This is a genomic window from Aeromonas sp. CU5, from assembly GCF_002586745.1.
In the GTDB taxonomy this organism is placed as follows: domain Bacteria; phylum Pseudomonadota; class Gammaproteobacteria; order Enterobacterales; family Aeromonadaceae; genus Aeromonas; species Aeromonas sobria.
This window is the reverse complement of the sequence record NZ_CP023817.1, coordinates 1,322,763-1,380,433: the sequence shown is the minus strand read 5'-3', so window position 1 is coordinate 1,380,433 and position 57,671 is coordinate 1,322,763. Positions and strand designations below refer to the sequence as shown.

The following is a 57,671-nucleotide window of genomic DNA, read 5'->3' as shown; positions in this document are numbered from 1 at the left end:
TGGGGCGAGGCATGACGCAATAGCGCAGTTCCCCGTGCTTGCCTGGGGGTTGCAGCGGTTGTTCACCGTCGCAGGCCCGCAGCTACACCAGGCTACCAGGTTGATTGAGACCACCAAGCGTTCACTCTGCCACGACAGATGGATGAGCTCTCCCGTTACTGACACCTGATAGGCAGCGTGATAAGCTCTCGCACTCACCATAAGCACACCTTCTCTACCTACTAAGTGAAAGCAGACCAGTTTGGCAGCTGAAAGCGGGTAGACTTGGTGCCAGTTTTTCCAGACGAGATGAATTAATGAGAAGAGCAGTGATCACCGGTATCGGCGTCATCTCCAGTATCGGCAACAACAAGGAAGAAGTGCTGGCCTCCCTGAAAGCAGGTAAATCCGGCATCACCTATTCCGAGCAGTTCGAGCAGCACAGCCTGCGCAGCCGTGTCTGGGGTAACATCAAACTCGAGCCGTCTGAACTGATCGACCGTAAAGTCATGCGTTTCATGGGTGACGCTGCGGCCTACGCCTACCTCTCCATGCAGCAGGCCATTGAAGATGCCGGTCTGGCGGAAGATCAGGTTTCCAACGAGCGTACCGGCCTGGTGGTCGGTTCAGGTGGAGCCTCCGGCAAAAACACCTCAGAATCTGTGGACATCGCCCGTGAGAAAGGGGTCAAGCGTGTGGGTCCTTACATGGTGCCGCGCACCATGTCTTCCACCACCTCTGCCTGCCTCGCGACCCCGTTCCAGATCAAGGGTGTCAACTACTCCATCAGCTCTGCCTGCGCCACCTCTGCTCACTGCATCGGTCACGCCATGGAGCTGATCCAGCTTGGCAAACAGGATGTGGTCTTCGCTGGCGGCGGTGAAGAGCTGGACTGGTCCTCTACCATCCAGTTTGACGCCATGGGCGCCCTCTCCACCAAGTACAACGACACCCCGGAAAAAGCCTCCCGTACCTATGATGCGAACCGCGACGGTTTCGTTATCTCCGGTGGCGGTGGCATTCTGGTCGTTGAAGAGCTGGAACATGCGCTGGCCCGTGGTGCTCACATCTATGCCGAACTGACCGGTTACGGTGCCACCTCCGATGGCTACGACATGGTTGCCCCGAGCGGTGAAGGCGCGGTGCGTTGCATGAAGATGGCGATGCAAGGTGTTGGCACTGTTGATTACATCAACACCCACGGCACCTCCACTCCGGTTGGTGATACCAAAGAACTGGAAGCTATCCAGACACTGTTTGGCACCAAGGGCCCCAAGATCTCCGCCACCAAGGCGATGACCGGCCATGCGCTGGGCGCCGCAGGCGTGCATGAGGCTGTCTACTCCCTGCTGATGATGGAACACGGCTTTATTGCCCCCAGCATCAACATCGAGACCCTGGACGAGAAGGCTGAAGGTCTGCCCATCGTACGCGAGTACGAAGAGGCCGAGCTCAATACCATCATGTCCAACAGCTTTGGCTTTGGCGGTACCAACGCCTCTCTGGTGTTCAGCAAGTTCAAAGGCTGATACCCGGGTGATATAAAACGCGCCTCCGGGCGTAATCACCATCAGCTTGGGATCTTTTTATCGGTCCTCCAGATCTGAAAAAATCCGAAACCACGTGAGTTGGTTTCGGATTTTTTATTGGCCTCTATTCGTATCACCCCAACAGCTGCTCATCCTGTCATACCACCCCGTTACCTCCCCTTGCCAGCCATATAACCCCGGATATCCCCATCCCGTTGTTCAACCCGAAGAACGCTGTAATCTCTGATGGCCTACTTGAATATGAGCCTTTCAACACATCATTGGGACATAGCCATCAAGAACCTTATTTGACCTAATCCCGTTCTGAAAGAACGGGGATGTTCGATGCAACATGCAGAAAACAGCTTCACTCAACAAGCCGGCACTGTGGTAAATTGGACCAAAACGGAACTTGTTGAGGATCCTATGCCTATTCCCCCGCCCCCTTCTACCTTTCACTGCCCCAAATGTGGCTGGCACAAGACGGTCGCCCCCAAGAGTGACGTAATGGTACGAGGCTACAACTGGTTTGAGGTCTGTCCCGAGTGCAGTCATTCGTCACTGGAAAAAAAACCAGCCACCATGGTTGAGCTAGCAATGGCAAAGCTCAGGGATGTAGTTGGGAAGTGACCATCATGAGCAGATGGCCACTCAAGCTGATTCGCCACATGCACATTAGCCCGAAGCCATACCGTAAGCTGATTGCGTAGCCGCAGATGCCAGCTATCCATCCGATAGAAAAGGAGATCGTCGTTGAACTTTGAACAGTTGAAAACCCGTCACCGCACACTGCGTGAACACTCCCCCGGCAACCTCAACCTGCGGGTTCATCGTGCCTTAAGCTGGCTGCAGCGCGCCGAAATGGCCGAAGATGAAGATGGTCGCTTTATCTTTCTCTGGATTGCGTTCAATGCGGCTTATGCCACTGAAATCGATGACGATCGTCGCCTCTCCGAGCAGGAGACCTTCAAAGGTTTTCTGGAAAAATTGTGCGACCTGGATGAGCACAAGCAGATCGAGCAGCTGGTCTGGCAGGAGTTCTCGGGCAGTATCCGCATGCTGCTGGACACCCCTTTTGTGCTGCAAAGCTTCTGGGATTATCACAGCGGTAAGATAAGCGAAGCCCAGTGGAAAGAGCGGCTGGCAAAGGGCAAGAAGATGGCGACCCTGGCGCTTGCCAGCGGCAACACACCGCAGTTGCTGGGCGTGGTCTTTAACCGTCTCTATACCCTGCGCAACCAGCTGATCCATGGCGGTGCGACCTGGAACAGCTCGGTCAATCGCAAACAACTGAAGGATTGTGCCAACCTGCTCGGCAAACTGGTACCGGTGATTATCGAGTTGATGATGGCCCATCCCGATACCCTGTGGGGTGATGCCTGTTATCCGCTAGTTGAGCTGGCTGGTTAATCAGCCGCAAGATGGCGGGGTAACGACTGCCCGGCCTCTTCAATCCGCCCGATCTGACAGATAGAAAGCGCCAGACAGTAGACCATAAACCAACCGCACCCGCTCATCCCGGCCCAGCAGTACACCGAGCAATACTTCACCGCTGGCCAGGGAGTCACTATGCCAGAAGCACCAGAGGGCTGCTTCAACCACATCCAGCCAGCTGGCATGGCCCAGCTGATTGCGTGACTTGCGTCGCCAGCTGCCGCGCATCACGGCACCGCTATTCGGTGCGCTGGCCGCCAGCCCCCGCAGCTCCATCACGCTTGGCGTGAGTCCATCCAACTTGGCCTGACGACTACCACGCCCTCCCCGCAGCAATTTATCGAGTAGCAACGCCAGCAAGCGAAACGCATCCTGATCTTCAAAACAGGCATCTCCTCCCAGCAAGTCGGCAGCACCGGCCATCAGTTGCTCACGCCCCAGATAGATGGGCTGTGACGTACGATCCAACCGATGTTGCTCGATATGGATCGCCAACGCCGTCATGACTGCCAACGGTGACGTTTCATCCTCTTGGTGAGACGCTCCTTTGCTAAGCAAAGATGTCAGCTCGGTGACTCGCTCGGCTGACAACAGGCAACAGATCCCCTTGATCAGGGGCATGGCCGCCTGACCCGATAACAGATTTGAGTTCATAGCGCCTCAGTGACGATCGCGTTTGAAATGAGTGGTTTTATGACCGACGGTGACAATCTCTCCGTCTTGCAGTACCAGATAGTGACGGCGCAGACGCTGGCAGTATTCCGCTGGCAATCCGCACTCGGCTTGCAGCATGACCAACCCTTTGCGATCGAGATAAACCAGTTCGCGCCCCTGGTGATAAGCAGAGCGCCCGATGCTCAAAAATAGCTCCACCAGCTCGGAAGCAATGCCACGCTGCTACATCCGGCACGCGGCATGATGGCTGTATGCACTGTCCAGCTTCCCGTTCATGACATGCTCCTTTGGCGCTCATTTCGATGGCCTCATTATATGTAGCCTGTATACTCATGCCGATACTGGTTACATACACATGTCGCATTTTGGAGCACATATGACACCCAAGGAGCTCACCTGGGATCAAACCCTGCGTTTTCGTCTGCTGGAAATCGTGTTGCAGTGGGAAGGACGGCTGACTACCAATCATTTGATGACCGCCTTCAATATCGGCCGCCAACAGGCGTCACGGGATATCAACCACTACCTGACTCACTACGCCCCAGAGGGGCTGGTCTATGACAGAAGCCTGAAGGGATTGTAGTGGTCAACTAAATCCGGACACTTGGTTAGGCCGAACCTCGGCTTTTGCTGGCGGTGTCCCGTCATTGTGGCGATGTGGACGCCGCCAGTTGTAGTAATCCATCAGGTAATAACTGATATCCCGCTTTGCCTCCTGCACGCTCATGTATCCCGTTGCCGGTACCCACTCTTTTTTAAGACTTCTAAACAACCGCTCCATCGGGGCGTTATCCCAGCAGTTACCACGCCGACTCATGCTCTGGGTCATGCGATAGCGCCACAGTCGTTGCCGAAATGCCCGGCTGCCGTATTGGCTACCCTGGTCAGAGTGAAACAGCACGCCAGATGGGCACCCTCGTTGCTGATAGGCCATTTCCAGTGCTTTTATTGCCAATTCTGCATCAGGTTTGTCAGACATCGCCCAGCCCACGACCCGCCGGGTATACAGGTCGAGCACTGCGGCCAGGTAATGCCAACGACCACCGGCCCAGACGTAGGTGATATCGCCACACCACACATGGTTAGGTTGCGGAACATCAAATTCACGGGCCAGCAGATTGGGAATATCCGGTCGTTCAGATTGGCCAACCTTATAACGGTGTGCGCCCGGCTGTTTGGATGCCAGCCCGGCTTCCTTCATCAGGTTACGTACTTTGAATCGACCAATTTGATGCCCCAACTCCCGCATCATCAACATCAAGGCGCGGCTGCCTGCCGAGCTCCTGCTCTCTTTGAACAACCGGCGCAACTCGCTGCGTTGCTGTATCCGCTCACGGTTAATCGTCCGCTTGCGAGCCAGATAGTCGTAAAAACAGGATGTTGGAACATCGAAAGCGCAGCAGACCAGGGTTATGGGGGCTTGCTCTCTTAATTGGTCTATCAGCGCGTACGTGTGAACTCGTCCGTCATCAAGAGAGCCGTAGCCTTTTTTAGAATGTCCTTTTCGCGCTCGAGCCGGTTGATGCGAGCTTCCAGCTCCTGGATTTTTTGCTGCTCCGGAGTCAGCGCTTTACTGATAGGGGTTGTGCCGGTTCGTTCGGATTGCAGTTGCTGAACCCAGCGGCGCAGTACGGTTTCACCGACATCCAGTGAACGGCTGGCTTCGGTGACAGAATATCCCTGGTCGAGCACCAGGGATGCGGCTTCGAGTTTGAATTCAGCAGTAAATGAGCGACGTAATCTTGTCATTGAACACCTCAGGTCATGGTGGCGACTGTACCACCTAAAATGGTGTCCGGGATGATTAGACCACTACAAACTGACTCAGTTGAGCATGAAGCAACTGGCAAAACTTCTCATAATGTTCTGGCTTGGTGAGTAGATTCAAATAATCTTCGATGGCAACGCTTCCCATCCGACCTCCTGGAGCATTTCATCGAGTATGGGAGCAAGGTAGCGACTGACCTCAACGTGGCTCAATGCAGAGTAATATCCCAATGGGGCATGACCCGTCATCCAATGACCCATCTGCCAATCAATCAACTCAGGATCAACACTGCGTTGAATAAGTTGAGACTTCATCCAATGCCGACCCGCATTTGACGGCAGTCTGAGCTCAAGCGGTAGAAAATCCGATAGTGCCTTGGGGAACAAATTTACCGCCTGCCACTGTCGATTCACCGATTTGAAATGGAATAGCGGGCCAAGCTCTCGTCTAGAATTGCGTACGGTTTTATACCACTGGCTAGCATCCACGATCCCCAGTGACAATAGCTGCTCATCCATGGTTAACAAACAATCAACAGTGGCTGCTAATGTCGGCACCCGACACCGCAGCATCTGTGCCAGTATCTGCAGGTGCTTGTTGTAATGCCTCAATTGCCGATCTAACAGCTCCGGCATGCACACTAATCTGGCATGGGTAAAATCTGCATCGTCTTTATCACTGATCCCAAGCAAGCGGTAGGCTCGCAGGTGCAGGGCCAGCGAAGGTAATGGGTTATGCACCGCCCGATACCCTGTGGCGAACATCAACAGAAATGCTGTGTAGGCAGCATAGGCATTGTGATACTGAATAACCTGAGGTAAAGGGTATATCCCCGAGGGAGCAGATTCATTGAGCGACGTGCGCAGGTGACTGACCCACGCAATGCATGCTGCCTGAGATGGGGTAAAGGTCGAACCTAGGTGTTGCCGCTGATGCCAAGGACGTGGCTCAAAAAATGTGGGGCACTGTAGGGAAGGGTCTGCCGATCGTGCATATTGGGTAATATCGCACCATAGCTTGCTCAACGCGCTCAGCCGGTGTTGATCATCAATGCATACATAGCTACGTGTCACACGTGTACGACTCAAAGCTAAGTGATAGCTAAAATCAAGCACAACAGGGTCAATTGAGCTCGCTGCAAAACAAAATCGTTCGATAAATGAATAGATCTTATCCAAACTGACTCGCTGGCCACTTGGCAGGTGATCAGAGTATTTTTTAAGGTGCTTGGCCAACGATGCGGTTGTGATATCCGAAGCGATCAGCGGTACAAACCCTCCGCCATAATGCTTGCGAAACAGTTCCATATAGAAACCATGACATGGGGTAAACGCATGGTCTGACGTTACTATTAGTCCTCGTTTCTCATCACCCAGCCTAGGCTTTGCTGAATAGTTGATTGGAAAACACCACCATCCATCCCCATCAGGATCCACATAAAGACCCGCTCTGAGCATCCGCAAATCATCAAAAACAAACAAATTTGCCAAATCAGCGGGAGACTTTCCAATCAGCAGCATCGACCAATATGCCAACGCCATGAGTTGGTGCTCTTTGGTCGCTGGTCGTTGCAAGAAACCAATAAATCGGACCAGATCACCTGACTTTAGTAATTCAGTATTTTGCAGGACAACATTCTGGCCACGCCTGACCTTATGGGTGACATCAATACTTTTATTTCTAATCAATACGGGATCAAAATTCGCTCTACCGCAGACAACTCCTTCGCATCTCGCTCTTCAGTACAATCGCTATCCAGCGAAACATATAGTTGCTGTGGGTAAAAGTCATCCACGTCCACACCATCCTTATCCAATTCATAAGGGAGGCTTGGGAGAATTTCTTGGATAGAGGCATCTTGACCCTGGATAAACGAGGTTTGCGTTTTGTTATAACGACGGGCAATCATTCTGGTCAGTCCTTGCCTTCCTCGATGACGCCCTACACCCCAGTTACCTAACAAAAAATGAACAAATGCGCGTAAATAGTTGCGATTTTTCACCTCAATTCGGATCTGCTGATTTTTGCAGAACAGCTCGACTTGAAAGGCTAGTTTTTTGACGCAATCGAGATCATTAGGAACCAATTGATTTAACAGTATTTCAAAATCTTGATTGCGCTCATCAAAAACTAACCGCGTAGCACTGCACACCTCCTGTTCTCTTGTCTTGCTGCCCGCGCTGAGGTGTGGGTCGTTCAACTCAACCAGGGTTTTGAAATAGTGTTCGAGAAACACGATCTGCAGCTCTACGGCTATTGGGTTTTTGTTGTAATTTGTGAGGCGAAACAGCCACGCATAAAATGGAGCATCCTCACACCACCCACTCCCCATTTTGATATTCAGAAACTCGGCTTCACGTTTTGGATCTGAAAAATTAATTGAAAAACCTAGCCCAGGTAAAAACCAATCTGGTACACCAAATATGTGTTCGAGCCGCTGTTTTACCACCGAATCCTGAGACAGCCGATGAAGGGCGTGGCAAACTCGCCCTAGACCTCGCAGCGAGGCGGGCGCCTGAATTTTCTCCAACCATGGGATGAGTACCTCTTCGATCTCAAACTCCTCGAGATCCAAGCAGACATGATCTGAATAGAGACGAAAATGGGCGATCAGTTTCGGCAGCAACTCAAACTGGATCATTGCGATGGCCACCGCTAGGAATAAATGTTTTGGAGCTCAGTGCCAGCCAGTGACAAAGATCGGTTTTTGTCGTCAACTGGGGGAACAGTATCTGCCATTTATCCATTGAAAACAGACTGCTGTCATGGTCGCAATCGAACCAGCAATAGAGAAAATCCGCGATCGTCGCTGATGAGTGAGTAAAACATTGGCGCAATAGGCTGTGAGTGAGTTCGTGTAAAACTAGTAATTCCCGAATGTCTGGTTTTGGTGGTTTATCAAGCAGAAATACGGGAACGACTTCTACTGGCCTGCTCGTTGCCTGTTGTTGCAGAAGACGATGGTATGAGAACACCCCACTGACAATCGAAATGTGATCACTGCCTTTTGGGCGGTACGCCATGATCGGATTTTGGACACTATCGAGTATCGCGGCCCCATGATCAGCCTGCGTAAATTGTAGTGGCCCCCCCCCGCAACGAGGCTACAAATGAGGCCCCATCCAGCACCGTTTGACAGACCCGATCCAGCCTCAAACTCGAAACACTGACCTGCTCATACCGACCACTTTCTAGCAACCGGTCACAAAAATTCGAGTAATCACTGGGCTTCATATGCATACCCACCTCAACAAGGTGGTGGTCATTTAAGAAACACTATAATTGTGCCTATTTTGTGCCCAAAATGGAAACGTGCTTGACCATAAACAGCTGAAATTTGCATGTGAGTCCAAGTAAATTTATCTGTAACTGCTTGAAATATGTTGAAATAGACGATTGATATTGACGTTTATGAATGAAGTGGATACTATAGCGGGGTCATCTTGACATGGTGGGGGTCGGTGGTTCGAATCCACTAGGACGCACCATTCAGTTTCAAAACTTTGCAGATATTCCAGATGTGGGTTTATAGCTCAGTTGGTTAGAGCACTACCTTGACATGGTAGGGGTCGTTGGTTCGAATCCAATTAAACCCACCACTTCTGCATAAAGAAATAAAAGTCGCATTGCGCACCCTGCGTCCTTAGCTCAGCTGGTTAGAGCATCACCTTGACATGGTGGGGGTCGGTGGTTCGAATCCACTAGGACGCACCAAATTCTAAAAAGCCCGCTCAATTGAGCGCAATGCTGTTCACTTAAGCGGAGCCGCATTGCGATCTACCGGAAAACGGGTCTTTGATATCTTCACCGCCCTGGGTCTCGATGGCCTGGGGCGTTTTTCTATGAACATGACGCCTATGCTGCCCCGCAACTCCGCCAATCTCCGCGGCGTATGCGCTGGCGATAGCGCGCCAGCCATCACCGCCATCTGGTTCGCTATGAACTGACAGGCAAATTTGAAGCTCACCTCATTGGGTGCTCGCTGATGGACTACCGCTGCCTGGCTCGCCTCCCGCCTGACCAGATTGTATCCAAGCAGCAAACCCCACAGCTCCTGATAGACCAAGTCCACTTTCTTGCTTCTCAGCGTGATGGAATTGTGCTGCATTGAGCTTTTGATATCCCGGTATCCCAGCTCGATTTCCCAGCGCTCGTGGTACAGGGTCGCCACCTGCGCTGCGCTGAATCGCGCCACGGGCAGTGAGGTAAATACCGTTTTCTCCTTGCCTGCCACCTCATAGGTCACTGCACGAACTTGCCAGTGCGTCGGCAACGCCGGGTTTTTCTTGCGTGCCTGAGGTGAGACCTTCATTTGCAACAGACGGTCACCGTCGCCATAGCGTTCAAGTTCTGTATACACCAGCCCCTTGCGCTCCGGGATGAGCCAGTGACGATGGGTGTCTTCGGCCTGAATACGCAGCAACAGGTCGGCACCGAAGAAACCTTTATCCAGCAGGGTTACCGAATTGTCCGGCAATGATTGAATGAACTCGCTGGCCAGGGGGATTTCCCCTTTGCGGTACGGGCTGATGGCCGCGTTGGCAATGACATGCGAACGGACATTCATCAGCGTGACCAACCGCAGCATCGGGTAGGGGGTTTGCCGGTTGGTTGAGGTGTTACCCGAGCCGAAATGCGCTCTGAGTTCAGGCATATCCTAGGTTCGGAACAGGGCGCCATCGATAGCAAAGACTTGTAAGCCGTGCAACTGGTCTTCAGGATAACGTTCCCGCCCCCACACATCAGCACACTGCTTGAATAGCCACTCGAGCGGCTGTTTGCCGAGTCGCTGACGGGCTTGAGACAGGGCACTGTCAGCGAGCAAGGCATCATTTGCCAAACCTTCGGCACAGATGTTGAGGCGCCGAGCGACCTCGGAGATGGGCTCATTGCGAAAAAAGGCCATCCCCACGACGAGCCACAAGACCATATCAGCAGGTAAGCGGCGTCGGCGGATAGTGGCCTTTTCAGACAAGGCGGCAGCGGCAGTAATCCATTCGTCGGGAATATGGTCGGCAAAAATTGCCAACCGGGCCAGCATGTCGCCAGATGCTTCAATAACATCGCTCAGGTCGTTTGCAATAGACATAAAAAAATCCGGAACCAATGATTGGTTCCGGATTGTCCTACAGCAGAAGGATCGGTCAATGGATCCTTAACTGATCAGCATTGCGCTCAATTGAGCGGGCTTTTTGCATTCTCTTTTCCTGACTCGCGCCGGGTGGTCATGACCGGATGGCCAACTGACGCTCACTGCGCGGCGGGCATATCGAGCCCGCCGCGCCCTTACTATGCGCCCCCGACAGTCACGCCAGCACAATACGTTGGCAGCCGCTGTAGATCTCGGCCCGCCCGGGGCGGCAAAAGCCCACCAGGGTCAGCCCGGTCTGCTCGGCCCGCTCGACCGCCAGTTCAGTGGCCGCCGAGATAGCGAGCAAGATCTCTACCCCGGCGCTGGCGCACTTTTGCACCATCTCGAAGCTGGCGCGGCTGGTCACCAGAATGGCGCCATCCCGCCGACCGCTGCGCTGCAGATGCCCTACCAGCTTGTCCAGCGCAATATGGCGCCCTACATCCTCACGGATGGCGAGAATGTTGCCCTCCCCATCCAGATGTACCGCCGCATGGGTGGCGCCGGTGCGCTGCCCCAATAGTTGAAGCGGGCGCAGCGCGGTCAGCACCTTGTCGATATGGCCCACCGCCAGACGCTGGCTGTCGGGCAGCCTTGGCTGGCTGCGGATCACCTGATCCAGACTCTCGCTGCCGCAGATACCACAACCGGTACGGCCCGCCATGGTGCGCCGCTTCTCTTTGAGGCGATGAACGCAGCGATTGGCCAGGGTGATATGCAGCTCAATCCCCTGACAGCCGTCAATCTGATCGATGTCGTGAATATCGAGCAGGCTGTCGATGATCCCCTCCGAAAGAGAAAAGCCGATGGCGAAATCCTCCAGATCGGAGGCCGAGCACATCATCACACTGTGAGCGATGCCGTTATAGACCAGCACCACCGGCGTCTCGGAGGGCAGCTCCATCTCGCTGTCACTGGTTACCGTATCGGCGCGGTAGTGCACCACCTCGCGGTGGATAGCGCAGCGGGCCAGCTCGCTCTGCTCAGGCTTCAACTCCGGCAGGGCGGCATCTGCTGCTCCCCTCATGGCGTGACCCCATCGATGATCTCGGGATCCCGGGCCGAGATGCCAAGCCGCTTCATCTTGGAGAGCAATGTGGTGCGCTTCATTCCAAGGCGCGCAGCGGCCCCCCGCTCACCGGCGACGATGCCGTTGCAGTCGCGCAGGGCGGCGATGATCGCCTCGCGTTCATCATGGGGGGCCTCGTTGGCAAACAGCGACGAGGTGGGCTCGTCATAGACCAGGGTCTCAATCTTGTGGTAGCCCTTGAGGGGCATCAGCTCGTCCGGCGAGAGGTTGAGCACATGGCCACGGGTCATCACCACGGCGCGTTCGATGACGTTCTCCAGCTCGCGGATATTGCCGTACCAGGGCAGCGACACCAGCATCTTCATGGCATCGGCGGGGATCGAAGTGATGGTGCGGCGCATCCGCTTGGCAATCTTCTTGATAAAGAAATTGACCAGTAGCGGAATGTCTTCGCGCCGCTCGCGCAGGGGCGGCAGCTCGATGGGAAAGACGTTGAGGCGGTAGTAAAGGTCGCTTCTAAAGCGCTTGTTCTTGACCATGGAGAGCAGATCGCAGTTGGTGGCGGCCACCAGCCGCACATCCACCGCGATGGGGTTGCTGTTACCCACCCGCTCCAGCTCGTGCTCCTGCAATACCCGCAGCAGTTTGGGCTGCAGATCCAGCGGCATATCCCCCACTTCGTCGAGGAACAGAGTGCCCTTGTGGGCCCGCTCGAAGCGACCGATGCGCTGGGTCAGGGCGCCGGTAAAGGCCCCCTTCTCGTGGCCAAACAGATCGCTCTCGATAAGACCGGTGGGAATGGCGGCGCAGTTCACCTTCACCATCTCGTGGTCGCGGCGGTCGCTCAGTTGATGAATGGCCTGAGCGATCAGCTCCTTGCCGGTGCCGGTCTCGCCAAGGATCAACACGGTACTGTCGCTCTCGGCCACCAGCCGCAGTTTCTCCAGCACGCTCTCCATCACCGCGCTCTGGTAGATGATATGGGGGAACTCCCCCTGCATCTGCGGCTCGTTGATGCGAATGGTCTTCTCTTTGGCACCGTTGGTGTTAGAGATCTCCTGCTGCGCCTGCACGTTGTTCATGGCAATCGCCGTGCGCGCCGCCACCTGCTCCAGCAAGGAGATATCGATATCGGCAAAGAAATCGGCGTTCGGGTGGGAGAGGATCAACACCCCCAGCAGGTTGCCCCGATAGCGCAGCGGCAAGATGCAGGAGCTCTCGGCTTCCGGCGGCAGGATCTGGGAGGTAAAGCGGCAGCGATTGCTGCAGCCGTGGCCGTGATCGCGATAGACAAAAAATGGCTCGCTGTGGCCGAGCGCCCCTTGCAGGCACTTCTGCTCGAAACAGGAGTGATCGATGATACCCGGCTGCTCACTGTGCTCGCTGTTAGCCAGATAGCTTTTGAAACTGTCGGAGGTAGCGTTGTACTCGGCCAGACACAAGCTGCTGATGGCGAAGTGGTGCTGCAGGATGGTAAAGAGACTCTTGGGCAGCTCGGCGATGCGCACCAGTTTGATCACCGCATTGGTGACATCCACCAGAATTTTGCAGCTGTCCCGTTCAAGGCGCAGGGAGTTGGCCTGCTCCAGGGTGCGCTCCTTGTCGAGCACGTTTTCCAGCGCAATGGCCACGATGGCCGCCAGCTGGGTCAGTTTTGCCAGCGTCTCCATGGTGAAGTTGTCGAGCCGGGTGTTGATAAACTCGACCCCACCAAGATGGCTGCGGGCAGTGGTAATAGGGAGCTGGCAGTAGGAGCGCAGCCCCGCGTAGACCCCTTCGGCATCGAGGGCCGAGCAACGATTCTCAAAGCGGGCGGCAGAGAGAATGATGGCCTGTTCCGGGGTTTCCTTGGTCGGACGGGGGGAGACGTGCAGCTCTGCCTTGGGGCAGACCAGATGCGTTGGGCCGATCGCCCCCATAAAACAGAACGTGGCCTCCTCGCTCGTGCCCATATTGAGGATCAGATTGACCCGGGTCACGCCGCCGAAACTGGCATCTATCTTATTGAGTTTGTTGATAAAATCATCGAGCGTCACGGCCGACAAGAGGGATTTGGAGAGCAGGAGGAAACCGTCGTCCCAGATGGGAGAGATGTCGTCCAGAGGAATGGCACTCACATTTAGCATTCTGGTCTCACGTTACAGCTAGGCAGGAAAAACATCAGCAAGGACGGGGCGCTCCGTCAGATGTCGCAATAAAACACGTAGTCCATTAACGTTTAATCATAAAAATCAATACTCATTGGAATAGCATTGTATTGAGCGTTGAATCATAAGGTAGCCCTATTTTCAATACAACCATGGGGGCAAATAAGTGGGCTTATGGCTGCGGGTAGATTCCTTCCACACGTTTATTCGCCGATCCACTCAGCGCAGATCCGTTATCGCCAGTGGGCTGTCGTTTTTCAGCCACCTTTTGTCACGGGTTGTCGCGAGCCCGCACCAAGCCAACCATCTGATATTCCGCCATGAATACGCCATCCTTAGTCCGAATGCGGGTCTTGAGTCTCCCGAACCCGATGACAGCTCCTCTGGCTAACGAGATCCCGTGCCATCCCTGCAACAAGGTGCATATCGGCATCATCGCGTTGATGTTGTCAGTGGCACTCATTGGCGATGAGTTGTTGCCCTGCGACAGGGCTGTGCTGCCAGACGGCGTCAAGCATCAATTTGAGTAGCAGCTCGGGCGGATTATCGAGAAATCGGCCCGTTGCCTGCAGCAAACGGCCATCGGCCCGATAAGCCTGGCTGGCCTGCACCTGCCCGGTTTCATCGACGATCTGGATGATACCGTTGAGTTCTCCCCGCTCGCCTGACTGACAAGAGAGTCTGAGCTCGCGCATCTCCCCCAACAGGGTGAAAGCCCGACACAGTGGTGGGGAATCCTCGTAATCGGGCCAATTGAAGAACTTGTATTGCTTGGCGAGTGTTCCCGCCCGCTGGCAAAACTGGTCAAACAGCAGGGCGATGCCCTGATACTCCAGATCCAGCAGTTGCGCTTGCTCTTCAATACGTTTCATATATTTGACTCCTTACTACCGATTTGTTCGAAAATTGATTTTCCAATATTGCCCGGATGAAACTTGAGTCCACCGAAAATAAAGCCAGCGGATAGCAGCTGAAAAGCCACCAATAACCAACTGATATGTTGTGATATATCTGCCGACACCGCCTGATTGGTCAGATAGACCACCAGGGCACAAAGGCCCAGCAGCAGGGTATTCACCAGCGTGGTGGAGAGGAAGGCAACGAGCCAGGCCAACTGCACGCTCAGGGCCGCCAGCACGGCGCCCATGGCGATGCGCGCGGCGATGAAACAGCCGAAGAAACCAAAGCCCAGCAGAAATATCAATTCGTCGTACCAGAGGTAACACCCCATCCCCAATAACATTGCCAGCAAATAGGCTGAAACATAAAAAATCCCGAACGAGATAGTTAATTCACGGCTCATGGTGGACACCTGCCAGCTGAAAAAAGGATGAGGGGATCCAGGCCCTGTAAACAGAGCCTGGATCCACTTTATTTAACGATGATTACCCTTTGGCAGCGCTGCGCAATTTCGCCTTGAGCGCACTGTATTCAGTCTGGACGTACACTTCCGCCTCAGCCTGACCTTCAATACGCTCAATCTTCACCGCACAGTACTTGTACTCAGGGGTGTAGGAGACCGGATCAAGGTGCTCGATGGTCAGCTCGTTACAGGCCCCGATCCACCACTGGTAGGTCATGTAGACCACACCGGCGTTGACCCGATCGTTGTAGTTGGCTCGGGTGATCACCTTGCCGCGCCGCGACGAGATCCACACCAGCGCCTGATCCTTCACCCCAAGCTTTTGCGCATCGCTCGGGTGGATCTGCACATAACCCGGCTCATCGGCCAGGGTTTGCAGCGCCGAACAGTTACCGGTCATGGAGCGGCAGGAGTAGTGCCCTACCTCCCGCACGGTGGAGAGCACCAGCGGATACTCGGCACAGGGCTGCTCCAGCGGCGCCCGCCACTCGGATGCGATCAGCTGACCCTTGCCACTCGGGGTAGTGAACACATTCCCCTCGAACAGGGTGCTGGTACCCGGGTGATCCTCGGTTGGGCAAGGCCACTGCACGCTCTTGAGATCCGCTATCTTGTCGTAGCTGACCCCGGTATAGAGCGGGCAAAGGGCGCGCATCTCGTCCCAGATCTGTTGGGTATCGCGATACTCCATGGGATACCCCATGGCGGTGGCCATCAGCGAGAAGATTGCCCAGTCTGGCTTGACGTTCTCGGGCGGTGTCACCGCCTTGTAGAAGCGTTGGAAACCGCGATCTGCCGAGCTGTAAACCCCCTCGTGCTCGCCCCAACTGGTGGCGGGCAAAATGACATCCGCCATCTCGGCGGTCTGGGTCATGAAGATATCCTGCACGATCACCAGATCCATGCCGCCCAAGGTGCGGCGGAACTGGGCCAGATCGGCCTCTGTCTGCGCCGGATCTTCACCGAAGATATAGAAGGCTTTGCACTTGCCCTCCTCCACCTTGTGACTCAGCTCGGTCAGACGGTAGCCGGGCTTTTGGGACAGCGCTGGCACGCCCCACGCCTTGGCGAACTTGGCGCTGATCTCGGGATCGCTCACCGACTGATAGCCCGGGAACTGGTGCGGCAGCATCCCCATGTCGCAGGTGCCCTGCACGTTGTTCTGCCCACGCACCGGACCACAACCGGTGCCACGGCGACCGAAGTTGCCAGTCAGCAGCGCAAGTCCCGCCAGCCCTTTGACCACATCCACTGCCTGACCGTACTGGGTCACCCCCATGCCCCACAGGATCATGGAAGCAGGCGACGCGGCATAGGTGCGAATGGCGGCGCGGATATCGGCGGCTTTGAGGCCAGTGATCCCCTCGACATATTCCGGGGTGTACTTGGCGACCGTGGCCTTGAAGGTGTCAAACCCTTCGGTGTAGTTGGCGACGAACTCCTTGTTATAGAGCCCTTCACTGATCAACACGTTGGCGAAGGCGTTAACCAGCGCCATGTTGGAACCGTTTTTGAGCGGCAGCCACTGATCGGCGATGCGGGCGGTCTCCACCATGCGGGGATCACACACAATCACCTTGGCCCCGTTTGCCTTCGCCTTGAGGATATGGCGGGCGACGATGGGGTGAGAGTCAGCAGCGTTGTAACCAAACACCAGCAGGCACTTGGTCTCTTGAATTTCGGGAATGGCGTTGCTCATGGCGCCGTTGCCTACAGTTGTCTCCAGACCGGAGACTGAGGGTGCGTGTCACACCCTCGCGCAGTGGTCGACGTTGTTCGTCCCCAGCACTGCGCGGGCAAATTTCTGCATCACATAGTTGGCTTCGTTGCCAGGGCCACGGGCCGAGCCGGTGGTCATGATAGCGTCGGCACCGTAGGTCGCCTTGATGGCCGCCAGACGGCTGCTGGCAAAGTCGATCGCCTCATCCCAAGAGACGGATTCGAGCTTGCCACCACGCTCGCGGCGGATCATCGGGCTCTTGAGACGGGGGGTCAGCAGGTTGGTGTCGTTGAGGAAATCCCAACCGTAATAACCCTTGAGGCAGAGCTGCCCCTCGTTGGTCCGGCCGTTGGCGCCTTCGGCCCCCACCACCTTGTCGTTTTCAACCAGCAGGTTGATCTTGCAACCGGTGCCGCAATAGGGGCAGACGGTAATGACTTTTTTCATGACTCACACTCTTGTTTGTTAACGGTAAAAGGCGGTTAACGCTAAAAGGCCTTTAACAAAAAACGGCCGAGAGACGGCGCCCAGCCAGTAAGGGCCAAATGCGCACGCCACTCTGATGCCTCAACCCTGTGCCAACAGCGGCTGGCGCTGGCAGACCGCCATCGCCTCGGCACTGGCCAGCTGCTTCTGGCGATTCAACTCGCCGAGGGATTCCGGGGTCACCAGACGCAGCGCCTGGGTCGGGCACACCTCAACGCAGGCCGGGCCCGCTTCACGGTGACGGCAGAGATCGCACTTCAAGGCTTGCGCCTTGGTCTGCGGGCGCTTGAACAGCGCATCGGCAGCGGGCGCCACCTCTTTCACCACCACCGCCATGGCACCGTAAGGACAGGCCACCACGCAGGATTTGCAGCCGATGCAGAGCTCCTGCAACACCTTGATGCAACCATCTTCGGTCACGATGGCATTGTTGGGGCAGGCCACGGCGCACGGCTTGTCTTCACACTGGCGGCACAGCACCGGCGTGGTCACCTTGCTGCCGACGATCACCTTCAGACGCGGCTGGAAATAGCTGTCCTTGGAGACCAGATGTCCATCCTCGATGGCAAGACGCAGGCCGCCCTCCCGCTCAACGGTACCCGTGCAGGACGTTGACTGGTGTGAAACGGCGCAGGCCACCTCACAGGTACGACACCCAATACAAAGACTGGGATCTGCAATCACGAAGCTGTTCATAGAGAGGGATCCTAAATGTTTCGTTACTGCCGCACTGGCATCGCCCGGCGTGGCCAAGTGCCAACCCCGGGGGGCCCACACTCGCACAGCGACGATACAGCCGGCTCACCCACAAAGCATTTATCAGACCAAAAACGGGAATGAGCGAAATAAAATTCGCAAGACACTGAAATTAAATAAGTAATCAGGATTGGCAGCCAGAGTTTTCTGGCCAGTGACGATGACGACCGCCTCGCAGAACTGTGATCGACACGACAAAAGTGACGAGCTCGACACCGGCTGACACGCCCCTGCCCCACGTGATGAACGGGAGGATAAACAACACCATCAAAGAGGATGCCGGAATGGCTTATTGTTTGGTTTTACTATCGAGCCAGCCCAGCTGCATCAAGCCAAACCGAACGATAAATCGCCCTTTAGTGACAATTTTATTGAACCAGAGCGGGTTTTAGGCACCTGCCCCTTCTGTTTTTCACCTGTCCGGTTACTATGGCTCACTTGGCAACCAGCTTCGTTGGGGTCGTGTTCCTGATACAGCTACGTAATTTAAAGCCGCTAGATAGGAAAAATAATTCATAGCGTTCTATTTCAAACTAGCAATGAACAGGATAATTGTAGAGGTAAGATGTGGTTGATAAAATTGAGTTTATTTTAAACTTACTAGAAGAATCTAGTTTTTCGGTCGAATCAAAAGCACCATTTTTAAGAGCATTCATTGGTACTCTAGATGAAAATAATACTTCTAGACTTCTAATTTACTCTGTATCACATAATCTATACCTTCGCGACTTAATAAATAGAAAAATTGAATTTGATATAAAAGATGGAAAGGGTCTTTTATATCAAAATGTGGCAAGTGAGCTGTTACATATAGCAAAGATATCTAAACACCCTATCGCTCTAAGCGCACTTATTAGCTTAAGTATTTTATTCTCATCTTTAAAAACAAAAATGCAGCTTAGCATACTAAGTTTTCTCGCAAATTCAGACAGAGTATTATTTAGACGGAAAGCATATAAACTTATGCTTGAACACTATCATGATGATTACAAAAACATATTAATACAATCTTGGCAAAGTCATCAAGAATTAGAATGCTGTCGTCTTATGATTGAGCAGCTTGATGCCGTATCATTATTCCACTTTCGTCACGATTTAATCAGCAAATGCAATGGAGGATGGCTTATATCAAAACTTTATATAAAGTTAGGAAAAGCATATCCAGATCTTTTAAGCGAGTTACGACTTATTAATAGTGATGCATATTGCTATTGCTTATGGAAATTGAATTTTAAATTACCATCAGTCTCTGCAGAGGAGCTTATTAATACATCTTGTGAGCCGAGTTTTTTAATTTGGTGCTTGGGTAGATTAGCAGAGTGGGATCTTATAATGGATATTTATAATCTATCTAATTTAACCCCACAAGATATATCGCTGCCAACTTGATCAGATTTTATTTTATCAATATTTAGATCCAACATGGGAATATATAATGAAACTAGCTGCTTTACTAATTGAAAATTTCAAAGGCATTAGGTCTGAAGTTAAAATCCTCATAGATAATGTTGTGGTTTTAATCGGCCCCAATAACTGTAGAAAGTCTACTGTTTTAGATGCATATGAGGCATACTACTCTGTTGGTGCTGAACTTTCTCTTGATTACTTTCACAATCAAAATGATTCATTACCAATCTCTATAACTGGTATTTTTAACGATATTTCAACTGATGATATTGAGAGTATCGGACAAGAATGGCTTATAAAAGACGATGTCGAATTTGGGGATTGTACTAAGGTTAAATTCGTTTGGGAAAAAGCAGATGAAAAAGCCAAAAAATATAGCTTTAGTAATAAGATTGAGGATTTTAAGGCCGGAGGATCTGGTGGTTTTAACTCAATTTTGAGTAGTAGACTTCCAATGCCTATACGAATAAACCCAACCGATACAACTGATGCACTAGAACTGATAGTGAAAGAACTAATTTCTAAAAGCGCTGCATCAAAAATAAAGCAAGATAAATCAAAGGTTGCCAGGATACTGGCAGAAATTGATGTTCTAGCTAAAGAGGTCGAAAGTGAATTATCAAATGATATATCAAAGATAAGCTCTAGTATCCAAGCTGAAGTAGATACAATGTTTACTGGAATGAACGTTGTCTTCGAAACCGGTGTTGGTAAATTTGACCCAGAGAAAGCAATTAAAGAAGGAAGTCGCTTCATATTTGAAAACAATGGAAGTTCAGCGCCTTTATCAAATCAAGGATCCGGAGTGCAACGTTCATTTCTTTGGGCTGCAATAAAAACATTAAGCTCTCAAGGTCTACTTAAAAATGGCAGAACACCGATACCAGCCGAAAGACCAAAAGTACTGCTAATTGATGAGCCAGAAATAAATATGCATCCAGCAGTAATAAGGTCTGCTTGCGAAGCAATATATTCCTTAGCTAGTTTAGATGGCTGGCAGGTTATCTGTACAACTCACTCTCCAATTTTTATAGACTTAACGAAAGATCATACTACTCTAATCAAAGTATCAAACACCAATTCAGAAATTCTTTATTACCAAACAGATAAATCATGTTTTTCCCCAGAGGAAAAAGATAATTTAAAAATACTAAACCGCTGCTGTCCAACAGTTAATGAATTTTTCTTTTATGACACATCATTACTTGTTGAAGGTGATACTGAATATTTGGCTTATCAAGATCAAATAAAAACTCATAATCTCTCGATGACACACTGCGTCATTAATTGCCGAGGAAAGGCTAACATCCCAACATTTATTAAAATATTTAATCAGTTTGGTGCAAAAGCTATCGCTATCCATGACCTTGATACGAAATATCTAAATAATGGAAACAAGAATGCAATGTGGACTATAAACGAAAAAATCAGGCTCGCTGCAGATGAAACTCAAGGTAGAGTAAAAACTTTGGTTCATATTCCTGATTTTGAGGGGTATTATCTTGATGAGTCCCCTCAAAAAGACAAACCATATAATTTATTTCAACATATCACCTCACCAGATTTTTCAAAAAACCCAAAATATGCACGATTAAGAACATCATTATTAGATATTGAAGCAGGTACTCATGCTGGAATATATTCACATTCATCCGAACTGGAAATTCATGCATTAGAATCATAAATGTTCATTAATGACCGCCGTTACGGCGGTCATATCCCCCCCCAAAAAAAGACTCCATTGCCACCCCATTTATGCCTCTTTATCCACAGTACCATCCATTTATTGGTCAGCATTTTATCGTCTGTTTTTCAGCCGCTTCGATAAAAAATAGCGGCTAAAAAAGATCCGCAGATAAAGCAAACGGTTATCCGCATTGTCGTGGTCTGTTTCAATCGCCGGATAATTAATAATCTTACTCAAATTGAAATTTTGATTATTTATAACTGAGCATAGTCCCGCAGAGTGTGTGTCATTATAAGCTTAACAACAGATGAACAGACTGTGTTCCATGACAAGCAGATCACCATTCGGTTAGTCCCCTTTCCCATCGCAAGCCATTAATTCTATCCCGATTAAATATCACTATTTTGCTGATATGTCGGGCCCCTGTGCGTTGGCAAACGTGTAAACATCAAACTGACAAGATGAACTCATGAACTGTGATAAACAACAAGCCATGTCCGGCGTGATGCTGGCGGCGATTGGCGTGGTCTATGGCGATATCGGCACCAGCCCGCTTTATACCTTGCGCGAGTGCCTGTCAGGACAATTCGGGTTTGGCGTTGAACCCGCCTCCATTCTCGGTTTTCTTTCGCTGATCTTCTGGCTGCTGATCCTGGTGGTGTCGGTCAAGTACCTCTCTTTTGTGATGCGAGCCGACAACGCCGGTGAAGGGGGCATTCTCACCCTGATGTCGCTGGCCACCCGCAATACGCCAGAGAAGCTGGTCCCCTTGCTGATCATCCTCGGGCTGATTGGCGGCAGCTTCTTCTATGGGGAGGTGGTGATCACCCCGGCGATGTCGGTGATGTCGGCCATCGAGGGGCTGCGGCTGGTCGCCCCCTCCCTCGACCCTTATATCGTGCCGCTCTCGGTCTTGGTGCTGACCCTGCTGTTTGCCATTCAAAAACACGGTACTGCCATGGTGGGCAAGCTGTTTGCCCCCATCATGCTGATCTGGTTTGCCACCCTAGCGCTGCTGGGCCTGCGCAGCATCCTTCACAACCCCGAGGTGCTGGCGGCGCTCAACCCCGTCTGGGCGGTGCGCTTCTTTATGACCTATCAGGGCGCCTCTTTCTTTGCCCTCGGCGCCGTGGTGCTGGCCATCACCGGAGTGGAGGCGCTCTACGCCGATATGGGTCACTTTGGCAAAAAGCCGATCCGGCTCGCCTGGTTTATGGTGGTGCTGCCCTCACTGGTGCTCAACTACTTCGGGCAAGGGGCACTGCTGCTCGATAACCCCGCCGCCATTGCCAACCCCTTCTTCCTGCTCGCGCCAAAATGGGCGCTGCTGCCGCTGCTGGTGCTGGCGACCATGGCGACGGTGATTGCTTCGCAGGCGGTGATCTCCGGGGTATTTTCCCTCACCCGACAGGCGGTGCGGCTCGGTTATCTCTCACCCATTCGCATCGTTCACACCTCCGAACTGGAATCTGGCCAGATCTATATTCCGGTGATCAACTGGCTGCTCTATATCTCGGTGGTGATCGTCATCATGAGCTTCGAGCAATCCAGCAATCTGGCGGCCGCTTATGGCATCGCGGTGACCGGCACCATGGTGCTCACCTCGATCCTGTTCTGCTCGGTGGCCAAAAACAGCTGGGGCTGGAGCGGCTATCTGGTGGCGGCCCTGCTCGCCGCGCTGCTGGCCATCGATGTGCCGCTGTTTGCCGCCAACGTGGCGAAGATCTGGTCCGGTGGCTGGCTGCCGCTCACCCTGGGCGCGGTGATGTTCACCCTGATGACCAGCTGGAAGAGCGAGCGTTTTCAGCTTATTCGCCGCCTGAACGAGCACGGCAACTCCCTTGAGCCGATGATCGCCTCGCTGGAAAAATCCCCACCGACCCGGGTGGCGGGCACTGCGGTCTATATGTCGCGGGTGGTCAATGTGATCCCCCATGCGCTGCTCCACAACCTCAAGCACAACAAGGTGCTGCATGAGCGGATCATCCTGCTTACCCTGCGGGTGGAAGAGGTGCCTTACGTCCACAATGTGCGGCGGGTCTGCATCGAGCAGCTCTCCCCCACCTTCTGGCGGGTGGTGGCGAGCTACGGCTGGCGCGAGACACCCAACGTGGAGGATATCTTCCTGCGCTGCAACGCCGAGGGGCTGAGCTGCCGGATGCTGGAGACCTCGTTCTTTATGGCCCACGAGTCGCTGATCATGAAGGAGCGCCCCTGGTACCTCTACCTGCGCGGCAAGCTCTTTATGCTGCTGCAACGCAACGCCCTGCGCGCCCCGGATCAGTTTCAGATCCCGCCCAATCGAGTGATCGAACTAGGCTCGCAGGTGGATATCTGATGGCATTTTTGATGGCCTAAAGAACGCTAGCAAAAGAGAGAGGGAGGCTTTGGCCTCCCTCTCTCTTTGCGGTTAGGCACGGGGATGCTTCACCACTCATCCCCACCCCTTCTCCCGCGAGACGAGAAGAGAAGGAAGCGGACCGCAGGTGTAGCAAGGCTGCTGCCATATGCAGGGCGGATACCACTGACCAACAGCTGATGTGCGACAAAAACAAAAAGCCCTGCCAGATTGGCAGGGCTTTTTACATCAACCGAACAGCGGTGGAGCCAGGCTCCCGAGCCGCTTACTGGTTGTGAGTGGAGCGACGAGGGCGACGGGCTTGGGCCGGTTTACCAGCACCATCAGCCGGACGCTGGCCACCTTGCGGCTTGGGCTTGCCACCGTTACCGGTACGCGCGCCACCGGCGTTAGCACCGGAAGAGGTACGACCTGCACCCTGACGCTGACCTTGCGGACGGGGCGCACGACGCTCTTCACTGGGATCACGAGGCTCTTTGCGCAGCGGCGCGCCGATACCACGAGCGATGTTGTCCAGGGTCTCGCGGGAGGCTTCAAAACCAGCCACCTGTTCACACGGGATGTTCTGCTTGGTCAGACGCTCGATCGCCTTGATCAGCTTCCCTTCATCGGCCGCGACCAGGGAGATGGCGTGACCGGCAGCACCGGCACGGCCAGTACGACCGATACGGTGAACGTAGTCTTCTGCCACGTTGGGCAGCTCGAAGTTGACCACTTGCGGCAACTTGTCGATATCGAGACCTCTGGCGGCGATGTCAGTCGCCACCAGCACCTTGACGCTACCATCTTTGAAACCGGCCAGCGCGCGAGTACGGGCACCCTGGCTCTTGTTGCCGTGGATGGCGGCAGCACTGACACCGGTCTTGTCGAGGGTCTCGGCAACGCGGTTGGCCATGTGCTTGGTACGGGTGAACACCAGTACCTGCTGCCAATCGTTGCTGGTGACCAGATGGCTCAGCAGGCCGATCTTGTTAGCCTTGTCGCACGGGTGTACCAGCTGCTCGATACGCTCGGCAGTGCTGTTGCGCGGGGCGACTTCGATCACCGCCGGGTTGTTGAGCAGGCCAGTGGCCAGCTCGCGGATCTCTTCGGCAAAGGTCGCGGAGAACAGCAGGTTCTGACGCTGTTTCGGCATCAGTGCCAGGATCTTGCGGATGTCGCGGATAAAGCCCATGTCGAGCATGCGGTCCGCTTCGTCCAGTACCAGGATCTCGACTTCGTCGAACTTGACGGCGTTCTGGTTGTAGAGGTCCATCAGGCGGCCAGGGCAGGCAACCAGCACGTCCAGACCACGGCGAGTTGCCATCATCTGCGGGTTGATGCTAACGCCGCCAAAGACAACGTGGCTGCGCATCGGCAAGTGTTTGCCGTAGTTACGCACGCTCTCGCCCACTTGGGCAGCCAGCTCGCGAGTCGGAGTCAGCACCAGCGCACGAATGCGGTTGGGCGAAACCCGGCGCTTGCTCTCCATCAGACGTTGCAGCATCGGCAGGGTAAAGCCTGCGGTCTTGCCGGTCCCGGTTTGGGCCGCCGCCATCAGGTCACGACCAGCCAGAACGGCAGGGATCGCTTGCAACTGAATGGGAGACGGGGTGTCGTAGCCTTGCTCGGCAACAGCACGCAACAAGGGTTCGGACAGACCGAGGGAAGTAAAACTCATAGATACCTGCTAGGGATAGTGGCGCCGGATAACATTGTGGTGGGGCTCCTCTGCTGAGCCGATGCCATCTCACAAGTCTGGGCCTATTGAGAAAACAACGATTTCCCCGGGGAGCAGAGCAAAGGGGAAAGAATAGAGGCGCAGTCTAACGGAGTTGCCCGGGATAAACGAGAAAAATGTGACATTCCTCCCAGCACGAACAGAAAAGCCTCCTCCTGCCCCCCGAATAATCCCGTTAACCGGTGGCACAAGCACCACACTATTAACTGACAACTTAATATCTGCCCCCGCAAGCATGGCGAGCGGCAGGCAGAGGCTCGGGATAACAAAACAAAATAACGAGGTTTAGCGATGACCACGCGATGTCTTCCCCATGGTCGCAGGCTTACCCTGATGAGCCTGTTACTACTACTGGCCCCGACGCTGCAGGCCGATCCATCCCTGACGGTGGCCTGGAGTCACTGGCCCCCCTTCAGCCAGATAGATGACAAAGGGCAGCTCGATGGCCTGGATGTCAGCCTGACCCGCCAGATTTTGCAACGGGCGGGCTTTACCCCCAAATTTCGTGAGCTCCCCTGGGCGCGAGCCCTGCATATGGTGGAGCACAGCCAGCTGGATGTGGCGATGGCCGCCCTACCACTGCCGGAGCGCCAGAGCTATGCCCGCTTCTCGGCACCCTACCGCCAGAGCGCTTATGTGCTGCTGAGCAATGACCCTATCCCCGGCCATCAGGATCGCTGGGCAACACTCGATAATCTGCCCGCGTTGTGCAACGAGAAAGGGCTCAAGATCGGCAAGTTGCGGGGTACCCGTCCCATGCATCAGATGGATAGCTGCCCGGCGCTTAAAATGGCGACCGAATACAATGCCGATGACCGACTGATCGATCTGCTGCTGGCCCGTCGTCTCGATGGCGTCATCATGGAGTGGCAATATGCCCACTACCGGCTCTCCCAACTGGGGGCCGAGCGGTTTATCAGCTGCCAACTGTTGTTGCACCACCAACCGGTCAGCCTGATGTTTGCCAAAAACAGCGTGAGCGAAGCGCAGATCCTTAAAGTCAACGAGGCCATCCACACCTTGCCCAAACCCCACAGCAAGTTCTCGTCCCCCACCTGTCGCCTCAATGCCGATCCGGGGGCGGCGGATCTGCTGACCCGTACCCTCCGCAAACATTGACGGGTTGAGCCGTCCCCCTGAAATAGCAAAGGCGACCCGGAGGTCGCCTTTGTGTTAGTTATCGCACCTGACCCCTGAGCATGGGGTGATCAGCCGATAGGCAGCAGCACCGATCAGCGCAACTGCGGGGTATGGGTCAACACCCCCTGATTCTGGGCGCGATGGCGCAGCAGGTGATCCATCAACACCAGCGCCAGCATGGCTTCGGCGATGGGGACAGCACGGATACCGACGCAAGGATCATGGCGACCCTTGGTGATCATCTCGATAGCCTCGCCTTCGGTATTGATGGTCTTGCCCGGCACCGTGATGCTGGAGGTGGGCTTGAGCGCCATGCTTACCACGATATCCTGACCAGAGGAGATCCCCCCCAGAATGCCGCCCGCATGGTTGCTGGCAAAGCCTGCCGGGGTCATTTCGTCGCGATGCTCGGAGCCTTTTTGCTCCACCACCGCGAAGCCGTCACCGATCTCCACCCCTTTCACCGCATTGATGCCCATCATGGCGTGGGCGATATCGGCGTCGAGACGATCGAACACCGGCTCACCGAGGCCCACCGGCACATGGCGCGCAATGACCTGCACCTTGGCACCTATGCTGTTGCCCTCTTTTTTCAGGTCGCGCATGTATTGATCGAGCTCCTCCAGCTTGCCCGCATCGGGGAAGAAGAAGGGGTTCTGTTCAATCTGCGCCGCGTCGAACGCCTCGGCCTTGATGGGGCCAAGCTGGGAGAGGAAACCGGTGATCTCGATGCCATGCACCTGTTTCAGGTACTTCTTGGCAATGGCGCCCGCCGCCACCCGCATCGCGGTCTCACGGGCAGAAGATCGACCGCCGCCACGATAGTCGCGCTGGCCGTACTTCTGGTGATAGGTGTAGTCCGCATGGCCGGGCCGGAACAGATCCTTGATGTCGGAGTAATCCTTGGAGCGCTGATCGGTGTTTTCGATGAGCAGCCCAATGGAGGTGCCGGTGGTCTTGCCCTCGAACACCCCGGAGAGGATCTTCACCTCGTCCGGCTCGCGCCGCGGCGTGGTGTAGCGGGAGGTGCCCGGCTTGCGCCGATCCAAGTCCCCCTGCAGATCCGCTTCGCTTATCTCCAGCCCCGGTGGGCAGCCATCGACCACGGCGCCCAGCGCCAGACCGTGGCTCTCGCCAAAGGTGGTGACCCGAAAGAGAAGACCAAAACTGTTCCCTGCCATGCGTGCTCCTGCTTAGTTCTTGTAGATGGCGAAATGATCCTGATACTGCACCAGCTCTTCACGGGTCATCACGAACACCCCGTGACCGCCGTTCTCGAATTCAACCCAGGTAAAGGGGATCTCGGGGAACTGGGCTTCCAGATGGATCATGCTGTTGCCCACTTCGACCACCAACACGCCGTTATCCTTGAGGAAGTCGGCGGCATGGGCCAGCATGCGCTTGGTCAGTTTCAGGCCGTCAGAGCCCGACGCCAGTGCCAATTCAGGCTCGTGACGGAACTCCTCCGGCAGATCCGACATATCTTCGGAGTCCACATAAGGCGGGTTGGAGACAATCAAATCGTACTTGTCACCGGCTGGCAGATCGCGGAACAGATCGGAGCGGATAGGAATAACCTGCTGCTCCACCCCATGATCGTCAATATTGCGCTCGGCCACGTTCAACGCATCGATGCTGATGTCGATGGCATCCACTTCGGCTTCCGGGAACTCGTGGGCCATGATGATGGCAATGCAACCGGAGCCGGTGCACAAGTCCATGATCCGGGTCGGCTCATGCTTGAGGAACGGTGCGAAACGGTTAGCCACCATTTCGGAAATCGGCGAGCGCGGGATCAGCACCCGTTCATCGACATAAAACTCCCAGCCGGCGTACCAAGCCTTGTTGGTCAGGTAAGCGGCAGGCACCCGCTCCTGTACCCGACGAATGATCAGCTCCGCCAAACGATGGCGCTCGCTGCTGGTCAAACGGGAGTGGCGCATGGCCGGGTCTACATCCGGTGGCAGATGTAACGCGGGCAGTACCAATTGCACAGCCTCATCCCAGGCGTTGTCGGTTCCGTGTCCGTAGAAAATCCCGGCGTCGTTGAAACGACTCATGGCCCAACGCAACATGTCCTGGATGGTGTGCATCTCGGCAACCACCTCATCGATAAATATCTTGTCCAAATCCACCTCCAAGTCGAGTAATATCCGGCCCGAGCACCCACTGCATAGCGGGCACGACGCATACCTAATAAAAAATTGAGCATCTGATGAAAAAAACGCCCTCACAGACAGAAGAGGAAACCCTGCTGTTCCGCGATGCGATAAAAGGTACCCGGAAAATCAAGCAAGATACCATAAGGGCCGAGTTACGCCCGGTCAAGCAGAAACGCGAATTGCGTGAAACCCGCGAAAAGCTTGGGGTTGACCACTATTTCAGCGATGAGTATCAGCCCCATCTTGACGAGGATGGGCCGACCCGTTACGTGCGGGAGGATGTGTCAAAATTTGAGCTGAAAAAGCTCAAGCGGGGCATTTATCCGCCGGAGATCTATCTCGATCTGCACGGCATGAACCAGCAACAAGCGAAACAGGAGCTGGCCGCCCTGCTCACCCTCTGCCAAAAAGAGAACATTCACGTTGCATCTGTGATGCACGGCATCGGCAAACATATTCTCAAACAGCGTATTCCCAGCTGGCTGGCCCAGCACCCCAATGTCCGCGCCTTCCATCAGTCCCCCCGTGAATGGGGTGGCGACAGCGCCATTCTGGTATTACTCGATATCGAAGAGTAGTTGGCCATCCATGCGCCCTATACTGACTATCAATAGGTTATTGACAGTGGAGGTCGCATGTTTACACAAGGCTCCCATGCCGACATCAAGGCATCTCTCGATGCCATTGGCGCCGCCGTGGCAGTGTTCAGTCTCGATAAAGATGACCACTTTGTGCTGGTCTCGGCCAACGATACCTTCGCCAATGCCTTCGAGCTGGAGGTGCTTGGCTGCATTGGCAAGCAGCTAAGCGAGCTGTTCCCCCGCTACATCACCAATACCATCGAACAGCCAATGCACGAGTGCGTCAGTCAACAGACGGGGATCGAGAGCGAGCTGCCCATCGATACCCTCTCTCGCACCAGTTGGTGGCGCTTTGTGCTCTCTCCCATCATGCCCGAGCAAGCCAGGATCACCCGCATAATCGTCACCGCCATCGACATCACCGCCAAAAAGCAGCTGGAAGAGGCGCTCAAAACCAGTCGCAGTCGCTTCGAGGCGGTGGTCAACTCCGCCTATGACGGCATCATTAGCGTCAGCAGCGAATCACGCATCGAGCTGATTAATACCGCCGCCTGCGAGATGTTTGGCGTCGATCAAAGTTATCTTGGCAAACGGTTGGAAACCCTGTTGCCACAACGTTTTCGGGCGAACCACGAGAGCTATTTCAAAGCCTTCAGCAACTCCCCTATCACCTCTCGCCCCATGCATGCCCGCGCCTCGGTCATGGGGCTACGCCGCGATGGCAGCGAATTCCCGCTTGAAGTGACCATTGCAAAGATCCACCTGGGGCAATCTACCGAAATGACCGCCATCTTGCGGGATATCTCCGAACGAGCTCGGTTGGTAGAAGAGTTAAAAGTGGCCGCCACCACGGATCCGCTTACCGGTATTGCCAACCGGCGCCGTTTCGGTGAACTGGTCAATGCCGAAATGCAGCGCTGCCAACGCTTTGACCATCCGATGAGTCTGCTGATGATCGACATCGACCACTTCAAACAGATCAACGACACCTATGGCCACCAGCAGGGGGATCAAGCATTGTTAAGTCTGGTTAACAGGATCGGCAAACAGCTGCGGGAGGTGGACATGCTGGGCCGCTGGGGCGGTGAGGAATTTATCGTATTATTGCCGGAAACCTCACTGGAACTTGCCTGGGCCAGCGCCGAGCGGATCAGGTTAGCGGTCGAATCGACTATTCATCCACTGGCGGGCTCCCTCGAGGTAACCCTCACCATCAGTATCGGGATCAGCACCAGCAAGGGTCCCCTCGACAGCGTCGAACAGATGATCACCCGGGCCGATACCGCCCTCTATCTGGCCAAAAAACAGGGCCGTAACTGCTGCCGCAAAGAGGAGCCGGACCCGACCTGATGGCCCCCCCTGCCCTTTGGTGACACAGCTGACCAGTGCCTTCAGAGATAACCAACCGCAACGAAAACAAAAAGCAGCGCAACCCTCTTCGGTAGCGCTGCTTTTTGGCTCTATTCTTTGGCACAACCGCAAAATGCCCGGCCTCTTCACTGCCTGTCACCTCGACACAACACGGCGACATATCACCGCAAATAGAGGCTATCGGGCCTCACTCCTATAGGAAGGCTGTGAGATCTCTCTGCTCCATCCGGCCCGTTACATACTTCAATCACCAAGGGGACGGCTAAAGTGCAGCGGCCCACCATTAGTCAGAGAGAGCCTCACCGACAGCATGCCGCCGTTGAGCAATTGCCACTCGAAGAAGTCATCAAATCCAGCTGTCGTTACGGCGCGGATCACTTTGGCGACCACACCGTGCGCCACCAGCAGTACCCGCTCCTCCTGCATGGTCGAAGCCAGTGCCGTTAATCCCTGCGAGACCCGGACAATCGTCTCGTCCAAGGTTTCACCACCGGGAGGTGCTTCCGCCCAGCGCCGGGTGATATTGCACGCCCACAGTTCGGGATAGCTCGCCCTCGCCTCTGCCTGCGTCAGCCCTTCAAACAGGCCGACATTCCGCTCACGAAAAGCTGGTGCAAGCTCCACAGGCAATCCCAACTGGCGAGACAAGATGGCCGCGCTCTCCCTTGTTCGCAGCAGGGGTGACGCCAGCAACCGATCAAACGGCGGCAGTGTCGCTGCTACCTGCTCAGCCAGGCGGGAGATCTGGCGCACGCCATCGTCATTGAGCCCGATATCCAGCGCCCCCTGATAACGCCCCTCGGCATTGGCCTGCGTCTCTGTGTGGCGGATCACCACCAGTTCCATGGTGCACTCCTCTATCCTGTTTTTTGTTTTCTGTTTCTTGGTTAAAGCCGCAAGCTACTTCCCTTTCGGATAACGGGGATAATCGTCCCGTATCGGCAACCATGACATCTGGCTGGCGGTATGGATGTGATAAGTCGGCGAGACACTCTCCGGATTCTCAAGAGAAGCGATGGCCAGAGTCAGGTATTCGGGATATTGGGTACTGCGATAACTGAGAGTAGAGCCACACTTCGCGCAAAAACCGCGGCGAATAGTCTCCGAAGACGCATACTCGGTCGGTTTACCGCACAGCCACTGCACCTGCTCTACCCGAAAATCCATCCAGGCCCCGACCGGCGCCCCTATAGTGCGCTGGCAATCCCGGCAGTGGCAGAAATCAGCAGCAAAAGGTGCCGCCAGCACCTTGTAGCGGATAGCACCACAATGACAACCCCCATCCATATCGCGTACCTCATTGATAATTGGCAATCACGCAAGATTACCCCGCTCGCACTCAAAATAACATCCACTGGATTACGCATCATCTTCCGTCAAGAAATGGATACATGAAATTTTTACACCCAGTATTTTCACGGTCTGTTTCTGTTAAATAAATTGCAAACAAGGCGATGGCACTGCATGGATAGATGAAAATAATAAACACTTAAATCATAAATACGAAAAGGAGGGCGTAATGGATGCACTCTCCGGCCATATCGTTTAGCGAAAGGTCACACAAGAATTACTCAAACATCACTTAGCAGCAGAAATAAACATGAAATATAGCTATTAACCATCAAGGTTATTTGACACTCGCCACTTTACGTAAATTTAAATGAGAAAAGTAACGTTGGTTGATAAATACAGCTACACCACAGCTAACCTGCCACATTGATAGATGTTTTTTCAAGAGCGGCAGAATATTATCTCCCATAGATCAAATATGTAAAAAAGGGGGCCAAGCCCCCTCTCCTTAGCCCATCAACGAATGAACTATCTCTTTATTTGGCAGTGACCAACGCCCATGGACCACCTTTGGCGGGATCATCCCCCTGCGTCCACCATTTGGCCTGATAAACAGCTCCCTTGTAGCTCACCTTGCTGCCAGCGGTATAGACCTTGCTGGCATCCCAGGCCGCATTGCCATTAATGGGCGGATCGACCGGATCTATCGGTGCAGGATCAAGCTTGGCGACGATCCGCACTTTAGGCCAACTGGCGTGAGATCCATAAAAATTGGTCACGCACTTCTCGTAATCACCCGGCACCAGCGCGGAGTAAGCTGTCTGGAAACCCACCAGCTCGCACTCAAAGGAGTAACCGCCCGGGCGATCCGGGTAGTATTTCCAGTTACCATCCCAGTTGGTGTAGAGCACATCGGTGGCACCGTTGAGATTAAGGCTGCCATAAGGGGTCTGCTGCCAGCAGGTGTTCTTCTCATCCCCCTTGACCGGGATCTGGTAGTGCTTGGCCAGCCCTTCCCAGTAGCGGATGCGATTGACCGGTTGCCCCTTGTCCTTGTTCTGCTCGCCGCACTCTATGCCACCGTTGATGACGTTAATGGTGGTGCCAAAGCCATAACCGATACCAGCGTCAGTTTCCCGCGTGGAGGGTACCCAGGTGCGGTCAATCACGTGCAGCATGGCCGGTTTCGGAGCCTGCGGGGTCAGGAAGAACCAGATAGCCGAAGCGAGGTTAAGCCAGGAGTCTGCCACCAACCCCGGGTTGTTAAGCAGCACCGAGGCATCGCCATCAAACATCGCCTCGGAGAAGGCGCCGTAGTTAAAGTGGTAGGAGAGCTGCTTGGCGCCGCGGCCGAAGTATCCCTGGCCGGTGCTGCAGGGCCACTTCTTGTTCTGCCAGTCGTTCTGGCCGCAGCCGGTGGTGTAGCCGGTCTGTCCCTCTGACCAGCCCATCTCCCGAACATGCACCAGCGCCTGCTGCCACTCTTCCAACCCCTGCGGGTTATCAGAGACGTTCTCCTTGGCGATATGGCCGCCGGTCTCCTGCGAAAAATGAGCAAATGCGGTCACAATGGATTTTTTACAGATGGCATCGGCATCACGCCCGTCGGTATATTCTCCGCAGAACGCCGGAAATTTACCGATGGCCCGCAAGAAGCGGACATAGGTATATTCAGGCGCCGCCATCTGGGTTAAATATTCCCATTCAGATTGGGGAAACACCCGTTCAACCCGCTTTACGTTGTCAGGATTGCTTGCCAGACCCGGTTCAATGGCATCGACTATTTTATTTGACCGGGTGGCTAATGCCTTGGCCCATATTGCATACATGGGATTGGCCGTCTTGGCTTTTTCCACGGCGGCCAGATCCGGTGCCGCAATCACATATCCTCCCGCATTTTGCGGATCGGGTTGAATATTCATGGCTGCACTCATTGCGGCATAGCTTGGCAATGCGCAGGCAGCAGCGATCAGCCAGGCGCAACGCTTGGGTTTGAACATGTGTACCGTCCTTGTTTGGGAATAACGCGCTCCAAGAGTAGGTGTTTCAACAACTAAATTCACGATGAGAATTAAGAAATAAGCGGAATTTGTGAGCCATTTCACCTTGTGATATTCAGCGCAACTAAAACAAGGAAAGAGAACTCAAACGAAAACACAGAAACGTGATCTATCGCCAGTTTTTGGAAGGGTGAGACGGTCAGATGAACGGTTACCGGCTCATTATTCGAGAGGCAAAAAAATGGCTGACACGCTCAGCCTGTCAGCCATCATCAATGCTCAAGAAGAATGCTCAAGAGAGCCCGGCGTCAGGCGCGCACGGCACGGATCAGAATATTGCGCGGGGTCATGGGTTTGGCACAGAACTCCCCCACCTCGACTCGATAGCCCTGCTCTTGCAAAAAGAGCGCGCGATCCAGTGCCAGCCAGATCTCGAGGGGACGGCGAAACAGGTGGCGCACCAGCTCCATACGGGCAACATCACCAAAGCGGCGCTCCCCTTGCGCCAGCAATGCGGGATAGTCGAGCTCGGCAGGCAACACAATCCCCTTGCGCTCTGCCGCCCACACGCAAAATGCCTCGAAACTGCCAGTCAGCAGGCTCTTTTGCATATTGGGCACCGGCAGATACTCATCCACCCCGCGCACCTGCCGCTGCAAGCAGTCAAATCCGAGCCGCCATATCACCTCCAGCTCCCGCAAGCGGGCGATCCGCGCGCCGCCGGTCACCGTCTCCTGCAGCGGCAGCTTGAGATCGGCCTTGCTCAACATCAGCGCGCTGGCCTTTGCCGCCGCAGACAACGGGCGATAGTGGCTGGTGCGGATCAGGTGATAACAACAGGGAGAGATAGTCACCCCGCTGGCACTGCGCTCGACCACCCGCTCCAGCAGATGGGTATGCAGCTCGCCGCAGGCATGAAGTGCCATGGCGTGGTGCTCGGGGGCAATCAGCGCCGCCGACTCGGGGGCAAAGGCATCGGCGCAGGTAAAGGTCATATTGGCGCCGTCGCGCTCGGCCAGCAGCCGCCCTTCGTCGCAGAGCTGCGGTTGCAGCTCCAGACTCAGAATAGGAGCCTGTCGGTGGAGCGACACCAGCCGCCCGAGGTGGCCCTTGCCAGCACACCACTCCAGATAGGGGCCCTGATGGGCGGGCAAGCAGGCAGTGAATGACTCGATCTGGGCCTGTTTGCGCCCCGGCATGTTCAATGCCATTGCTTTGCTGCAGGTGATGGGTTCAGGGGGAAACAGGGCAAGCTGGCTAAGTTGTTGCAGCTCGGCACCTTCGGCAATCCAGGGCGCCAGTAAGCAACTGAGGGCGTCCATATCCCCATCAAACTCGGCCAGCTGGGTCAGGGTCAACCCATTGAGCAGGGCTGCCAGATCAGGGGCCTCATCAGCAAAGGCCATCGCCAAATGATGGTATGGCTGATATTGCCACCAGCGCCGGTAGCGGGTGAGCAGTCGATCCAGTTGTTGAAAACGTTGAGCCAGCACGCGCGCCCCTGCCTTGCAGTCAAAAAAGAGGCTCATTCTAGCGATCCCGCTTCAAAATGCACCCTCAATACCCGGTAAATCCACCGTTAAAAGCAAGCGGCGCAGCTTTCACTCGCAGCCATCAACCTGGGTGACCTGACAAAGTAGGGGGGTTTATGCTATATTCCGCCCCCTCTTTCACGCGCCCCGCCCCTCGCGGGTCGCTTTACCACTAGCTATGGGACCAACAACATGACCATCAACGCCATCCTGCAAGCGCGCGCGGGCGCCAAGTGTGAACTGTGCAGCGCCGAGCAGGCGCTGACCGCCTTCGTGGTACCTCACTCCCCCGCCAGCGACGATGATCACAGCATTGCTATCTGTGACACCTGCCGTGGTCAGCTGGAACAACCAGATACCCTGGTGGTCAACCACTGGCGTGGCCTGAGTGACAGCATGTGGAGCCAGGTGCCTGCGGTACAGGTGATGGCATGGCGCCAGCTGAAAGCACTCTCCGGCAAAGGTGAGGTGTGGGCTCAGGATCTGCTGGACATGATGTACATGGAAGACGAAGCCAAGGCCTGGGCCGAAGCAGGTATGGCTGACGAAGATGACGACAGCGTACCGACCGTTGACTCCAACGGCGCCGTGCTGCAAGAGGGCGATTCCGTCACCCTGATCAAGGATCTGGAAGTAAAAGGCGGCGGTTTCACCGCCAAGCGCGGCACCCTGGTCAAGGGCATCCGTCTGACCAACAACCCGCTCCATATCGAAGGCAAGGTCAACGGCGTGCAGATCGTACTGGTCGCTGCCTACCTGAAAAAGGCCTAAGCCAAGGGCGATTGCTCTGCTGTCTGCAGCCAGAGCACAAGCACAACGAAAAAGGATGGCGTCACGCCATCCTTTTTTATGCCCGCTTGCCACAAACGGCCAACTTGAGCCCATAACAGGCCAGCCAAAGTAAAAAGGCGCATCCGGATGGATGCGCCTTTTTTACATTACCACTGCCGTTAACCGGCAGCCGGGACGGTCACTCAGGAGGAGAGTTTGCCGTCCAGCTCTGCAATTTTGGCAGACCAGTAGGCCGGGCCGGTTTCGTGGATATTGTTGCCTTCGGAGTCGACCGCAACGGTCACCGGCATATCTTCCACTTCAAACTCGTAGATCGCTTCCATGCCGAGATCGGCAAAGGCGACTACCCGCGCCTTCTTGATGGCCTTGGCCACCAGATAGGCGGCGCCGCCCACCGCCATCAGATAGACGGCCTTGTGCTGCTTGATGCTTTCGACGGTTTTCGGGCCACGCTCGGATTTGCCGATCATGCCGATAAGACCGGTGTCACCCAGCATCATGTCAGTGAACTTGTCCATCCGGGTGGAGGTGGTGGGGCCCGCCGGGCCAACTACTTCGTCACGGACCGCATCGACCGGGCCAACGTAATAGATGAAGCGGTTGGTGAAATCGACCCCTTCCGGCAGCCCTTCGCCATTTTTCAGCATGTCGGCGATGCGCTTATGGGCTGCGTCACGACCGGTGAGGATCTTACCGGACAGCAGCACGGTATCACCGCTCTTCCAGCTGGCCAGCTCTGCCTTGGTGATGCCATCGACGTTGACGCGGCGCACGTTAGCGCCCGCTTCACGGGTGATCTCCGGCCAGTCGCTCAGTTTCGGCGGGGTCAGTTCGGCGGGGCCAGAACCATCCAGTTCGAAGTGAACGTGACGGGTCGCCGCGCAGTTGGGGATCATCACCACCGGCTTGGAGGCGGCGTGAGTCGGCGCGGATTTGACCTTCACATCCAGCACTGTGGTGAGGCCGCCCAGACCCTGGGCACCGATCCCCAGCTTGTTGACCTTGTCGTAGAGCTCGACCCGCAGCTTCTCTTCGGTGGTCTTGGGACCACGGGCGATCAGCTCCTGAATATCGATGTGCTCCATCAGGGCCTCTTTAGCCAGCACCGCCGCTTTCTCGGCGGTACCGCCGATGCCGATGCCCAGCATGCCGGGCGGGCACCAGCCTGCCCCCATGGTCGGCACGGTTTTCAGCACCCACTCGACGATATCGTCAGAGGGGTTGAGCATCGCCATCTTGGATTTGTTCTCGGAGCCGCCGCCTTTGGCCGCGATGCTCACTTCTACCTTGTTGCCGGGGATCATGTCGATATGCACCACGGCAGGGGTATTGTCTTTGGTGTTCTTGCGACTGCCTGCCGGATCGGCCAGCACGGAGGCGCGCAGCGGGTTGTCAGGATTGGTGTAGGCACGGCGGGTACCTTCGTCCACCATCTCCTGCACTGTCATGTCACTGTCCCACTGGACTTGCATGCCAATCTTGACGAAACAGGTCACGATGCCGGTGTCCTGGCAGAGCGGACGATGACCTTCGGCGGACATGCGGGAGTTGATCAGGATCTGGGCCAGCGCATCTTTGGCGGCCGGGTTGGCCTCACGGTCATACGCCGCTTTGGCAGCCTGAACAAAATCCAACGGGTGGTAATAGGAGATGTACTGGAGGGCATCTGCGATAGAATCGATGAAATCCTGTTTTTTTATAATGCTCATATCATCCTCACTGGTCCTTTTCCCTGCCAGAGGGCAGAGCAAGGGCTTCCATATGATGGGCCGTGCTGACGTGCTGGCTAAAAACTATCAACCAGCAAAAAACGAACGACACGGCAGTTTTTTCTTAAGTCACCGACACCTATGATACGCTTGCCCACCAGCACCGACTAGGGTTCGGGAACTAAACTGTTGCCTGTGTAACATAAAATGACGCCAACACTTCATATCCATCATCTAGACCATAGCGCTGAACTCCATCAGCTTTTTGCCCACCTGCAACATCAGCCGTGGGCCATGTTGCTGGAATCGGCGGGGCCACTCGGCGCCGATAACGGCTTTGATATCATCAGCGCCGATCCGCTGGCGACCCTCGAGACCCGTGACCAGATCACCACTATCACCCGGCATGGCGAGAGCAGCGAACACCATGAGGATCCCCTCGCCCTGCTGGCCCATACCCAGCAACAGCTGCTGGGGGAGCTGGACCTGTGCGCTACTCGCCTCCCCTTTATTGGCGGTGCCCTCGGTCTGTTTGGCTATGATCTGGGCCGCCGCTTCGAACGGTTGCCGGTGCAGGCCACTGCCGATATCGCGGTGCCGGACATGGCGGTGGGCATCTACGACTGGGCGCTGCTGCGCAATGTAGCGACCGGTGAATGGCAGCTGGTGCACTGGGGGGATGAAGCGGGCCTTGCCAAACGGCTGGCTTGGCTTGAGCAGCAACAGGCCACACCGGCCCCCGCTTTTGCCTTGCAGGGGGCGTGGCAGAGCAATATGAGCCGCGCCGAGTATGGCGAGAAATTTACCCGCATTCAGGAATACCTCGCCGCGGGGGATTGCTACCAGATCAACCTGACCCAGCGTTTCAGCGCCCCCTATCAGGGGGATGAGTGGCAGGCCTATTGCCTGCTGGCAAACGCCAACAAGGCCCCTTTCTCTGCCTTTATCCGTCTGCCGGACAGCGCGCTGCTCAGCCTCTCTCCCGAGCGGTTCCTGCTGCTCGATGGCCGCCATATCGAAACCAAGCCCATCAAGGGGACTCGCCCTCGCCACCCTGATCCGGCCACCGATCAGCAAGTAGCGCGGGAGCTGGCACAAGCCGACAAGGACAGATCAGAGAATCTGATGATCGTGGATCTGCTGCGCAACGACATCGGTCGGGTCAGCCGGCCGGGCTCGGTCAGCGTGCCTCATCTCTTTATGGTGGAGTCGTTTCCGGCGGTACATCATCTGGTCTCCACCATCCACGGGGAGCTCGATGCGCGCTGGCAAGGGGTCGATCTGCTGCGCGCCTGTTTCCCGGGGGGCTCCATCACCGGCGCCCCCAAGATCCGCGCCATGGCGATCATCGAGGAGCTGGAGCCCCAGCGGCGCAATGCCTATTGCGGCAGTATCGGCTATCTCAGCCAACACGGCCGGATAGACACCAGCATCTGCATTCGCACCCTGATCGCCGAAGCGGGTCGCCTGCACTGCTGGGCTGGTGGCGGCATCATCGCCGATTCCGATGCCGACAGCGAATATCAGGAGACCTATGACAAGGTCGCCCGCATCCTGCCGCCGCTCTCGGCGCTGTAACCGTCCCCATTGTCAGGCCACCGCACAGGAGAGAGCACCCGCCATGGATCGCCACGAACTGTTGACCCGCTTCCAGTTGCAGCAACCTGCGCCGGCCCATCGCCTCGCCATTGGCGGGCTCAGTCCGGCTGCGGTGTTGATCCCGGTGGTGATGCGCGACGAGGGGCTCAGCGTGTTATTGACCCGGCGCAGCCCCCAGCTGCGTCATCATGGGGGGCAGATCAGCTTCCCCGGCGGGCGGCAGGATCCGGGCGATGAGAACCTGATTGCCACGGCGCTGCGGGAAACCGAAGAGGAGCTCGGCATTCCGGCGCGGCTGATTGAAGTGATCGGCACCCTTAACCCGCTCAATACGGTGTCACGATTCGAAGTGCTGCCGGTGCTGGGGCTGCTCGATGGCAACTACCCCCTCATCCTGAGTCCAGATGAAGTGGATCACGCCTTCGAAGTGCCGCTGACCCATCTGCTGGATCGGCGCAACCACATCCCCCTGACCATTACCAGAGGGGGAAAACAGCACACCCTCTACTGGATCCCCTGGCAACAGCACTTTATCTGGGGGGCCACCGCCAGCATGATCTGCCAACTTGCCCAACACCTGACAAAATAACAATTTACACACATTTGACTGAGTGGAATTTAATCATTAACACTAAACTAACGTGCCAGATGGTAAACAAAAATTGAATTTTTAGTATTTCGCTCACATTTCCATAAAAAAGTAGGGTTTTTAGCCTTTAAATAATGAATCTGATCAACATTTTTGATTAAAAAAACCGTATCCTTGCGCCGACTTAATAAGAACCACACATTCGGGGTGAGATAGATGTCTAATACTGTCACTGGCACGCAAGATGCTGCGACTGCAACGAAGCCACAAACCGGCTTCACTCAATCCACTGGTTGGCAAAAACGTGACTCTACCTGGGTCATCAGCCTGTTCGGCACCGCGGTCGGCGCGGGTATCCTGTTCCTGCCGATCAACGCAGGCATGGGCGGTTTCTGGCCGCTGGTAGTGATGGCGCTGCTGGTTGGCCCCATGACCTATCTGGCCCACCGTGGTCTGGCTCGCTTCGTACTCTCCTCCAACAAGCCCAATGCTGACATCACTGAAGTGGTAGAAGAGCACTTCGGCGTGGGGGCCGGTAAATTAATCACCCTGCTCTACTTCTTCGCCATCTATCCCATCGTGCTGATCTACGGCGTTGGTATTACCAACACCGTCGAAAGCTTTATGGTCAACCAGCTGCAGATGAGTGCACCACCGCGCTGGATCCTCTCTATCGTGCTGATCCTGGGCATGATGTCGGTGATGCTGGCCGGTGAGAAGCTGATGCTGAAAGTGACCGAGCTGCTGGTCTATCCGCTCATTGCCATTCTGGCCGGTATCTCTTTGTATCTGATCCCGGACTGGACCGGTGCCGCGCTGGCGCAAGTGCCCTCTGCCAAGGATTTCGCCTCTACCCTGTGGCTGACCATTCCGGTACTGGTGTTCTCTTTCAACCACAGCCCGGCTATTTCCAGCTTTGCGGTGGCCCAGCGCCGCGACTACGGTGATCAGGCGGTCCAGAAATCTGATGCCATCCTCAAGCGCACCGCTGGCGTACTGCTCTGCTTCGTGATGTTCTTCGTGTTCTCCTGTGTGATGAGCCTGACGCCTGCCCAGCTGGCTGAAGCCAAGTCCCAGAACATCGCCGTGCTCTCCTATCTGGCCAACCAGCATGCGAGCCCCATCATCTCCTACTTCGGTCCGCTGGTTGCCTTTGTGGCCATCGTCTCCTCCTTCTTCGGTCACTATTTGGGTGCCCGTGAAGGTCTGAAAGGGATGATAGTGCAGAACATGCGCAAATCCGGCAAAGAGCCGAATGCCAAGAAAGTCGAGATGTTCATCATCGCCTTCTTCATCCTGACCCTGTGGGGCACCGCCATTGCCAACCCCTCCATCCTGGGCATGATTGAATCCTTGGGCGGCCCGATCATTGCCACCATCCTGTTCATCATGCCGATGTACGCCATCAAACGTGTACCGGCCATGGCGAAATATCAGGGCCATATCAGCAACGTATTTGTTGCTGTGATGGGGATGATCGCTATCTCCGCCATTCTGTTCCAGCTGGTTGGTTAATCCCCCCCACCTGCCGCAGATAGCAAAAAGCCAGCCGGTTAACCGGCTGGCTTTTTTTATTGCGTTTGTCCTGCCCTGAATATGTTTGACACCTCATCATGCGGTTATTGCGGTTACGTAATCCGAACTCACGCAGCGACCTGGGACACAGCCCTTATCCGGTAACAGCATCATGATGTTGTCAGTAAGCTGCTGCGAACCTCAGCCAACAAAAATGCCAGTCGGGTCAGCGACTGGCATCTCTTGCGGAACACTGACAATCTCTGGCTTAGAGTGGCTGCACTTCCACAACGAATGGCGTGATACCGGTGATTTCAGGAATGCCGATCATCAGCGTATCTTTCTGGCCATTGCTGTTACCCGGCTTCATGGTCAGATAAGCGGTGACACTGGCGTTACGATTGGCAAAATCGCGCATCTTTGTTTCCCAAAGCCCCTCATAAATTTTTCCGTCTTTGATATCAGCAGACCCTTTTAAGGTATTGAAGCTGCATGAGCGATTATTCCAACCGGTCAGCGTCAGCTTGTTCAGACCTTTAGTGTTGGCCTCTGTCTCACCGCTGACAGAACACCCCTCTTTAAACAGGATGGTCAGCTTGACTCCCGAGCCATTGTTGCTGCGCTCGGTTTTGAAATCCTGAAACAGTGCGCTCTCCCCAAGGTTGTACCAAGAGTCAGCGTTGATAGGCGCGGTTACCATCGGCTGCAATGCCACTTGGCCGCCCCAATTCTGAATAGTGAGCGCTGAATCGATTTTGGCTTTGACGGGTCGATAATCGAGCACCCAGAGTGACTGGCTGCTTCCCGCCGCATCTGGCACCGACGCCACCTTGACCAACCCATCGACATTGGTATTGGACCTTTGCTCCGCCGAGTCAAAGACACTGGGCTGGCTTTTGCTCACCAGCAGCGACAACGTCAGGGGGTAGCCCTCACCTTTGTTCAGAGAAGAAAAACCTTGAGGGAAGGTATAAGTGCTGACTGTGGAACTTCTTTTCTCAGCAATGTTCATCGCCCAACCAGTGCCCTCTGTAGACGCCGGATAGACAAAACCCACCGCACGATAGCTGTCGTTGACCGGACGGTTGATTAACTGCCCCTGAGCGTCCATCAGGACGGGGAGATAGACACCGGCCTGCGGCAACGCCCTCGGTTGCGGCTCCGGTGGCGTGGTACCGCCGCCGCCACTATCCCCACCACCGCCGCCACAACCGGCTAACCCCAATGCCCCTACCATTGCCAACCAAAGTGTTGTTTTCTTCATTATTGAATCTCTTTTTTAGCCTGAATCTTATAACTACCGGGGCTATTTTAGCGGGGGAGGATCACCCCCGTCTGCCTGCCATTTGTAACCAAACATTTCATCAAAATAGATGTTCTCTTGCGCATACCTCCCCTCAACAAATCTCGGCCAGCTGATATAAAAAGCCCCTCACAGAGAGGGGCTGAAGCGAATAGGCAAGCTACCTGATCACCCTTCGCTGCTGGGCAGCGCGGCAGGCTCCAGCAGGGTTTCATCTTCGGCCATGCAAGCCGCGGCGGTGAACAGCACGTCGGTGGAGCTGTTAAGCGCTGTCTCGGCAGAATCCTGCAGCACGCCGATGATAAAGCCGACGGCCACCACCTGCATGGCGATGTCGTTGCCGATACCAAACAGGCTGCACGCCAGCGGGATCAGCAGCAAGGAGCCACCGGCTACGCCGGACGCACCACAGGCACTGATGGTGGCAACCACGGAGAGCAGCACGGCCGTCGCCAGATCCACTTCCATCCCCAGGGTATGTACCGCCGCCATGGAGAGCACGGTAATGGTGATGGCAGCACCGGCCATATTGATGGTGGCACCCAGCGGGATGGAGACCGCATAGGTATCTTCCGGCAGACGCAGTTTTTCACACAGAGTCATGTTGACCGGAATGTTGGCGGCAGAGCTGCGGGTAAAGAAGGCGGTCACACCGCTCTCTTTGAGGCAGGTCAGCACCAGCGGATAGGGGTTGCGCTTGATCTTCCAGAACACGATCAGCGGGTTGACCACGAAGGCGATAAACAGCATGCAGCCGATCAGTACCATCAACAGTTGGGCATAGCCAAACAGGGCGTCGAAGCCGGTCTCGGCCAGGGTCGAGGCAACCAGACCCAGAATACCGAGCGGGGCGCAGCGGATCACCGCTTTCACTATGGTCGAGACACCGTGAGACAGATCGGTGATCAGCGCCTTGGTGCTCTCGTTGGCATGGCGCATGGCGATACCCAGACCGATGGCCCACGCCAGGATCCCGATATAGTTGGCATCCATCAGCGCCTTGACCGGGTTGGTCACCACGTTGAACAGCAGGGTCTGCAGCACCTCGGTGATCCCCCCCGGCGGGGTGATCTCGGCGGTGTTGGCCACCAGATGCAGGTTGGAGGGAAACAGGAAGCTGGCGATCACCGCGACCACGGCCGCAGAGAAGGTGCCAAACAGATAGAGCAGCAAGATCGGTCGCATGTTGCTCTTCTGACCCTGCTTGTGACCAATGATGGCCGCCATGACCAGTACGAATACCAGCAGCGGCGCCACCGCTTTCAGTGCGCCAACGAACAGGCTGCCGAGCAGACCTGCCGTTTTCGCCCACTCGGGCGCAAACAGTGCCAGCAAGATACCAAATACCAGACCAACCAGGATCTGGCTGACCAGACTGGTGCTATTGACCAGCCGAAGGAGGGGGTGTTGTTGTGTCATCAAAAAAGTCCCTAAGCACCGTAGTGCATGAATCATGAGTCCTGTCAGCAATCTTGCACCCGAGAAACCCCTGTCGCCCGAGTGTGGTGCCTGCGGCCAGCCTTCTGTCGGGCCGATCCGCCAGTCACCGGATTGCATGACGGAATATCCCATTCGCCATCTTTTTTTTCCAGAGAGGCACCAAAAAATATCCTGCTTTCATCACAAAAATCCGTAACAAAAACTCAACCATGGCGCAACCACCTATTTTTGTACGTTTTATCAGCACTCTCTGCTTGCGTCATCGGCAGCCATTCCCCGTCTCATCCGGGATGGGAACGGCTGTGCTATCATCCCCCATTTGCTGCGGAGCCCTGCCATGATCCCATCCCTGCTCAACCAATATTTTGGTTTCTCCGAACTCAGGCCAGGTCAGGAACAGGTCATCAGCCGGGTGCTGGCTGGCCAGAGTGCCGCCGCCATCTTTCCCACCGGCTCCGGCAAGTCCCTCTGTTACCAGCTGCCTGCCCTTGCCCTGCCCCACCTGACCCTGGTTATTTCGCCACTGATTGCGCTGATGCATGATCAGCTCGCCTTCCTTAAAAGCAAGGGGATCAGCGCCGCGACCCTCGACTCAAGCCAGAGCCCGGAAGAGAGTCGCAGGGTGATGCAACACGCGCTGGATGGTCAGCTCAAGATCCTGATGATCTCGGTGGAACGGCTCAAAAACGAGCGCTTTCGCCGCTTTATCGAGCAAGTTCCCCTGTCACTGCTGGTCGTCGACGAGGCCCACTGTATCTCTGAGTGGGGCCACAACTTTCGTCCCGACTACCTCAAGCTGCCAAGCTATCGCCATGACCTGAAGATCCCGCAGGTGTTACTACTGACCGCCACCGCCACCCCGGCGGTTATTCAGGATATGCAGGCCAAATTCGGCATCGAGCCGGAGGGAGTGGTGGTCACCGGTTTCTATCGCGCTAACCTTGATCTGGCGGTCATGCCACTGGCGCCTGACGCGCGGGATGGCTGGCTCGCGCAAACGCTGATGCAAGATCCGGCGGCCCCCACCATTGTCTATGTCACCTTGCAGCACACCGCCGAAGCCTGCGCCGAGCAACTCATTAGGCAAGGGATCAATGCCCGCGCCTACCATGCCGGACTCGACTCGGCGCTGCGCAGTCAGATCCAGCACGACTTCATGGCAGGCAAGGTGGCTTGCATCGTCGCCACCATCGCCTTTGGCATGGGGATCGACAAAGCGGATATCCGGCGAGTCATTCACTACGATCTGCCCAAATCCATCGAGAACTACAGCCAGGAGATTGGCCGTGCCGGGCGGGATGGCCAGCCATCACGCTGCATCGTGCTGGCCAACCAGAGCCAGCTGCCGGTACTGGAGAACTTCGTCTACGGCGATACGCCGGACTTGAGTGCCATCCTTCAGCTGCTTGCCATCATCGGCCAGAGCGGGGCCGAATGGGAATTCACTCTGCTGCGCCTCGCCAATGAGACCAATATTCGCCAACTGCCACTGAAAACCCTGCTGGTCTATCTGGAGATGGCGGGCATCATCACCCCGGCCTACAGCTACTACGCCGACTATCGCTTCAAGTTCGTGCTGGATAAAGGCGATATATTGAGTCGTTTCAATCCGGATCGACGCCAGTTTCTGGAGCAGCTGTTCGCCTGCGCCCCACAAGCACGCAGCTGGTGCACCATGGACTTTGACGCCCTCTGGCAGGGCTATCAGGGGGAGCGGCAGCGGGCCGTTGCGGCGCTGGACTACCTGCAACAGCAGGGCCTAATCGAGCTTGAAAGCAAGCAGATGACCGAGGTATACCGCATAACCCGTCAAGGGTGGGACAACGAGCAGGAAGCAACCGCCCTGCACGCCCTGTTCTTGCAAAAAGAGCAGAGCGAGCTGGCCAGACTGCAAGCCATGCTCGACTTTTTCACCTCTCGGGAGTGCCTGAGCCATCGCCTCGCCCGCTATTTCGCCGATGAAGCGGCGCCGGTTCACTGTGGCCACTGTTCGGTCTGTCGCGGCGAGGTAGCGTATCTGCCTCCCTTGCCCCAACTGGCCATGCCAAACGAGGCTGGGATCCGCGCCTGGTGCGATCCGCTCATTGCCAAGACCGGCTCGGTGGATGGCAGGGTGCTGGCCCGTTTCCTGTGTGGTATCGCTACACCGCTGACCAGCCGGGTCAAGGCCAAATCACTGGCAGGATCTGGTCAGTTGGCCGCACACCCGTTTGCCCGCGTCCTGGCGGCAGTGCAACAAGCCTACCCTTGATCGGTGAGCGCTGGCGGCCTCAACACCCACCAGCAGAAATTCACTTCTGCAGACGCAGGAAAAAGAAGACCCTCGTGGTTGCGAGGGTCAAGCCAACGGAAACGTGCTTAAACAGAGCTTGGTGTGACAACAGTCAACTCTCTTGCTAAAGGGTCTTGCTGATCACACGTTGCCAATCTAGGACACTCAAAATGTAGCGTCAATGTAAAAAATAGAGCTTTAACACCAAACAGATCAATTGACGTTAACGTGCACGTAATGATGATTTTGTTCATAATGGCGTTAGCCGTTGTCCCCACTGATTTTCCCTTCTCGCCGTCTCACTCACGCAACAAGTTTCCACTCCCTGATAAACATTTATTTTTTATGTCTTTGACATTTACCTCACTATCGTGGCAAAAATAATTTAACAGTCAGTAACATAGCGGTGTTGTTGACTGACCCGGCCCGCACAAGGAACGAGCTGGTTTCTTCAGAATTTAACCAATCCACCGTGATGGACTACTGGGTGCCGTTGACTAGTCTTTAACTAGGCACCACACAACAACAGTGTTCCACTTTTTCAGGGTAAGCGACTATAACGAGGGCAAAGTTATGGGCATATTCGAGCATTACCAACAGCGATATGAGAAAGCAAGGGAAGAGGAGTACACCATTCAGGAGTTCCTGGATATGTGCAAGCAGGACAAAGCCTGCTATACCTCCGCAGCAGAACGTCTGCTGACCGCCATCGGTGAACCTGAGATGGTAGATACCTCTGCCAACCACCGACTGAGCCGCCTGTTCTCCAACCGTGTCGTGGCACGCTATCCCGCATTCAAGGATTTTTACGGGATGGAAGAGGCCATCGAACAGATTGTCTCCTACCTCAAACACTCCGCTCAGGGGCTGGAAGAGAAGAAGCAGATCCTCTATCTGCTGGGTCCCGTTGGCGGCGGTAAATCCTCGCTGGCAGAGAAGCTCAAATCACTGATGCAAAAGGTACCTATCTACCGCATCAAGGGCTCACCGGTTAATGACCATCCCTTCTGCCTGTTCGACATTGAAGAGGATGGCGAGATCCTCGAAAAAGAGTACGGCATCCCGCGCCGCTACCTGCGCCCCATCATGTCCCCCTGGGCAGCAAAACGGCTGCACGAGTTTGGTGGCGACATTACCCAATTCAAAGTGGAGAAGGTCAATCCTTCCATCCTCGATCAGATCGCCATCGCCAAAACTGAACCGGGTGATGATAACAACCAGGATATCTCCTCGCTGGTCGGCAAGGTGGACATCCGCATGCTGGAGCACTTCGCCCAGGATGATGCCGATGCTTACTCTTACTCCGGTGCGCTGTGCAAAGCGAACCAGGGGGTGATGGAGTTTGTCGAGATGTTCAAGGCGCCCATCAAGGTGCTGCACCCGCTGCTGACCGCCACCCAGGAGGGGAACTACAACGGCACCGAAGGGCTCTCCGCCCTCCCCTTTGACGGCATTCTGCTGGCCCACTCCAACGAGTCCGAATGGCAGCAGTTCCGCAACAACAAGAACAACGAAGCCTTCCTCGACCGGGTCTACATCGTCAAGGTGCCTTACTGCCTGCGCGTGTCGGAAGAGGTGAAGATCTACGAAAAACTGCTGATCAACAGCGAGCTGACCGAGGCCAAATGTGCGCCGGGCACCCTCGAACTATTGGGCCAGTTCTCGGTACTGTCACGGCTTAAAGAGCCGGAAAACTCCAGCCTCTACTCCAAGATGCGGGTCTATGATGGCGAAAGTCTCAAAGACACCGATCCCAAGGCCAAGAGCTATCAGGAGTACCGTGACTACGCCGGTGTGGATGAAGGGATGCATGGTCTGTCGACCCGTTTTGCATTCAAGATCCTCTCTCGCGTCTTCAACTTTGACCACGCTGAAGTAGCGGCCAACCCGGTGCATCTCTTCTATGTACTGGAGCAGCAGATTGAGCGTGAGCAGTTCCCGCAAGAGCTGCACGATCGCTATCTGGAGTTCATCAAGGGCTATCTGACCCCACGCTATGTGGAATTTATCGGCAAAGAGATCCAGACCGCCTATCTCGAGTCGTATTCAGAATACGGTCAGAACATTTTCGATCGCTATGTCACCTACGCCGATTTCTGGATCCAGGATCAGGAGTACCGTGACCCCGAAACCGGCCAGCTGTTTGACCGTTCGTCGCTCAACAGCGAGCTGGAAAAAATTGAAAAACCGGCCGGGATCAGCAACCCGAAAGATTTCCGTAACGAAATCGTCAACTTCGTGCTGCGTGCCCGGGCCAACAATGCAGGCCGTAACCCCAACTGGACCAGTTACGAGAAGCTGCGCACCGTGATCGAGAAGAAGATGTTCTCCAACACGGAAGAGCTGCTGCCAGTTATCTCCTTCAACAGCAAAACCTCAGCCGAGGAGCAGAAGAAGCACGATAACTTTGTCGAACGGATGATGGAGAAAGGCTACACCCGCAAACAGGTGCGACTGCTCTCCGAATGGTATCTCAGGGTACGCAAGTCATCCTGACCCTGCCGTGGTTCAAGGGGGAGTTATGGCGCATTTTATCGACCGCAGGCTCAACGGCAAAAACAAAAGCGCTGTCAATCGGCAGCGCTTCATTCGCCGCTACAAGAAGCAGATAAAACAAGCGGTCTCGGATGCTGTCTCCAAGCGCAGCATTCAGGACGTAGACAAAGGCGAGAGCATCAGCATCCCGACCAAGGATATCGGTGAACCCCATTTCCATCAGGGGCAAGGCGGTAAACGGGAGATGGTGCATCCCGGCAATGATCAATTCGTCTCCGGCGACAAGATTGACCGCCCCAAAGGAGGGGGTGGCGGACAGGGTTCCGGCGAGGGACAGGCATCCAATCAGGGGGAAGGGGCCGATGATTTCGTGTTCCAGATCTCCAAGGATGAGTACCTCGATCTGCTGTTTGAAGATCTGGAACTGCCACGACTGCAGAAAACCCAGCTCAACCAGCTGATGGAGATGAAAACCTACCGGGCTGGCTACACCTCCAATGGCGTACCCGCCAACATCAACGTGGTGCGTTCCCTGCAAAATTCGCTGGCACGCCGCATGGCGTTGCAAGCGGGCAAGAAACGTCAGCTCCATGAGCTGGAAGATCGGCTGGCCCTGCTGGCCACCGATCCCAACGAACACTTTGCCGAAATCGCCCAGCTTGAGAAGGAGATCAGAGAGCTGAAACGGCGGATCAATGCGGTGCCGTTTATCGACACCTTCGATCTGAAGTTCAACAACTTCGTCAAGCGGCCGGTTCCCTCCAGCCAGGCGGTGATGTTCTGTCTGATGGACGTCTCGGGTTCCATGGATCAGGCCACCAAGGAGATGGCCAAGCGTTTCTATATCCTGCTCTATCTGTTCCTGAGCCGGACCTACAAGAACGTCGAGGTGGTCTATATCCGCCACCACACCCAGGCCAAGGAGGTGGACGAACACGAGTTCTTCTACTCCCAGGAGACCGGCGGCACCATCGTCTCCAGTGCGCTAAAGATGATGAACGACATCATCAACGAGCGTTATCCGGCCAATCAGTGGAACATCTATGCGGCGCAGGCATCCGATGGGGACAACTGGGCCGATGACTCACCACAATGCAAGGAGATCCTGGCACGGGACATCATGCCGCGAGTGCGGTACTACTCCTACATCGAGATAACCACCCGCGCCCACCAGACCCTGTGGCACGAGTATGAGTCGGTGGCCAGCCAGTTCCCCCACTTTGCGATGGAACACATTCGCAAGGTTGAGGATATCTATCCGGTGTTCCGTGAACTGTTCAAGAAACAAGCGGCGTGAGGAGGTTCTATGATCGAAACCGAAAAAAGAGTTGCGCCACTGGATGACGGACCAGACTGGAACTTTGAACTGCTGGAAACCTACCACCAGGAGATTGCCCGGGTCGCCCGATCTTACAAGCTCGACACCTATCCTAATCAGATCGAGGTGATCACCGCCGAACAGATGATGGATGCCTACTCCAGTGTCGGTATGCCGCTGGGTTACCAACACTGGTCATTTGGCAAACGCTTTATCCATACCGAGCGCAACTATAAGCGTGGCCAGATGGGGCTGGCCTACGAGATCGTCATCAACTCGGATCCCTGCATCGCCTATCTGATGGAGGAGAACACCATGCCAATGCAGGCGCTGGTGATGGCCCACGCTTGCTACGGCCACAACTCCTTCTTCAAGAACAACTATCTGTTCAAGGCGTGGACCGATGCCTCCTCGATCATCGACTACCTGCTGTTTGCCAAAAAATACATTACCGAGTGTGAAGAAAAACACGGTATTGATGCAGTAGAGCGGTTGCTGGACTCCTGTCATGCCCTGATGAACTACGGGGTGGATCGATACAAGCGGCCCCAGAAGATCTCGATGGCAGAGGAAAAACGGCGCCAAAAAGCACGGGAAGATTACCTGCAAACCCAGGTCAACGAGCTATGGCGCACCCTGCCCAAGCAGCATAAAGCGGCGGGGGTCGAGGACAGACGCTACCCTGCCGAGCCCCAAGAGAACATTCTCTACTTCATCGAGAAGAATGCCCCCTTGCTGGAGCCCTGGCAGCGGGAAGTGGTGCGCATCGTACGCAAGATCAGCCAATATTTTTATCCGCAAAAGCAGACCCAGGTGATGAACGAGGGGTGGGCTACCTTCTGGCACTACACCATCCTCAACCACCTCTATGACGAGGGCAAGCTGAGCGATAGCTTCATGATGGAGGTGCTGCACAGCCACACCAACGTGGTCTATCAACCGGCCTACAACAGCCGCTACTACTCGGGGATCAACCCCTATGCGCTGGGATTTGCCATGTTTACCGACCTGCGCCGCATCTGCGAGAACCCGACCGAGGAGGACAGATACTGGTTCCCCGATTATGCCGGCAGCAACTGGGTCGAAACCCTCCATTTTGCGATGCAGAACTTCAAGGACGAGAGCTTTATCAGCCAGTTCTTAAGCCCGAAGGTAATGCGAGATCTGAAGCTGTTCGCCATCGATGACGACGACCTGAAGAACTATCTGAAGGTCTCTGCCATTCACAATGACGAGGGGTACCGTCAGGTGCGCAATACCCTGTCGGCCCAGTACAACCTCAGTAATCTGGAGCCCAATATTCAGGTCTACAACGTGGCTGTGAAGGGTGATCGCTCCCTCACCCTGCGCTACGTGCCCCACAACCGTATCCCCCTTGGCGACTCGCGCCATGAGGTGCTCAAGCACCTGCATCAACTGTGGGGATTCGATGTGGTGCTGGAGCAGGATAACGGTGATCTGCCTGCGGATATCATCGGCCGCTGCCCGGAGCGAAAACCGGGGATCTGACCGGTTATCTGATCTCTCAACGGCTCACTTCGGTGGGCCGTTTTTTATCTGCTCTCCACCACCTTGCGTGTTTTCTCTGCTCAGATCACGGCCGCCGACACCACACATGCAATAGAAAGAGGCCCGCACTGTATGCGGGCCTCTTTGCCTTGCGATCAATCTGCAGCAGCTATCAGTAGAAGGTTTGCTGCTCTGCGGCCATCGCCTTGAGGCGGGCACAGGGAGCAAACCGGTCGCCGTGGCGCTTCTGGTAATACTCCAGACGGCCGACCAGATGATCGATCCCGAGCGTGTCCATGTAGCGGAACGGGCCGCCGAGGAAAGGTGGGAAACCGATGCCGAAGATGGCTCCAATATCGCCATCACGGGCCGAGGCCACCACACCACTGTCCAGCGCCATGGCGGCTTCGTTGAGCATCAGCAGCACACAGCGCTCGGCGATCTCCTGACGGGCCAGCTTGGCGGAAGGTTTGATGCCGAGCACGTCATAGACGCTCTCATCCACCGTCTTCTTGCCCTCTTTGCCGGTGAGGCGGTTACGCGGAGCCGCCTTGCCGTAGAGGTAGAAACCCTTGCCGTTCTTGCGCCCCTTGCGATCGTTTTGCAGCAACTTGTCGAACGCCTTGGGTGCCTGGAACTGTTCGCCGCCCAGCTCTTTTTCGAGAATGGGGGAGATCTTGGCACCCACATCGATCCCCACTTCATCGAGCAATGTGATGGGGCCAACCGGGAAGCCAAAGTCCAGCAGTGCGCTGTCCAACACCTCCACCGGCTCCCCTTCCAGCACCAGTCGCGCCGCTTCATTCATGTAGGGCGCGAGTATGCGGTTGACGTAAAAACCGGCTTCATCTTTCACCACGATCGGCGTTTTGCCTTGGGCGCGGGCAAAAGCCAGCGTGGTCGCGACCGTCTCGGCACTGGTGCCGGCGTGGGGGATGATCTCCGCCAGCGGCATCTTGTCGACCGGGCTGAAGTAGTGCAGCCCCACGATCCGCTCCGGGTGCGCCGCCTCTGCCGCAATCTGGTTGATGGGCAGGGAGGAGGTGTTGGAGGCAAACACGGTGTGCTCACCGCACTCGCGCTCCACATCCTTCACCATCTGGTGCTTGAGCGCGAGATCTTCAAACACCGCCTCCACCACCATATCGACCCGGTGAAAACCGGAGTAGTCGAGGGTACCGGTCAGCAGGCTCATCTGCTTTTCCAGTTCGCTGCGCAGGATGTGACGACGCTTGAGCTTCTTGGCCAGAATGTCGTAGCTGTAGCGCATGGCATTGCCGACACCGGCGCTTGCCACATCCTTGATCCGCACCGGCACGCCCGCCTTGGTGGCGGTGACGAACGCAATGCCGCCCCCCATCAGCCCACCGCCCAGCACGGCGGCATGGGCCACCTTGCGCGGCTCGGCCCCCTGATAGGTAACCTCTTTTTTCATCTCGGTGGTGGCAAAGAAGATAGAGCGCAGAGCGGCAGATTCCGCCGTCATCACCAGCTCGCCAAAGTGGCGGGATTCGGCGGCCAGACCGGCCTTCATCCCCTCCTCTACGCCGATGCGCACAACGTCCAGGATCCGCTCCGGCGCCGGGTAGTTGCCACGGGTCTTGGCTTTCACCCCCTTGCTGGCCTGATCGAACAGCACCTTGCGACCCAGCTTGTTGGTCTCCAGCACCTTGCCCTGCAGATCCCGCTTCAACTGATGGCGCGGTTTGCCCTTCTTGGCCAGCTTGATGGCAGCATCCAGCAGGATGGAGGGCGACACCACATCGTCCACCAGCCCCAATTTCTTGGCTTGTTTGGCACGCACCTGCTTGCCGGTCAGCATCAGATCCAGCGCCTTGGCCACCCCGATCAGACGTGGCAGACGTTGGGTACCGCCAGAGCCCGGCAACAGACCGAGCTGTACTTCCGGCAAACCCAGCACGGTTTTGCCGTGATCGGTCACCACCCGGCCATGACAGGCCAGCGCAAGCTCCAGCCCGCCACCGAGGCAGGGGCCGTGAATGGCGGCGATCACCGGAATGGTCAGCCCCTCGATCTCGGCAAAGATTTCCTGCCCTTCCCGTGACAGGGTCTCGGCATCCTTGGCACTAGTGCAGGCGGCCAGCATGGTGATATCGGCACCGGCAATGAAGGAGTCCTTCTTGCCGGAGGTGATCACCAGACCGATCAGATCCTTGTTGCGTTTCACCTCGGCCAGCACGGTGCGGATCTCCTCCACAAAGGCAGCCTTGAGGGTATTCATGCTCTCGCCCGGCACATCCATGGTGAGGATGCCGATGCCATCTTTGCGAACATCCAGGGAAAAAGTCTTAGCGCTCATCATTCAACCTCCAACACCATAGCCACGCCCAATCCACCCGCCGCACAGGCGGTGTTGAGCCCCAATCCCCCACCGCGACGACGCAGCTCGTGCAGGGTCTGGGTGATCATCCGCGCACCGGTCGCGGCAAAGGGGTGGCCATAGGCCAGCGAACCGCCGAGGACGTTGAACTTCTCCATGTCTACCTCGCCGATGGCCTGATCGCGGCCCAGCTTGTCACGGGCAAACTCGGTGCTTGCAAACATTTTGAGGTTGGCCAGAGTCTGGGCGGCAAAGGCTTCGTGCATGTCGATCAGAGTCAGATCGCTGAGCGTGATACCGGCTCTGTCCAGCGCCAGCGGCGTGGCATAGGAGGGGCCCATCAGCATGTCTTGCCACACATCGATGGCCGAGAAGGCGAAGCTGCGGATATAGCCAAGCGGTTCGAGGCCCAGCTCTTTCGCCCGACCTTCCCGCATCAACAGCACGGCAGCGGCGCCGTCAGTGAGCGGGGTGGCATTGGCAGCAGTGACTGTGCCATGAACCCGGTCAAACACCGGTTTGAGCTTGGCGTAGCTCGCGAGATCCGAGCTTTCACGGATATTGTTGTCCCGCTCCAGCGGTGACTTGTAAGGCGGTACATGAGCGGTAAACACCTCGCCATTCAGCTTGCCATCAGCCCAAGCCTGCGCGGCCAGGGTGTGGGAGCGATGGGCCAGCGCATCTTGCGCCTCGCGACTGATATGGTGGCTCTTGGCCATCTGTTCGGCCGTCTGCCCCATGGAGAGGCCAGTGGAGTATTCCGCCACGGCAGGCGGCACCGGCAGCAGATCCTTGACTCGCAGTTGACGCAAAATATTGAAGCGCTGTTGCAGATTGCGCGCCTTGTTGAGATCCACCAGGGCGCGAGCCAGCGTCTTGCTCACCCCGATGGGCAGCACGGAAGAGGAGTCGGCGCCGCCGGCGATGGCGATATCCACCGTACCGGCCATGATGGATTCGGTGACGTTGGCCACCGCCTGAAAACTGGTGGCGCAAGCGCGGGAGACGCTATAGGCATCAGTGGCAATGCTCATGCCAGTGCCGAGCACGATCTCGCGGGCAATGTTGGGAGCTTCCGGCATCTGCACCACTTGGCCAAACACCAGCTGGTCGATAAGCTTGGGATCGAGATCGGTACGGGCGAGCAGCTCGCTCACCACCAGTTTGCCGAGATCGACTGCAGGCACGCCATGAAAGGCGGTGGCCTGCTTGGCAAAGGGGGTGCGCAGCCCCGCCACGACGGCAATCCGTTCGCCCTGGCGAGTCGTCAGTTTCAATGGCTGTTTCATCCTGGCTCCTTGGTTAAACGCAAAGATTAAAAGGCAGAGGTCTGACCTCATTGCGCCATATCTTAACAATCCAATCACAAGTTTCATACGACTGATTGAAACTAAATTAAGCGCGGCAAGGCCCCTTTGCTCGCCCTTGGGGTACATCTGGAGTATAAAAAGATCAACTTCCATAAAAACAACGGGTTTATCGCATGGCAGCGGCAGAATTCAGCGCGCTTAGGGACTATCTTGGCAGTCAGATTCTGGGGCAGGAGGAGCTCATCGAAGGGCTGCTGATCGCCCTGTTATGTGAAGGACATGTGTTAATCGAAGGGGCTCCCGGGCTTGCCAAAACCCGCGCCGTCAAGGCACTCGCTGGCGCCGTCGAGGGGCGCTTTGCCCGTATCCAGTTTACCCCCGACCTGCTCCCCGCCGATCTCACCGGCAGCGAAGTGTTTCACCCGCAAGATGCCAGTTTTGTATTCCAGCCCGGCCCCCTGTTCAACCATCTGGTGCTGGCGGACGAAATCAACCGGGCACCGGCCAAGGTGCAATCAGCACTGCTGGAAGCCATGGCCGAGCACCAGATCACCGTAGGCAAAAAGAGCTGGCGGCTACCGCCCCTCTTTATGGTGGCCGCCACCCAGAACCCCATCGAGCAGGAGGGGACCTATCCCCTGCCGGAAGCGCAGCTCGACCGTTTTCTGCTCAAGCTGATGGTGGATTACCCGAGCCCCGCCATGGAGCTGGCCATCTTGCAACTCAACGCCAGCGGTGAACAGCTTGGCGCTGCGCCGGTGACCCTGAGCCAGGCCACCTTGCAAGGTGCCCGCAGCGAAGTGCTGACGGTCACCATGCAGAGCAGACTGGAGCACTATCTGGTGGAGCTGGTCTGTGCCACCCGCCCGGGCAGTGGTCTGTGCCCTGCCCTTGAGCCGCTGATTGCCGTGGGGGCCAGCCCTCGGGCAACGCTGGGGCTGGCCCGCTCAGCCCGCGCCCGTGCCTGGCTTGCCGGGCGTGACTATGTGCTGCCGGAAGATATCCAGCTGCAGGCCTATCCGGTGCTGCGCCACCGCCTTATTCCCAGCTATCAGGCACTGGCTGACAATCTGGATAACGATATCCTGATCGCCCAACTGCTGGATCAGGTGCCATGCCCCTAGATCCCAACCAGCATCCCGACATCGCCCTGTCGCTGCCACGGCTGCTCAATATCCGACTCTGGGCCAACGCGAGGACCAGACCAAGAGCAGGCAAAAGCAGCAGCGAACGCGGCAAACCGGGCCGTTCCCCCGGGCTCACGTTTCGGGAGCTGCGTGCCTATCAGGCGGGTGACGAGGTACGCCATATCGACTGGCGGGTGACCGCACGCCTCGGGCGCCCCTATACCCGCCTCTATAGCGAGGAGCTGGATCAGGCGCACTGGCTGCTGCTCGATCTCTCTCCCGCCATGTATTTCGGCTCCACGCTGCAGCTCAAGGCGCGTCTCGCATGCGAGCTGGCGGCAGCCCTGATCTGGCAAGGGGAAAAGCAGCACAACACCCTGATCTGCCACGGACTTGTTTCACATCGCCAGAGCCAACGCGGCAGCGTGCTTCCCCTGCTCGAATCTCTCTGCCATCACTATCAGCAAGGGCTGGCACGACGGGCACTCTCTCACTCGCTGGCCGACACCTTGGCTAGCGTGAAGCTGCCCCATGGTGCCAAACTGACGCTGATCACCGACCACAGACCCTGCGAGTCGGCGCTATGTCAGCAGTTGCAGCTGCTCTCGCGGCGCCACGATATCCACTATTGGCAGATCCGCGATCCCCTTGAGGCAGCCCTTCCCCCTGACGGCCAGCTGCCAGTGACCATCGATCGGCCCGGGCAGCACTATCAGGGCTGGCTGGATGGGGGCCATGCCGGTTTCTCCCGCCGCTACCAGCAAGCCGCCGAACAGCAGCTGGCCCACGGCAAGCAGCAGTTGTTGCCGCTGGTACAGCGCCTCTATCTGCTGGATAACAGTCAGACGCTGCAACAACAGTGGCAGGAGGGGTTATGTCATCAGGGGTGATCGCGCCAACGGATCTCGACAGTGCCAGTCCCGCCTCCGAGGCCATGACCGCGCAGTTGGCCGCCCTGATGCGGGACATTCACCCGGGACCTGATCTGATTGAGCAAAGTCTGGACCCCAGAATACAGGCGTTATTGTGGCTCCTGATCACCGGTTTTATTCTCCTGCTGATCGTCCTGATTGCCCAGAGGGTA

Annotated in this window: 43 protein-coding genes, 2 tRNA genes and 1 pseudogene (1 of these 46 only partly in view); 22 read left to right on the top strand and 24 right to left on the bottom strand. The window is 55.8% G+C overall.

Annotated elements, in window-relative coordinates; all coding sequences use genetic code 11:
• The first annotated feature begins 296 nt into the window (after positions 1–296).
• Together fabB and CK911_RS06145 are read left to right on the top strand one after the other, a co-directional pair.
• Positions 297–1,508 (top strand): beta-ketoacyl-ACP synthase I, encoded by a 1,212-nt coding sequence (gene fabB, locus CK911_RS06155; RefSeq protein WP_042021771.1) that lies wholly within the window; start codon positions 297–299, stop codon positions 1,506–1,508.
• Between the two features lie 753 nt (positions 1,509–2,261).
• Positions 2,262–2,918: a HEPN domain-containing protein gene (locus CK911_RS06145; RefSeq protein WP_098969340.1), complete on the top strand. Its 657-nt coding sequence runs from the start codon at positions 2,262–2,264 to the stop codon at positions 2,916–2,918.
• A 39-nt stretch (positions 2,919–2,957) separates the two neighbouring features.
• On the opposite strand, the gene CK911_RS21495 is transcribed toward CK911_RS06145, so the two are convergent.
• Together CK911_RS21495 and CK911_RS06135 are read right to left on the bottom strand one after the other, a co-directional pair.
• A complete protein-coding gene (locus CK911_RS21495; protein ID WP_253860387.1) occupies positions 2,958–3,596 on the bottom strand; it encodes an ADP-ribosylglycohydrolase in 639 nt (212 codons plus the stop codon).
• Positions 3,597–3,602: 6 nt separating this feature from the next.
• Positions 3,603–3,803, bottom strand: a complete 201-nt coding sequence (locus CK911_RS06135) for a DUF4258 domain-containing protein (protein WP_253860386.1) — start codon at positions 3,801–3,803, stop codon at positions 3,603–3,605.
• A gap of 190 nt (positions 3,804–3,993) precedes the next feature.
• Here CK911_RS06135 and CK911_RS06130 point away from each other — a divergent pair, with 190 nt between their 5' ends.
• Positions 3,994–4,200 carry a hypothetical protein gene (locus tag CK911_RS06130; RefSeq protein WP_253860385.1) on the top strand — a complete coding sequence of 69 codons (207 nt, stop codon included), beginning with the start codon at positions 3,994–3,996 and terminating at the stop codon, positions 4,198–4,200.
• A gap of 3 nt (positions 4,201–4,203) precedes the next feature.
• On the opposite strand, the gene CK911_RS06125 is transcribed toward CK911_RS06130, so the two are convergent.
• From CK911_RS06125 to CK911_RS06115, 3 genes are all read right to left on the bottom strand, one after another.
• Positions 4,204–5,366 (bottom strand): IS3 family transposase gene (locus tag CK911_RS06125; RefSeq protein ID WP_098969339.1). Its coding sequence is split into 2 segments (ribosomal slippage): positions 4,204–5,111 and positions 5,111–5,366, totalling 1,164 coding nucleotides; the frame shifts between segments, so codons are not numbered across the junction.
• 135 nt (positions 5,367–5,501) lie between these two features.
• Positions 5,502–6,926, bottom strand: coding sequence for a hypothetical protein (locus tag CK911_RS21130; RefSeq protein ID WP_157774538.1), 1,425 nt, complete (start codon positions 6,924–6,926; stop codon positions 5,502–5,504).
• Between the two features lie 143 nt (positions 6,927–7,069).
• The gene (locus CK911_RS06115) at positions 7,070–8,026 is read right to left on the bottom strand and encodes a hypothetical protein (RefSeq protein WP_157774537.1); all 957 of its coding nucleotides are present in this window, start codon (positions 8,024–8,026) and stop codon (positions 7,070–7,072) included.
• Between the two features lie 881 nt (positions 8,027–8,907).
• Between CK911_RS06115 and CK911_RS06110 the strand changes: the two genes are divergently transcribed.
• Positions 8,908–8,984 (top strand) — tRNA-Val (locus CK911_RS06110).
• Positions 8,985–9,022: 38 nt separating this feature from the next.
• Positions 9,023–9,099, top strand: a tRNA-Val gene (locus tag CK911_RS06105).
• A 37-nt stretch (positions 9,100–9,136) separates the two neighbouring features.
• Here CK911_RS06105 and CK911_RS06100 read toward each other — a convergent pair.
• The 7 genes and pseudogenes from CK911_RS06100 to CK911_RS06070 all read right to left on the bottom strand — a co-directional run bounded on the left by CK911_RS06100 (position 9,137) and on the right by CK911_RS06070 (position 17,958).
• Positions 9,137–10,474 (bottom strand): annotated as a pseudogene (locus CK911_RS06100) (IS4 family transposase).
• Between the two features lie 217 nt (positions 10,475–10,691).
• Positions 10,692–11,543: a formate dehydrogenase accessory sulfurtransferase FdhD gene (fdhD, locus tag CK911_RS06095; protein WP_253860384.1), complete on the bottom strand. Its 852-nt coding sequence runs from the start codon at positions 11,541–11,543 to the stop codon at positions 10,692–10,694.
• Complete coding sequence (locus CK911_RS06090) at positions 11,540–13,672, bottom strand: sigma 54-interacting transcriptional regulator (RefSeq protein WP_098969336.1); 2,133 nt, start codon at positions 13,670–13,672, stop codon at positions 11,540–11,542. Before CK911_RS06090 ends, fdhD begins: the two co-directional genes overlap by 4 nt.
• A gap of 470 nt (positions 13,673–14,142) precedes the next feature.
• Positions 14,143–14,565 carry a hypothetical protein gene (locus tag CK911_RS06085; protein ID WP_098969335.1) on the bottom strand — a complete coding sequence of 141 codons (423 nt, stop codon included), beginning with the start codon at positions 14,563–14,565 and terminating at the stop codon, positions 14,143–14,145.
• The gene (locus CK911_RS06080; RefSeq protein WP_068978820.1) at positions 14,562–14,996 is read right to left on the bottom strand and encodes a hypothetical protein; all 435 of its coding nucleotides are present in this window, start codon (positions 14,994–14,996) and stop codon (positions 14,562–14,564) included. Before CK911_RS06080 ends, CK911_RS06085 begins: the two co-directional genes overlap by 4 nt.
• Positions 14,997–15,078: 82 nt before the next feature.
• Positions 15,079–17,223, bottom strand: coding sequence for a formate dehydrogenase subunit alpha (gene fdhF, locus CK911_RS06075; protein WP_098969334.1), 2,145 nt, complete (start codon positions 17,221–17,223; stop codon positions 15,079–15,081).
• A gap of 120 nt (positions 17,224–17,343) precedes the next feature.
• A complete protein-coding gene (locus CK911_RS06070; protein WP_098969333.1) occupies positions 17,344–17,958 on the bottom strand; it encodes a 4Fe-4S binding protein in 615 nt (204 codons plus the stop codon).
• 627 nt (positions 17,959–18,585) lie between these two features.
• Between CK911_RS06070 and CK911_RS21125 the strand changes: the two genes are divergently transcribed.
• The 3 genes from CK911_RS21125 (at position 18,586) to kup (ending at position 23,450) form a co-directional block, all read left to right on the top strand.
• Positions 18,586–19,407, top strand: a complete 822-nt coding sequence (locus CK911_RS21125) for a hypothetical protein (RefSeq protein ID WP_157774536.1) — start codon at positions 18,586–18,588, stop codon at positions 19,405–19,407.
• 46 nt (positions 19,408–19,453) lie between these two features.
• On the top strand, positions 19,454–21,109 hold the full coding sequence (locus CK911_RS06065; protein WP_098969332.1) for an ATP-dependent endonuclease: 1,656 nt from the start codon (positions 19,454–19,456) through the stop codon (positions 21,107–21,109).
• A gap of 472 nt (positions 21,110–21,581) precedes the next feature.
• Positions 21,582–23,450 (top strand): low affinity potassium transporter Kup, encoded by a 1,869-nt coding sequence (gene kup, locus CK911_RS06060; RefSeq protein ID WP_098969331.1) that lies wholly within the window; start codon positions 21,582–21,584, stop codon positions 23,448–23,450.
• Positions 23,451–23,736: 286 nt separating this feature from the next.
• Here kup and CK911_RS06055 read toward each other — a convergent pair whose 3' ends face one another.
• Positions 23,737–25,131 carry a DEAD/DEAH box helicase gene (locus tag CK911_RS06055; RefSeq protein WP_042023806.1) on the bottom strand — a complete coding sequence of 465 codons (1,395 nt, stop codon included), beginning with the start codon at positions 25,129–25,131 and terminating at the stop codon, positions 23,737–23,739.
• Positions 25,132–25,524: 393 nt separating this feature from the next.
• On the opposite strand from CK911_RS06055, the gene CK911_RS06050 reads away from it, so the two are divergent.
• Positions 25,525–26,310, top strand: a complete 786-nt coding sequence (locus tag CK911_RS06050; protein ID WP_253860383.1) for an ABC transporter substrate-binding protein — start codon at positions 25,525–25,527, stop codon at positions 26,308–26,310.
• 113 nt (positions 26,311–26,423) lie between these two features.
• Here the strand turns inward: CK911_RS06050 and aroC are convergent, their stop codons facing one another.
• Both aroC and prmB read right to left on the bottom strand, forming a co-directional pair.
• A complete protein-coding gene (aroC, locus tag CK911_RS06045; protein WP_042023810.1) occupies positions 26,424–27,512 on the bottom strand; it encodes a chorismate synthase in 1,089 nt (362 codons plus the stop codon).
• Between the two features lie 12 nt (positions 27,513–27,524).
• Positions 27,525–28,460, bottom strand: a complete 936-nt coding sequence (prmB, locus tag CK911_RS06040; protein WP_042024068.1) for a 50S ribosomal protein L3 N(5)-glutamine methyltransferase — start codon at positions 28,458–28,460, stop codon at positions 27,525–27,527.
• Positions 28,461–28,546: 86 nt separating this feature from the next.
• Between prmB and smrB the strand changes: the two genes are divergently transcribed.
• Both smrB and CK911_RS06030 read left to right on the top strand, forming a co-directional pair.
• Complete coding sequence (gene smrB, locus CK911_RS06035) at positions 28,547–29,071, top strand: endonuclease SmrB (RefSeq protein ID WP_042023811.1); 525 nt, start codon at positions 28,547–28,549, stop codon at positions 29,069–29,071.
• A 57-nt stretch (positions 29,072–29,128) separates the two neighbouring features.
• A complete protein-coding gene (locus CK911_RS06030; protein ID WP_098969329.1) occupies positions 29,129–30,424 on the top strand; it encodes a diguanylate cyclase in 1,296 nt (431 codons plus the stop codon).
• 264 nt (positions 30,425–30,688) lie between these two features.
• Here the strand turns inward: CK911_RS06030 and CK911_RS06025 are convergent, their stop codons facing one another.
• The 4 genes from CK911_RS06025 to CK911_RS06010 all read right to left on the bottom strand — a co-directional run bounded on the left by CK911_RS06025 (position 30,689) and on the right by CK911_RS06010 (position 35,264).
• Positions 30,689–31,291 (bottom strand): histidine phosphatase family protein, encoded by a 603-nt coding sequence (locus CK911_RS06025; protein ID WP_098969328.1) that lies wholly within the window; start codon positions 31,289–31,291, stop codon positions 30,689–30,691.
• Positions 31,292–31,345: 54 nt separating this feature from the next.
• Positions 31,346–31,732: a GFA family protein gene (locus CK911_RS06020; RefSeq protein WP_098969327.1), complete on the bottom strand. Its 387-nt coding sequence runs from the start codon at positions 31,730–31,732 to the stop codon at positions 31,346–31,348.
• A 539-nt stretch (positions 31,733–32,271) separates the two neighbouring features.
• The gene (locus CK911_RS06015; RefSeq protein ID WP_098969326.1) at positions 32,272–33,735 is read right to left on the bottom strand and encodes a chitinase; all 1,464 of its coding nucleotides are present in this window, start codon (positions 33,733–33,735) and stop codon (positions 32,272–32,274) included.
• Positions 33,736–34,043: 308 nt separating this feature from the next.
• Entirely contained in the window at positions 34,044–35,264 is a 1,221-nt protein-coding gene (locus tag CK911_RS06010) for a methyltransferase (RefSeq protein ID WP_098969325.1), read from the bottom strand.
• A gap of 195 nt (positions 35,265–35,459) precedes the next feature.
• Between CK911_RS06010 and CK911_RS06005 the strand changes: the two genes are divergently transcribed.
• Entirely contained in the window at positions 35,460–36,038 is a 579-nt protein-coding gene (locus CK911_RS06005) for a PhnA domain-containing protein (RefSeq protein ID WP_098969324.1), read from the top strand.
• Positions 36,039–36,241: 203 nt separating this feature from the next.
• On the opposite strand, the gene CK911_RS06000 is transcribed toward CK911_RS06005, so the two are convergent.
• The gene (locus CK911_RS06000; RefSeq protein ID WP_098969323.1) at positions 36,242–37,768 is read right to left on the bottom strand and encodes a fumarate hydratase; all 1,527 of its coding nucleotides are present in this window, start codon (positions 37,766–37,768) and stop codon (positions 36,242–36,244) included.
• 294 nt (positions 37,769–38,062) lie between these two features.
• On the opposite strand from CK911_RS06000, the gene pabB reads away from it, so the two are divergent.
• The 3 genes from pabB to CK911_RS05985 all read left to right on the top strand — a co-directional run bounded on the left by pabB (position 38,063) and on the right by CK911_RS05985 (position 41,471).
• The gene (gene pabB / locus CK911_RS05995; RefSeq protein ID WP_253860410.1) at positions 38,063–39,346 is read left to right on the top strand and encodes an aminodeoxychorismate synthase component I; all 1,284 of its coding nucleotides are present in this window, start codon (positions 38,063–38,065) and stop codon (positions 39,344–39,346) included.
• A gap of 43 nt (positions 39,347–39,389) precedes the next feature.
• Positions 39,390–39,956 (top strand): CoA pyrophosphatase, encoded by a 567-nt coding sequence (locus CK911_RS05990; protein ID WP_098969321.1) that lies wholly within the window; start codon positions 39,390–39,392, stop codon positions 39,954–39,956.
• Between the two features lie 216 nt (positions 39,957–40,172).
• Positions 40,173–41,471 (top strand): serine/threonine transporter, encoded by a 1,299-nt coding sequence (locus tag CK911_RS05985; protein WP_042023823.1) that lies wholly within the window; start codon positions 40,173–40,175, stop codon positions 41,469–41,471.
• 268 nt (positions 41,472–41,739) lie between these two features.
• On the opposite strand, the gene CK911_RS05980 is transcribed toward CK911_RS05985, so the two are convergent.
• A complete protein-coding gene (locus CK911_RS05980; protein WP_098969320.1) occupies positions 41,740–42,735 on the bottom strand; it encodes a hypothetical protein in 996 nt (331 codons plus the stop codon).
• Between the two features lie 207 nt (positions 42,736–42,942).
• Positions 42,943–44,193: a serine/threonine transporter SstT gene (gene sstT, locus CK911_RS05975; protein WP_098969319.1), complete on the bottom strand. Its 1,251-nt coding sequence runs from the start codon at positions 44,191–44,193 to the stop codon at positions 42,943–42,945.
• Positions 44,194–44,551: 358 nt separating this feature from the next.
• On the opposite strand from sstT, the gene CK911_RS05970 reads away from it, so the two are divergent.
• From CK911_RS05970 to CK911_RS05955, 4 genes are all read left to right on the top strand, one after another.
• Positions 44,552–46,465, top strand: a complete 1,914-nt coding sequence (locus CK911_RS05970; protein WP_098969318.1) for an ATP-dependent DNA helicase RecQ — start codon at positions 44,552–44,554, stop codon at positions 46,463–46,465.
• Between the two features lie 594 nt (positions 46,466–47,059).
• Complete coding sequence (locus tag CK911_RS05965; RefSeq protein ID WP_042023831.1) at positions 47,060–48,982, top strand: PrkA family serine protein kinase; 1,923 nt, start codon at positions 47,060–47,062, stop codon at positions 48,980–48,982.
• Positions 48,983–49,007: 25 nt separating this feature from the next.
• Positions 49,008–50,279 (top strand): YeaH/YhbH family protein, encoded by a 1,272-nt coding sequence (locus tag CK911_RS05960; RefSeq protein WP_098969317.1) that lies wholly within the window; start codon positions 49,008–49,010, stop codon positions 50,277–50,279.
• Between the two features lie 9 nt (positions 50,280–50,288).
• Positions 50,289–51,809: a SpoVR family protein gene (locus CK911_RS05955; protein WP_068978805.1), complete on the top strand. Its 1,521-nt coding sequence runs from the start codon at positions 50,289–50,291 to the stop codon at positions 51,807–51,809.
• A gap of 172 nt (positions 51,810–51,981) precedes the next feature.
• Here the strand turns inward: CK911_RS05955 and fadJ are convergent, their stop codons facing one another.
• Together fadJ and fadI are read right to left on the bottom strand one after the other, a co-directional pair.
• Positions 51,982–54,129 carry a fatty acid oxidation complex subunit alpha FadJ gene (fadJ, locus tag CK911_RS05950; protein ID WP_098972477.1) on the bottom strand — a complete coding sequence of 716 codons (2,148 nt, stop codon included), beginning with the start codon at positions 54,127–54,129 and terminating at the stop codon, positions 51,982–51,984.
• Entirely contained in the window at positions 54,129–55,439 is a 1,311-nt protein-coding gene (gene fadI, locus CK911_RS05945; RefSeq protein ID WP_098969316.1) for an acetyl-CoA C-acyltransferase FadI, read from the bottom strand. The genes fadJ and fadI overlap by 1 nt, the downstream gene beginning before the upstream one ends.
• 194 nt (positions 55,440–55,633) lie before the next feature.
• Between fadI and CK911_RS05940 the strand changes: the two genes are divergently transcribed.
• The 3 genes in view from CK911_RS05940 to CK911_RS05930 are tightly spaced (each overlapping or abutting the next) and all read left to right on the top strand, a layout consistent with a single transcriptional unit that may run on beyond the window.
• Entirely contained in the window at positions 55,634–56,584 is a 951-nt protein-coding gene (locus tag CK911_RS05940) for a MoxR family ATPase (protein ID WP_098969315.1), read from the top strand.
• Positions 56,575–57,477 carry a DUF58 domain-containing protein gene (locus CK911_RS05935; protein WP_098969314.1) on the top strand — a complete coding sequence of 301 codons (903 nt, stop codon included), beginning with the start codon at positions 56,575–56,577 and terminating at the stop codon, positions 57,475–57,477. Before CK911_RS05940 ends, CK911_RS05935 begins: the two co-directional genes overlap by 10 nt.
• Positions 57,462–57,671 carry the 5' end (the start) of a DUF4381 domain-containing protein gene (locus CK911_RS05930; protein ID WP_098969313.1) on the top strand. Its footprint extends 330 nt past the window's final position, so the window shows 210 of its 540 coding nt (coding positions 1–210); its start codon is at positions 57,462–57,464; the stop codon falls past the right edge of the window. Before CK911_RS05935 ends, CK911_RS05930 begins: the two co-directional genes overlap by 16 nt.

What these genes read in the sequence shown, in the direction of transcription:
- fabB (WP_042021771.1), top strand. Translation starts at nt 297, where the DNA reads ATGAGAAGAGCAGTGATCACCGGTATCGGCGTCATCTCCAGTATCGGC.
- CK911_RS21495 (WP_253860387.1), bottom strand. Translation starts at nt 3,596, where the DNA reads ATGAACTCAAATCTGTTATCGGGTCAGGCGGCCATGCCCCTGATCAAG.
- CK911_RS06130 (WP_253860385.1), top strand. Translation starts at nt 3,994, where the DNA reads ATGACACCCAAGGAGCTCACCTGGGATCAAACCCTGCGTTTTCGTCTG.
- CK911_RS21130 (WP_157774538.1), bottom strand. Translation starts at nt 6,926, where the DNA reads ATGGCGTTGGCATATTGGTCGATGCTGCTGATTGGAAAGTCTCCCGCT.
- CK911_RS06115 (WP_157774537.1), bottom strand. Translation starts at nt 8,026, where the DNA reads ATGATCCAGTTTGAGTTGCTGCCGAAACTGATCGCCCATTTTCGTCTC.
- fdhD (WP_253860384.1), bottom strand. Translation starts at nt 11,543, where the DNA reads ATGAGGGGAGCAGCAGATGCCGCCCTGCCGGAGTTGAAGCCTGAGCAG.
- CK911_RS06090 (WP_098969336.1), bottom strand. Translation starts at nt 13,672, where the DNA reads ATGCTAAATGTGAGTGCCATTCCTCTGGACGACATCTCTCCCATCTGG.
- CK911_RS06085 (WP_098969335.1), bottom strand. Translation starts at nt 14,565, where the DNA reads ATGAAACGTATTGAAGAGCAAGCGCAACTGCTGGATCTGGAGTATCAG.
- CK911_RS06080 (WP_068978820.1), bottom strand. Translation starts at nt 14,996, where the DNA reads ATGAGCCGTGAATTAACTATCTCGTTCGGGATTTTTTATGTTTCAGCC.
- CK911_RS06070 (WP_098969333.1), bottom strand. Translation starts at nt 17,958, where the DNA reads ATGAACAGCTTCGTGATTGCAGATCCCAGTCTTTGTATTGGGTGTCGT.
- CK911_RS06065 (WP_098969332.1), top strand. Translation starts at nt 19,454, where the DNA reads ATGAAACTAGCTGCTTTACTAATTGAAAATTTCAAAGGCATTAGGTCT.
- kup (WP_098969331.1), top strand. Translation starts at nt 21,582, where the DNA reads ATGAACTGTGATAAACAACAAGCCATGTCCGGCGTGATGCTGGCGGCG.
- CK911_RS06055 (WP_042023806.1), bottom strand. Translation starts at nt 25,131, where the DNA reads ATGAGTTTTACTTCCCTCGGTCTGTCCGAACCCTTGTTGCGTGCTGTT.
- CK911_RS06050 (WP_253860383.1), top strand. Translation starts at nt 25,525, where the DNA reads ATGAGCCTGTTACTACTACTGGCCCCGACGCTGCAGGCCGATCCATCC.
- aroC (WP_042023810.1), bottom strand. Translation starts at nt 27,512, where the DNA reads ATGGCAGGGAACAGTTTTGGTCTTCTCTTTCGGGTCACCACCTTTGGC.
- smrB (WP_042023811.1), top strand. Translation starts at nt 28,547, where the DNA reads ATGAAAAAAACGCCCTCACAGACAGAAGAGGAAACCCTGCTGTTCCGC.
- CK911_RS06030 (WP_098969329.1), top strand. Translation starts at nt 29,129, where the DNA reads ATGTTTACACAAGGCTCCCATGCCGACATCAAGGCATCTCTCGATGCC.
- CK911_RS06025 (WP_098969328.1), bottom strand. Translation starts at nt 31,291, where the DNA reads ATGGAACTGGTGGTGATCCGCCACACAGAGACGCAGGCCAATGCCGAG.
- CK911_RS06020 (WP_098969327.1), bottom strand. Translation starts at nt 31,732, where the DNA reads ATGGATGGGGGTTGTCATTGTGGTGCTATCCGCTACAAGGTGCTGGCG.
- CK911_RS06015 (WP_098969326.1), bottom strand. Translation starts at nt 33,735, where the DNA reads ATGTTCAAACCCAAGCGTTGCGCCTGGCTGATCGCTGCTGCCTGCGCA.
- CK911_RS06010 (WP_098969325.1), bottom strand. Translation starts at nt 35,264, where the DNA reads ATGAGCCTCTTTTTTGACTGCAAGGCAGGGGCGCGCGTGCTGGCTCAA.
- CK911_RS06005 (WP_098969324.1), top strand. Translation starts at nt 35,460, where the DNA reads ATGACCATCAACGCCATCCTGCAAGCGCGCGCGGGCGCCAAGTGTGAA.
- CK911_RS06000 (WP_098969323.1), bottom strand. Translation starts at nt 37,768, where the DNA reads ATGAGCATTATAAAAAAACAGGATTTCATCGATTCTATCGCAGATGCC.
- pabB (WP_253860410.1), top strand. Translation starts at nt 38,063, where the DNA reads ATGTTGCTGGAATCGGCGGGGCCACTCGGCGCCGATAACGGCTTTGAT.
- CK911_RS05990 (WP_098969321.1), top strand. Translation starts at nt 39,390, where the DNA reads ATGGATCGCCACGAACTGTTGACCCGCTTCCAGTTGCAGCAACCTGCG.
- CK911_RS05985 (WP_042023823.1), top strand. Translation starts at nt 40,173, where the DNA reads ATGTCTAATACTGTCACTGGCACGCAAGATGCTGCGACTGCAACGAAG.
- CK911_RS05980 (WP_098969320.1), bottom strand. Translation starts at nt 42,735, where the DNA reads ATGAAGAAAACAACACTTTGGTTGGCAATGGTAGGGGCATTGGGGTTA.
- sstT (WP_098969319.1), bottom strand. Translation starts at nt 44,193, where the DNA reads ATGACACAACAACACCCCCTCCTTCGGCTGGTCAATAGCACCAGTCTG.
- CK911_RS05970 (WP_098969318.1), top strand. Translation starts at nt 44,552, where the DNA reads ATGATCCCATCCCTGCTCAACCAATATTTTGGTTTCTCCGAACTCAGG.
- CK911_RS05965 (WP_042023831.1), top strand. Translation starts at nt 47,060, where the DNA reads ATGGGCATATTCGAGCATTACCAACAGCGATATGAGAAAGCAAGGGAA.
- CK911_RS05960 (WP_098969317.1), top strand. Translation starts at nt 49,008, where the DNA reads ATGGCGCATTTTATCGACCGCAGGCTCAACGGCAAAAACAAAAGCGCT.
- CK911_RS05955 (WP_068978805.1), top strand. Translation starts at nt 50,289, where the DNA reads ATGATCGAAACCGAAAAAAGAGTTGCGCCACTGGATGACGGACCAGAC.
- fadJ (WP_098972477.1), bottom strand. Translation starts at nt 54,129, where the DNA reads ATGAGCGCTAAGACTTTTTCCCTGGATGTTCGCAAAGATGGCATCGGC.
- fadI (WP_098969316.1), bottom strand. Translation starts at nt 55,439, where the DNA reads ATGAAACAGCCATTGAAACTGACGACTCGCCAGGGCGAACGGATTGCC.
- CK911_RS05940 (WP_098969315.1), top strand. Translation starts at nt 55,634, where the DNA reads ATGGCAGCGGCAGAATTCAGCGCGCTTAGGGACTATCTTGGCAGTCAG.
- CK911_RS05935 (WP_098969314.1), top strand. Translation starts at nt 56,575, where the DNA reads ATGCCCCTAGATCCCAACCAGCATCCCGACATCGCCCTGTCGCTGCCA.